This window comes from Acinetobacter sp. KAM396 (assembly GCF_021602765.1).
GTDB classification, from domain to species: domain Bacteria; phylum Pseudomonadota; class Gammaproteobacteria; order Pseudomonadales; family Moraxellaceae; genus Acinetobacter; species Acinetobacter towneri_A.
This window is the reverse complement of sequence record NZ_BPPH01000004.1, coordinates 1-57,671: the sequence shown is the minus strand read 5'-3', so window position 1 is coordinate 57,671 and position 57,671 is coordinate 1. Positions and strand designations below refer to the sequence as shown.

Annotated in this window: 53 protein-coding genes and 8 pseudogenes (1 of these 61 running past the window's edge); 37 read left to right on the top strand and 24 right to left on the bottom strand. The window is 40.8% G+C overall.

The features are described 5' to 3' along the window. Together L6C30_RS03875 and L6C30_RS03870 are read left to right on the top strand one after the other, a co-directional pair. Positions 1-1,482 carry the 3' portion of a choline transporter gene (locus L6C30_RS03875; RefSeq protein WP_236162436.1) on the top strand. It extends 579 nt beyond the left edge of the window, so 1,482 of the gene's 2,061 nt are visible here — the last part of the coding sequence; its start codon lies beyond the left edge, outside the window; its stop codon occupies positions 1,480-1,482. A gap of 12 nt (positions 1,483-1,494) precedes the next feature. Beyond that, a complete protein-coding gene (locus tag L6C30_RS03870) occupies positions 1,495-2,109 on the top strand; it encodes a MarC family protein (RefSeq protein WP_004976930.1) in 615 nt (204 codons plus the stop codon). 242 nt (positions 2,110-2,351) lie between these two features. Here the strand turns inward: L6C30_RS03870 and L6C30_RS03865 are convergent, their stop codons facing one another. The 3 genes from L6C30_RS03865 to L6C30_RS03855 form a co-directional block, all read right to left on the bottom strand. Then, complete coding sequence (locus L6C30_RS03865) at positions 2,352-2,636, bottom strand: putative quinol monooxygenase (RefSeq protein WP_062034206.1); 285 nt, start codon at positions 2,634-2,636, stop codon at positions 2,352-2,354. A 20-nt stretch (positions 2,637-2,656) separates the two neighbouring features. Further along, entirely contained in the window at positions 2,657-3,655 is a 999-nt protein-coding gene (locus L6C30_RS03860) for a zinc-binding alcohol dehydrogenase family protein (protein ID WP_236162437.1), read from the bottom strand. Positions 3,656-3,727: 72 nt separating this feature from the next. After that, positions 3,728-4,468, bottom strand: a complete 741-nt coding sequence (locus L6C30_RS03855; protein ID WP_236162438.1) for an SDR family oxidoreductase — start codon at positions 4,466-4,468, stop codon at positions 3,728-3,730. Between the two features lie 135 nt (positions 4,469-4,603). Here L6C30_RS03855 and L6C30_RS03850 point away from each other — a divergent pair, with 135 nt between their 5' ends. Further along, positions 4,604-5,503, top strand: coding sequence for a LysR family transcriptional regulator (locus L6C30_RS03850; RefSeq protein ID WP_026438208.1), 900 nt, complete (start codon positions 4,604-4,606; stop codon positions 5,501-5,503). Positions 5,504-5,517: 14 nt separating this feature from the next. Here L6C30_RS03850 and L6C30_RS03845 read toward each other — a convergent pair. After that, positions 5,518-6,534: pseudogene (locus L6C30_RS03845) on the bottom strand (zinc-dependent alcohol dehydrogenase family protein). After that, positions 6,524-7,519: a zinc-dependent alcohol dehydrogenase family protein gene (locus L6C30_RS03840; RefSeq protein WP_204154959.1), complete on the bottom strand. Its 996-nt coding sequence runs from the start codon at positions 7,517-7,519 to the stop codon at positions 6,524-6,526. Before L6C30_RS03840 ends, L6C30_RS03845 begins: the two are co-directional and overlap by 11 nt. A 467-nt stretch (positions 7,520-7,986) precedes the next feature. On the opposite strand from L6C30_RS03840, the gene L6C30_RS03835 reads away from it, so the two are divergent. From L6C30_RS03835 to L6C30_RS03820, 4 genes are all read left to right on the top strand, one after another. Continuing rightward, complete coding sequence (locus L6C30_RS03835; RefSeq protein WP_001133624.1) at positions 7,987-8,262, top strand: metal/formaldehyde-sensitive transcriptional repressor; 276 nt, start codon at positions 7,987-7,989, stop codon at positions 8,260-8,262. A 21-nt stretch (positions 8,263-8,283) separates the two neighbouring features. After that, a complete protein-coding gene (locus L6C30_RS03830) occupies positions 8,284-9,396 on the top strand; it encodes an S-(hydroxymethyl)glutathione dehydrogenase/class III alcohol dehydrogenase (protein ID WP_000842149.1) in 1,113 nt (370 codons plus the stop codon). A 228-nt stretch (positions 9,397-9,624) separates the two neighbouring features. Beyond that, positions 9,625-10,455, top strand: coding sequence for an S-formylglutathione hydrolase (gene fghA, locus L6C30_RS03825; protein ID WP_019837863.1), 831 nt, complete (start codon positions 9,625-9,627; stop codon positions 10,453-10,455). Between the two features lie 239 nt (positions 10,456-10,694). After that, positions 10,695-11,009: a putative quinol monooxygenase gene (locus L6C30_RS03820; RefSeq protein ID WP_236162439.1), complete on the top strand. Its 315-nt coding sequence runs from the start codon at positions 10,695-10,697 to the stop codon at positions 11,007-11,009. Positions 11,010-11,082: 73 nt separating this feature from the next. Here the strand turns inward: L6C30_RS03820 and L6C30_RS14975 are convergent. Continuing rightward, positions 11,083-11,408: pseudogene (locus tag L6C30_RS14975) on the bottom strand (IS3 family transposase); the annotation flags it as partial. Positions 11,409-11,594: 186 nt separating this feature from the next. Between L6C30_RS14975 and L6C30_RS03810 the strand changes: the two are divergent. Together L6C30_RS03810 and L6C30_RS03805 are read left to right on the top strand one after the other, a co-directional pair. Then, positions 11,595-12,752, top strand: coding sequence for an iron-containing alcohol dehydrogenase (locus L6C30_RS03810; RefSeq protein WP_236162440.1), 1,158 nt, complete (start codon positions 11,595-11,597; stop codon positions 12,750-12,752). A gap of 85 nt (positions 12,753-12,837) precedes the next feature. Then, positions 12,838-13,515 (top strand): type 1 glutamine amidotransferase domain-containing protein, encoded by a 678-nt coding sequence (locus tag L6C30_RS03805; protein ID WP_236162441.1) that lies wholly within the window; start codon positions 12,838-12,840, stop codon positions 13,513-13,515. 132 nt (positions 13,516-13,647) lie between these two features. On the opposite strand, the gene L6C30_RS03800 is transcribed toward L6C30_RS03805, so the two are convergent. Next, complete coding sequence (locus tag L6C30_RS03800) at positions 13,648-14,256, bottom strand: TetR/AcrR family transcriptional regulator (RefSeq protein ID WP_005160552.1); 609 nt, start codon at positions 14,254-14,256, stop codon at positions 13,648-13,650. 142 nt (positions 14,257-14,398) lie between these two features. On the opposite strand from L6C30_RS03800, the pseudogene L6C30_RS03795 reads away from it, so the two are divergent. Beyond that, a pseudogene (locus L6C30_RS03795) lies at positions 14,399-14,608 on the top strand (hypothetical protein); the annotation flags it as partial. A 182-nt stretch (positions 14,609-14,790) separates the two neighbouring features. Here the strand turns inward: L6C30_RS03795 and L6C30_RS03790 are convergent. Next, on the bottom strand, positions 14,791-15,489 hold the full coding sequence (locus L6C30_RS03790; protein WP_019837857.1) for a hypothetical protein: 699 nt from the start codon (positions 15,487-15,489) through the stop codon (positions 14,791-14,793). A gap of 38 nt (positions 15,490-15,527) precedes the next feature. Continuing rightward, positions 15,528-16,366, bottom strand: a pseudogene (locus L6C30_RS03785) (AadA family aminoglycoside 3''-O-nucleotidyltransferase). 232 nt (positions 16,367-16,598) lie between these two features. Here L6C30_RS03785 and L6C30_RS14970 point away from each other — a divergent pair. Together L6C30_RS14970 and L6C30_RS03780 are read left to right on the top strand one after the other, a co-directional pair. Beyond that, a pseudogene (locus L6C30_RS14970) lies at positions 16,599-16,817 on the top strand (site-specific integrase); the annotation flags it as partial. Between the two features lie 14 nt (positions 16,818-16,831). Further along, positions 16,832-17,227 (top strand): annotated as a pseudogene (locus L6C30_RS03780) (transposase); the annotation flags it as partial. Here the strand turns inward: L6C30_RS03780 and tehB are convergent. After that, the gene (gene tehB / locus L6C30_RS03775; RefSeq protein WP_236162472.1) at positions 17,211-18,038 is read right to left on the bottom strand and encodes an SAM-dependent methyltransferase TehB; all 828 of its coding nucleotides are present in this window, start codon (positions 18,036-18,038) and stop codon (positions 17,211-17,213) included. The pseudogene L6C30_RS03780 and the gene tehB overlap by 17 nt on opposite strands. Before the next feature lie 279 nt (positions 18,039-18,317). Between tehB and L6C30_RS03770 the strand changes: the two genes are divergently transcribed. The 6 genes from L6C30_RS03770 to L6C30_RS03745 all read left to right on the top strand — a co-directional run bounded on the left by L6C30_RS03770 (position 18,318) and on the right by L6C30_RS03745 (position 22,711). Beyond that, positions 18,318-18,944, top strand: coding sequence for a 2'-5' RNA ligase family protein (locus L6C30_RS03770; protein WP_236162442.1), 627 nt, complete (start codon positions 18,318-18,320; stop codon positions 18,942-18,944). Next, positions 18,941-19,459 carry a bifunctional adenosylcobinamide kinase/adenosylcobinamide-phosphate guanylyltransferase gene (cobU, locus tag L6C30_RS03765; RefSeq protein ID WP_236162443.1) on the top strand — a complete coding sequence of 173 codons (519 nt, stop codon included), beginning with the start codon at positions 18,941-18,943 and terminating at the stop codon, positions 19,457-19,459. Before L6C30_RS03770 ends, cobU begins: the two co-directional genes overlap by 4 nt. After that, positions 19,459-20,517, top strand: coding sequence for a nicotinate-nucleotide--dimethylbenzimidazole phosphoribosyltransferase (gene cobT / locus L6C30_RS03760; RefSeq protein ID WP_236162444.1), 1,059 nt, complete (start codon positions 19,459-19,461; stop codon positions 20,515-20,517). Before cobU ends, cobT begins: the two co-directional genes overlap by 1 nt. Continuing rightward, the gene (locus tag L6C30_RS03755; RefSeq protein WP_070155225.1) at positions 20,514-21,119 is read left to right on the top strand and encodes a histidine phosphatase family protein; all 606 of its coding nucleotides are present in this window, start codon (positions 20,514-20,516) and stop codon (positions 21,117-21,119) included. The genes cobT and L6C30_RS03755 overlap by 4 nt, the downstream gene beginning before the upstream one ends. Beyond that, a complete protein-coding gene (locus L6C30_RS03750) occupies positions 21,116-21,859 on the top strand; it encodes an adenosylcobinamide-GDP ribazoletransferase (RefSeq protein ID WP_070155223.1) in 744 nt (247 codons plus the stop codon). Before L6C30_RS03755 ends, L6C30_RS03750 begins: the two co-directional genes overlap by 4 nt. A 642-nt stretch (positions 21,860-22,501) precedes the next feature. Beyond that, positions 22,502-22,711 carry a hypothetical protein gene (locus L6C30_RS03745; RefSeq protein ID WP_019837386.1) on the top strand — a complete coding sequence of 70 codons (210 nt, stop codon included), beginning with the start codon at positions 22,502-22,504 and terminating at the stop codon, positions 22,709-22,711. A gap of 103 nt (positions 22,712-22,814) precedes the next feature. Here L6C30_RS03745 and bioB read toward each other — a convergent pair whose 3' ends face one another. Continuing rightward, positions 22,815-23,807: a biotin synthase BioB gene (bioB, locus tag L6C30_RS03740; protein WP_070155218.1), complete on the bottom strand. Its 993-nt coding sequence runs from the start codon at positions 23,805-23,807 to the stop codon at positions 22,815-22,817. A gap of 288 nt (positions 23,808-24,095) precedes the next feature. Next, positions 24,096-25,196, bottom strand: a complete 1,101-nt coding sequence (queG, locus tag L6C30_RS03735; RefSeq protein WP_019837388.1) for a tRNA epoxyqueuosine(34) reductase QueG — start codon at positions 25,194-25,196, stop codon at positions 24,096-24,098. Positions 25,197-25,217: 21 nt separating this feature from the next. Between queG and L6C30_RS03730 the strand changes: the two genes are divergently transcribed. Continuing rightward, complete coding sequence (locus L6C30_RS03730) at positions 25,218-26,738, top strand: NAD(P)H-hydrate dehydratase (protein ID WP_236162445.1); 1,521 nt, start codon at positions 25,218-25,220, stop codon at positions 26,736-26,738. Between the two features lie 24 nt (positions 26,739-26,762). On the opposite strand, the gene ruvC is transcribed toward L6C30_RS03730, so the two are convergent. After that, positions 26,763-27,308, bottom strand: a complete 546-nt coding sequence (gene ruvC, locus L6C30_RS03725) for a crossover junction endodeoxyribonuclease RuvC (protein WP_019837390.1) — start codon at positions 27,306-27,308, stop codon at positions 26,763-26,765. Between the two features lie 237 nt (positions 27,309-27,545). Here ruvC and L6C30_RS03720 point away from each other — a divergent pair. From L6C30_RS03720 to L6C30_RS03710, 3 genes and pseudogenes are all read left to right on the top strand, one after another. Next, a pseudogene (locus L6C30_RS03720) lies at positions 27,546-27,885 on the top strand (YkvA family protein). Between the two features lie 168 nt (positions 27,886-28,053). Next, positions 28,054-28,629, top strand: a complete 576-nt coding sequence (locus tag L6C30_RS03715) for an FxsA family protein (RefSeq protein WP_070155210.1) — start codon at positions 28,054-28,056, stop codon at positions 28,627-28,629. Positions 28,630-28,796: 167 nt separating this feature from the next. After that, positions 28,797-29,432, top strand: coding sequence for a LysE family transporter (locus L6C30_RS03710; RefSeq protein ID WP_236162447.1), 636 nt, complete (start codon positions 28,797-28,799; stop codon positions 29,430-29,432). Between the two features lie 18 nt (positions 29,433-29,450). Here the strand turns inward: L6C30_RS03710 and L6C30_RS03705 are convergent, their stop codons facing one another. Then, positions 29,451-29,660, bottom strand: a complete 210-nt coding sequence (locus tag L6C30_RS03705) for a hypothetical protein (RefSeq protein ID WP_236162448.1) — start codon at positions 29,658-29,660, stop codon at positions 29,451-29,453. 307 nt (positions 29,661-29,967) lie between these two features. Between L6C30_RS03705 and L6C30_RS03700 the strand changes: the two genes are divergently transcribed. After that, positions 29,968-30,201, top strand: a complete 234-nt coding sequence (locus tag L6C30_RS03700; RefSeq protein ID WP_236162449.1) for a hypothetical protein — start codon at positions 29,968-29,970, stop codon at positions 30,199-30,201. A 165-nt stretch (positions 30,202-30,366) separates the two neighbouring features. On the opposite strand, the gene L6C30_RS03695 is transcribed toward L6C30_RS03700, so the two are convergent. Then, the gene (locus L6C30_RS03695; protein WP_268920005.1) at positions 30,367-30,594 is read right to left on the bottom strand and encodes a YdhR family protein; all 228 of its coding nucleotides are present in this window, start codon (positions 30,592-30,594) and stop codon (positions 30,367-30,369) included. Positions 30,595-30,815: 221 nt separating this feature from the next. After that, a complete protein-coding gene (gene metK, locus L6C30_RS03690; RefSeq protein WP_236162451.1) occupies positions 30,816-31,982 on the bottom strand; it encodes a methionine adenosyltransferase in 1,167 nt (388 codons plus the stop codon). Positions 31,983-32,733: 751 nt separating this feature from the next. Here metK and tkt point away from each other — a divergent pair. The 3 genes from tkt to L6C30_RS03675 all read left to right on the top strand — a co-directional run bounded on the left by tkt (position 32,734) and on the right by L6C30_RS03675 (position 35,923). Continuing rightward, on the top strand, positions 32,734-34,722 hold the full coding sequence (gene tkt / locus L6C30_RS03685; protein ID WP_236162452.1) for a transketolase: 1,989 nt from the start codon (positions 32,734-32,736) through the stop codon (positions 34,720-34,722). Between the two features lie 152 nt (positions 34,723-34,874). Further along, a complete protein-coding gene (locus L6C30_RS03680) occupies positions 34,875-35,090 on the top strand; it encodes a hypothetical protein (RefSeq protein WP_004976879.1) in 216 nt (71 codons plus the stop codon). A 248-nt stretch (positions 35,091-35,338) separates the two neighbouring features. After that, positions 35,339-35,923 carry a YceI family protein gene (locus L6C30_RS03675; RefSeq protein WP_236162453.1) on the top strand — a complete coding sequence of 195 codons (585 nt, stop codon included), beginning with the start codon at positions 35,339-35,341 and terminating at the stop codon, positions 35,921-35,923. An 84-nt stretch (positions 35,924-36,007) separates the two neighbouring features. On the opposite strand, the gene L6C30_RS03670 is transcribed toward L6C30_RS03675, so the two are convergent. After that, on the bottom strand, positions 36,008-36,718 hold the full coding sequence (locus L6C30_RS03670) for a glutamine amidotransferase (protein ID WP_019837399.1): 711 nt from the start codon (positions 36,716-36,718) through the stop codon (positions 36,008-36,010). A 237-nt stretch (positions 36,719-36,955) separates the two neighbouring features. Further along, positions 36,956-38,467: an aldehyde dehydrogenase family protein gene (locus tag L6C30_RS03665; protein WP_045795779.1), complete on the bottom strand. Its 1,512-nt coding sequence runs from the start codon at positions 38,465-38,467 to the stop codon at positions 36,956-36,958. 244 nt (positions 38,468-38,711) lie between these two features. Between L6C30_RS03665 and L6C30_RS03660 the strand changes: the two genes are divergently transcribed. Then, on the top strand, positions 38,712-39,893 hold the full coding sequence (locus tag L6C30_RS03660) for a transcriptional regulator (RefSeq protein ID WP_168526427.1): 1,182 nt from the start codon (positions 38,712-38,714) through the stop codon (positions 39,891-39,893). A 47-nt stretch (positions 39,894-39,940) separates the two neighbouring features. On the opposite strand, the gene L6C30_RS03655 is transcribed toward L6C30_RS03660, so the two are convergent. Together L6C30_RS03655 and L6C30_RS03650 are read right to left on the bottom strand one after the other, a co-directional pair. Further along, on the bottom strand, positions 39,941-40,936 hold the full coding sequence (locus L6C30_RS03655) for an alpha/beta hydrolase (RefSeq protein ID WP_236162473.1): 996 nt from the start codon (positions 40,934-40,936) through the stop codon (positions 39,941-39,943). Between the two features lie 249 nt (positions 40,937-41,185). After that, positions 41,186-42,358, bottom strand: a pseudogene (locus tag L6C30_RS03650) (iron-containing alcohol dehydrogenase). Between the two features lie 457 nt (positions 42,359-42,815). Here L6C30_RS03650 and L6C30_RS03645 point away from each other — a divergent pair. The 5 genes from L6C30_RS03645 to L6C30_RS03625 all read left to right on the top strand — a co-directional run bounded on the left by L6C30_RS03645 (position 42,816) and on the right by L6C30_RS03625 (position 49,438). Beyond that, positions 42,816-44,819: a hypothetical protein gene (locus tag L6C30_RS03645; protein WP_236162455.1), complete on the top strand. Its 2,004-nt coding sequence runs from the start codon at positions 42,816-42,818 to the stop codon at positions 44,817-44,819. A 103-nt stretch (positions 44,820-44,922) separates the two neighbouring features. After that, on the top strand, positions 44,923-46,635 hold the full coding sequence (locus L6C30_RS03640) for an AAA family ATPase (protein WP_236162456.1): 1,713 nt from the start codon (positions 44,923-44,925) through the stop codon (positions 46,633-46,635). A gap of 139 nt (positions 46,636-46,774) precedes the next feature. Next, complete coding sequence (locus L6C30_RS03635) at positions 46,775-47,758, top strand: ion transporter (protein ID WP_236162457.1); 984 nt, start codon at positions 46,775-46,777, stop codon at positions 47,756-47,758. Positions 47,759-47,794: 36 nt separating this feature from the next. Beyond that, complete coding sequence (locus L6C30_RS03630) at positions 47,795-48,223, top strand: hypothetical protein (RefSeq protein ID WP_236162458.1); 429 nt, start codon at positions 47,795-47,797, stop codon at positions 48,221-48,223. Between the two features lie 294 nt (positions 48,224-48,517). Continuing rightward, a complete protein-coding gene (locus tag L6C30_RS03625) occupies positions 48,518-49,438 on the top strand; it encodes a LysR family transcriptional regulator (RefSeq protein ID WP_070155187.1) in 921 nt (306 codons plus the stop codon). A 369-nt stretch (positions 49,439-49,807) separates the two neighbouring features. Here the strand turns inward: L6C30_RS03625 and L6C30_RS03620 are convergent, their stop codons facing one another. After that, positions 49,808-50,263, bottom strand: coding sequence for a DUF441 domain-containing protein (locus L6C30_RS03620; RefSeq protein WP_236162459.1), 456 nt, complete (start codon positions 50,261-50,263; stop codon positions 49,808-49,810). 161 nt (positions 50,264-50,424) lie between these two features. Here L6C30_RS03620 and L6C30_RS03615 point away from each other — a divergent pair, with 161 nt between their 5' ends. Further along, entirely contained in the window at positions 50,425-51,147 is a 723-nt protein-coding gene (locus tag L6C30_RS03615; protein WP_236162460.1) for a pseudouridine synthase, read from the top strand. Positions 51,148-51,233: 86 nt separating this feature from the next. Here L6C30_RS03615 and L6C30_RS03610 read toward each other — a convergent pair whose 3' ends face one another. The 3 genes from L6C30_RS03610 to L6C30_RS03600 form a co-directional block, all read right to left on the bottom strand. Then, the gene (locus L6C30_RS03610; protein ID WP_236162461.1) at positions 51,234-51,677 is read right to left on the bottom strand and encodes a GNAT family N-acetyltransferase; all 444 of its coding nucleotides are present in this window, start codon (positions 51,675-51,677) and stop codon (positions 51,234-51,236) included. Between the two features lie 93 nt (positions 51,678-51,770). Continuing rightward, positions 51,771-52,127 (bottom strand): type II toxin-antitoxin system RelB/DinJ family antitoxin, encoded by a 357-nt coding sequence (locus L6C30_RS03605; RefSeq protein WP_236162462.1) that lies wholly within the window; start codon positions 52,125-52,127, stop codon positions 51,771-51,773. Between the two features lie 110 nt (positions 52,128-52,237). Next, positions 52,238-53,152 carry a pseudouridine synthase gene (locus L6C30_RS03600; RefSeq protein ID WP_236162463.1) on the bottom strand — a complete coding sequence of 305 codons (915 nt, stop codon included), beginning with the start codon at positions 53,150-53,152 and terminating at the stop codon, positions 52,238-52,240. A 216-nt stretch (positions 53,153-53,368) separates the two neighbouring features. On the opposite strand from L6C30_RS03600, the gene tsaE reads away from it, so the two are divergent. From tsaE to hfq, 4 genes are all read left to right on the top strand, one after another. Beyond that, positions 53,369-53,845 carry a tRNA (adenosine(37)-N6)-threonylcarbamoyltransferase complex ATPase subunit type 1 TsaE gene (gene tsaE / locus L6C30_RS03595; protein ID WP_019837415.1) on the top strand — a complete coding sequence of 159 codons (477 nt, stop codon included), beginning with the start codon at positions 53,369-53,371 and terminating at the stop codon, positions 53,843-53,845. Further along, positions 53,838-55,817: a DNA mismatch repair endonuclease MutL gene (mutL, locus tag L6C30_RS03590; protein WP_236162464.1), complete on the top strand. Its 1,980-nt coding sequence runs from the start codon at positions 53,838-53,840 to the stop codon at positions 55,815-55,817. The genes tsaE and mutL overlap by 8 nt, the downstream gene beginning before the upstream one ends. Positions 55,818-55,823: 6 nt before the next feature. Continuing rightward, on the top strand, positions 55,824-56,768 hold the full coding sequence (gene miaA / locus L6C30_RS03585) for a tRNA (adenosine(37)-N6)-dimethylallyltransferase MiaA (RefSeq protein ID WP_236162465.1): 945 nt from the start codon (positions 55,824-55,826) through the stop codon (positions 56,766-56,768). 92 nt (positions 56,769-56,860) lie between these two features. Beyond that, positions 56,861-57,376, top strand: coding sequence for an RNA chaperone Hfq (gene hfq, locus L6C30_RS03580; protein ID WP_236162466.1), 516 nt, complete (start codon positions 56,861-56,863; stop codon positions 57,374-57,376). The last annotated feature ends 295 nt before the right edge of the window (positions 57,377-57,671 follow it).

Genomic DNA, 57,671 nt, shown 5'->3' with positions numbered 1-57,671 from the left:
CATGGTCCGATCGGACATAGTGTGGATACTGCCGCGGTAATCGGGACGATATTCGGTATTGCGACCACCTGCGGTATTGGTGTAGTGCAACTCAATTACGGTTTGCATGTACTGTTCGATTTACCTGAAAATCTGTGGATGCAGGCATCCCTAATTGGTGTTGCTGTAGTGATGACCATTATTTCGGTGACTTCGGGTGTAAATAAAGGTCTGCGCATACTCTCAGAAGTAAATATTTATGTATCCGTGGGTTTGATGCTGTTTATTTTATTCCTCGGCAATACTGAATTTTTGCTGAATACTTTTGTACAAAATATTGGTGATTATATTAGCCGTTTCCCAAGTATGACCTTGGAAAGTTTTGCATTTCAGCAACCTAAAGAATGGATGAACAGTTGGACGCTATTCTTTTGGGCTTGGTGGGTGGCTTGGTCGCCTTTTGTGGGACTCTTTCTTGCACGTATTTCTCGTGGGCGTACCATTCGTGAGTTTGTCAGTGGCACCTTAATCATCCCGTTAATTTTTACCCTAACGTGGCTGTCAATTTTCGGAAATAGTGCATTACACAATGTGATTTTTGATGGAAATCTGGCATTGGCTCAAACCGTCATTGCCAATCCAGCACACGGTTTCTACGACTTGTTGGCTCAATATCCGTATTTTCCTTTTATTGCAGGCATCGCAACCATTACAGGGTTATTATTTTATGTGACTTCAGCCGACTCAGGTGCATTGGTCTTAGGGAATTTCACCACACAATTTACCAATGTCGACCATGATGCACCACGCTGGCTCAGTGTATTTTGGGCTGTTGCCATTGGCTTGCTGACCTTGGCCATGTTGATGACCAATGGAATTACTGCTTTGCAAAATGCAACTATTATCATGGGGTTGCCTTTTAGTTTTGTTATGTTCTTGGTGATGGCAGGTTTATATAAATCTTTAAGACTTGAAGATTATCGACAAGCCAGTAGCAGTTTAAATGCAGCTCCTGTGGTGGGTAATGTAGATATTCTGAACTGGAAAAAACGCTTGTCACGGGTCATGCATCATCCTGGAACCAGCGATACCAAACGCATGTTGGATGAAATATGCCGCCCCGCCGTGCTAGCCGTCGCAGAGGAAATGCAAAAAAGAGGCGTGAATATTGACGTGCAGGAAAGTGCATTAGAGCAAGATCCAACTTTATATCATTTAGATTTGATTATTCATCTGGAAGAAGAACAGAATTTTGTTTATCAAATTTGGCCAGTACGTTATATCGCACCCACATTTAGTGAACGTGGTAAGTTGGGTAAACGGTTTTATTTTCGTTTGGAAACCTATCTTTATGAAGGTTCACAAGGTAATGATTTGGTTGGTTACACCAAAGAGCAAGTTATTAATGACATTCTAGACAGATACGAACGACATATGACCTTCTTACATATAAACCGAATCAGTCCTGGAAATCGTCCGTTATTTCCAGACCCACAAAGTTAATCAGGGGACACCATGTATATCTCATATTTACATGCTTTTGCGTTGTTCTTTTCATTGCTTAATCCATTTCTGATGAGCATTTACATGATTGGCATGATTCGTAATTCAGAAGCTAAAGTGTTTAATAAAGCCCTGATTCAAGGCTGTTTAATTGCTTATGCGGTATTTATGCTATTTGCATGGGGTGGTGAAGCTATTTTCAGCAAATATTTGAATGTGCGGTTTGAGGCATTTCAAATCTTTGGTGGGCTTATTTTCTTGGTGATTGGTTATCGCTATGTGTTTCAAGGTGCAGACACCATCGGTGAGATGCGGGGAGCACCTGAACATTTGGCAGGTACCATTGCTATGCCCTTTATGATTGGACCGGGGACGATTAGTGCCGCCGTGGTAACAGGCATGACTTTGCCCATTAGTGGCGCTGCGCTGGTAATTTTCCTCACCTTGGCGCTAACCTGTAGTTTAATGATTTTGATGAAGTTTGCGCATGATCATCTCAGGTATAAGCATGCCAAATATATAGACCGTTATGTGGATATTGTGGGTCGATTATCTGCGTTACTGATTGGTACTATTGCGATTGAAATGATTATTACTGGGATTTTAGGTGTGATTGCAGAGATGTAAGTTCATCACAGTAAAAAACCGAATGTAATTCATTCAGTTTTTTTATTGTCAGAAATATGATTCTGATTACGATGCAAATTTCTTAAGAATTTGATCAGCGGTCGCTGAACACAGCTTAAGAATTCATACCATAAGCCTTAATTTACAGTCTCAAAAAAAGGGAGCTTATAGCTCCCATTTTTTTAGCTTTCTAAGTCTCTATGTTAATTTGAAGAGTACTTCATCATAACGTCCGAATACAGCTATATTTTTTTGATTTCTACAATATCACTTGATTCAATTAGCGATTGGATATTACCAAATAAACTTTGAATATAATCAGAGGTCATATGGATATCTAAATCCTCTCTGCTACGCCACTCTTCTAAGAAGAAATATCTACTCGAGTCATTTTCGCTAATATAAAGCTCATATTTCAAGCATCCTTCTTCTTGAAGCGTAGGCTCTATTACACTTTTTAAAAGCGCTTCTAACGTCTCTTTTTGATCTGATTTTGCCTTAATGTTCGCAATTACTGAAATAGTCATTATTTCACCTTGAGTTTGTTTTAGAAGTTTTCTAGTACAATTTTGCCTTTTGACTTACCTGATTCAAGCAACTTATGCGCCTTCTCCAAGTTTGCAGCGTTAATTTTGCCTAGATTTTGGTTGAGGGTACTTCTAATTTTTTGCTGGTCAACTAATTGGGCAACCTGTTGCAACAGTTCACCTTGCTTTTCAATATCATCGGTTTCATACATTGAACGGGTGAACATCAACTCCCAATGGATAGAAATAGATTTAGTCTTAAACGGCATAATATCAAATGTTTTTGGATCATCGATCAATCCAAGCTTGCCTTGTGGTGCAATCAGAGAAACTATTTGCTTGATATATGTTTCTGTATGATTTGTAGAGAATACGTATTTTGGTTTTGCAATGCCTAGTGCTTCGATTTGTTCGTTTAAATCTTTGCTATGATCAATAACATGGTCGGCACCAAGTGATTCCACCCAAGATTTCGTTTCTTCACGTGAAGCTGTTGCTATAACGGTCAGATTTGTTTTTGCTTTTAGGAGTTGGATAGCGATTGATCCTACACCGCCTGCACCACCAATAATTAGAATACTGCCAACTTCTGTTTCTGAAATTTGAAACCGATCAAACAGCATTTCCCATGCCGTGATAGCAGTTAATGGCAATGCTGCTGCTTCTGCATTAGATACTGTAATGGGTTTAAGACTGATAATTCGTTCATCGACTGCTTGAAACTCAGCATTACTACCATCTCGGGTTAAATCGCCAGCATACCAAACAGAATCTCCTACTTTAAACGAGGTAACTTTTGAGCCAACTTCGATAATTTCCCCAACGGCATCCCAACCTAAAATACGATTATTTGCTTCAGACGAATTTTTTCTCACTTTGGTATCAACTGGATTCACAGAGATTGCCTGAACTTTTACCAGTACATCACGCTCCTTAAGCGTAGGCTTCGCTTTTTCAATATCTACCAATGAATTTTTAAAATCATCATGGTTATTTATAACATACGATACGGCTTTCATAGATTTGTCCTTAAATTTAAAAAATATAGTAAAAATGGGAGCGAGGTGCTCCCATTTTATGTTATTCAATCATTAAAACTCTTGGCTCGTTGGGCGTAAAACAATTTCATTAATATCTACATCCGCAGGCTGTTCAATTGCATAAGCAATTGCACGAGCGACTGAGTCAGCTGGTATGGCTTGTTTGTAGAAATCGGTAACAAACTCTGAACTTTCTTTATGAGAAGAACCAAATTTTAGTTCTGACTCAATTGCACCAGGCTCAATAGTCGTCGTTCTAATTGTTCCCCCAACTTCATGACGAAGTCCTTCAGAGATGGCTCTTACAGCAAACTTAGTACCGCTATAAACAGTACCTCCTGGACTAAATACTTTTATCCCTGCAACAGATGCGAGATTAATAAAGTGTCCAAAGTTTTGTTTTTGGAAAACAGGTAGGGTAGCTGCTATACCATAAAGAACACCTTTGATATTAATGTCGATCATACGATCCCATTCATCAACTTTTAGCTCACTTAATGGTGCAATAGACATTAATCCAGCATTGTTTACCAATACATCGATTTGACCAAATGCGCTTAATGCCTTTTCAATAAGTGCTTGTACTTCCTGTGGTTTGGTTATATCCATACCAATAAATTCAGCTTGACCACCTTCAGCACGAATGTCGTGAACAATAGCCTCTAATTTTTCAGTACGTCTAGCACCAAGTACAACCTTTGCACCTTTTTTAGCAAGTAAGCGAGCAGTAGCTTCACCTAAACCACTACTTGCACCAGTGATAACAACAACTTTATTTTCTATATTATTCATACAAGTAACCTTCAACTTATCTGTCAATCATATTTGATGGATTAAGTATTACAGCCTTATTAGGTATAATAAATGAATAATATTATCTTTCAGAATTCCTATTTACGGAATAATTACCATAACACAGGATTGGACATGCAGAACAAATTGGAAATGATGCGTATCTTTTGTGTCGCAGCAGAGTCTCGAAATTTTAAAGAGGCAGCAACTCAGCTGGGTATTTCCCCGCAGCTAGTGACACGGGCAATAAAAGAGCTAGAAGAGCAGCGCGGAGAGATTCTGTTCTACAGGAGTACTCGACAAATTAAAATTACCGCTGATGGTGAGCGTCTGGCAAAGCAAGCACGTTTTGCGGTGGGATCGATCGATGCTTTGTTTGTAAAAGACACCAAGGAAAAACGAGATGAAATGCGTGGGACTGTCCGTCTTACTGTGTCGTCTGTGTTAGGGCGCAAATTGGTAGTACCCGCACTAGCAGAATTTGCCACACGTTATCCAGATATTGTCGTGGATTGTGTGCTAACAGATTCACACTCGGATGTGATCGATGAGCGGATAGATATCGGGATCAGATTTGGATTTTTGCCGGACAATCGATATGTGGCAAGGGAATTGGCTAAAGTGAACTTTTATTCTGTGGGTACGCCAGAGTTAATTGATAAGGTCGGAATGCCTAAAAAAATTATTGATCTTGATAAATACCCTCTAACAGCACTAGTCGATCATAAAACAGGGCGTTACTGGCCATGGACATTCACCGAAAGTCGAAGCTTTACGCCATCAAATCCCCGTTTTATTACAGATGATCTTGAAGCTGAATTTCAAGCGATTCTCGCTGGAGTCGGATTCGGACACATGCCTGGATTTCTAGTTTTGCCGTGGCTTAGGAGTGGTAAGCTCATTCAGATACTTCATGAGGAAACCTCTCCTGTTTGGCGCCTGTATTTATATCGTCCACAGCGGGGCCCGACACCTTTGCGAATCCGAGCATTGTTTGATTACTTAGTGGAAGTGCTGAGCCATATAGAAACATGAATCAGATAAGACCATCATGTATCTAGAGTAACAACAATTTTTCCTATTTGCTGATTTGATTCAAGATAGCGCTGAGCGTCATGCATGTCCTCAAAGTTAAAGCAACGGTCGATCACTGGACGAAGATATCCTGCACCTATACTGCTAAGAATAAATCGTCTGGCTTGCTCCCTTAGAACAGGGTCATGCAAAACCTCAAGGAACAAAAAACCTCGCATGGTTAAGCTCTTGCGTAATGCAACTTTAAGCGGAAATGGTGTGATCTCAGGGCTAAGTGCACCATGCATAACCATCGTTCCTCCTACAGACATCGCTTTTGCAATCTGTTCAATATGAGGCCCTCCTACAGCATCGAAGGCGACATCAAGATGTTCTCAACCTAAACGTAAAACAAGCGCCTCATACAAATCTGGTTCATCTTCAGTGGCTATAACATCTTTAACACCGAGATCCAGTAAACGTTGCTTTTTCTCTATCGTCTGTGTACTTGCAATGACCTTAGCACCCGCTGCTTCAGCGATCTGTATCGCAGCTAGTCCTACGCTACTTGAAGCTGCTGTGATCAGGATAGTTTTTCCTTTCGAAACTCCACCAGCATGGATTACACCACCCCAAGCCGTTAAATACTGCATCCAGATTGAAGAAGCTTCTTCCCAGCTTAAACTATCGGGTTTGTGAACTAAAAAAGTTTCTGGAATCAGAAGCTTGTCCGCATATGTCCCATATTTGGCTAGATTGTCAGTCGGAAGAATCGATACTGCATCTCCTGGAGAAAATTGGCGTACACCTTCACCTATTGCCAGAACTATGCCTGCTCCCTCATATCCCAGACGAGAAGGGAATACTGCCTTTTGAATATAAGTACCACGCCGAAACATTACATCAGCCCGGTTGAGTCCGATCGTTTTCATCTGGATTAGAACTTCTCCTGCTGCTGGTAAAGCAACAGGAAGTGTTTCTAATGTCAGAACATCTGTATCTCCAATACTATTGAAGCGCCAAGTCTTGGCCTGAAGTGCGTTAAATGACATCAATCACGACCTTAATATTGGCAGAGCGATCTTGAACAGCATCATGAGCCTCAATCGCTTGGTCTAGAGTAAAATGACGAGGATCAACAATAGGACGCAGTTTACCTTCCTCAACGAGACGAGTCGCGATCTTAAGGATATCACCATGATGAGAACGGCGATTGCCTGTTAACATCGGCATTAGGACGAATACGCCAGACACTGTGGCACACCGTAGAGATGAACTCGCTAAATTATGATTACCAAATGCAGCACAGCTGGTAATGTGGCCATAGTGAGTTGTCATGGAAAGTGAAGCTTCGAGTACTGGACCACCCACAGTGTCGTAAACAATGTTAAAACCTTGACCCTCAGGGCTTGCAGCAATAATGTCATCGGAAGATGCTGTTGTGTAATCGAGAGGTGTTGCACCGAGTTCTGAAATCAGTGATTGATCAGCTGTACGACCAGTCGCCCAAACATTTGCATCAAGTGCTTTTGCAAGCTGAACCACCATATAGCCAACGCCACCAGCACCACCCTGAACCAGTACAGTTTGCCCTGGTTGGACCTTCGCATTATCCACTAAACCTTCCCAAGCGGTGAGGAACGTCAATGGTAGTACTGCTGCCTCGCGCATAGAGATATTGCGTGGCTTTAATGCGATCAGATCAGCATCTGCTACAACATATTCTGCTAAAGATCCTTGAAGACCACGAACGCCACCTATCAGACCGTAAACTTCATCTCCGACGTTGAAGTGGGTGACACCTTCACCAACAGCAGTTACAACCCCAGCCATATCCGTTCCCAACACGGCAGGAAGCTCTGGCATAGCATATGGTGCTTCACCAAGACGAATTTTATAATCAATAGGGTTTACACCACTCGCATGAACACGTACTAGAACTTGCCCAGCCTCTGGTTGAGGTATAGGGAGTTCTACACGTTTAAATTCATGATCACCAAAATTTTCTAGGATAAGAGCATTCATCATCTTATTCATAGTTGTTCCTTATTCTTAACTGGGGGATGATATGCACAGTACCAAAGTAAATTAATCCAATAAATGATATTTATAGGATTTAATAATTCCTAAATAATGAATAATAAATATCATCTGCTCACTAAAAATATTCTAGTACAGTCTGTAAAGGCAGTTTAATCTAAACTGTCTGTAGTATTTTCAAGGCTTGAAACGTTCAAAATATCTACAAAGTGGCTAAAATTTGAAACATAATTCTAAAAGGTCACAGCATCGCAAAGAACATGAACCAAAATAAAAAAATGGGAGCTAAAAGTCCCATTCTTTGTGACTTTAGCATCAGCTCTACGATGTTAATTTAAAAAAAACTAAAAACAGGGATAGAAAATTTTCGCTAAAGAGCTTTTTGATTTTCGATTTATAAAAAATATTGCTTTTTTTATACTATGGGGTACTATAGTATCAAAGCTAGCAAGTAAGGAGGTCTGATGCCTAATCAGGTTGAAGACAAAAAAAAGATTCTTCTACGCGTCAGAAAGATCAAAGGTCAGACGCAAGCGATTGAAAAAGCGTTAGAAGACAATGTGGAATGTGGTGCAATTCTGCAACAAATATGCTCTGTGCGTGGTGCTATTAATGGTTTAATGAATGAGATGTTAGAGGTTCATTTAAAAGACACTTTAGTATCAGGTGAAACCACAGAACAACAACGAAAAGAAGAATTGGCTGAAATCGCCAAGATTCTAAAATCATATTTAAAATAGATCTGTATAAGGAATTATTCCATGAAGTCACGTGCTGCCGTTGCGTTTGGTCCTGGTCAACCTCTTCAAATTGTTGAAGTTGATGTTGCACCACCGAAGAAAGGTGAAGTATTAATCAAGATCTCCCATACCGGTGTGTGTCATACAGACGCATTTACTTTGTCTGGGGATGATCCTGAAGGTGTTTTTCCGGCTATTCTCGGGCATGAAGGTGCTGGTGTTGTAGTTGAGGTGGGTGAAGGCGTGACTAGCGTCAAACCAGGTGATCATGTTATTCCACTTTACACTGCTGAATGTGGCGAGTGCGTATTCTGTAAATCTGGAAAATCGAACTTGTGTATTTCCGTTCGCGAAACTCAAGGTAGAGGCGTAATGCCAGATGGCACAACTCGTTTTTCCTACAATGGTCAACCGATTTACCACTATATGGGCTGCTCAACGTTCAGTGAATACACGGTAGTGGCAGAAGTATCATTGGCTAAAATCAATCCTGAAGCCAATCACGAACATGTCTGCTTACTGGGTTGTGGTGTAACAACGGGTATCGGTGCAGTACACAACACGGCTAAAGTACAAGAAGGTGATAGTGTTGCGGTCTTTGGTTTAGGTGGTATTGGTCTGGCAGTCGTACAAGCCGCACGTCAAGCTAAAGCAGGGCGTATTATTGTGGTTGACATGAATCCAGATAAATTTGCGCTGGCAAAAGAGTTTGGTGCAACGGACTTCTTGAACCCTAAAGACTACGACAAACCAATCCAGCAAGTCATTGTCGAAATGACTGGCTGGGGTGTAGATCATTCATTTGAATGTATTGGCAACGTGAATGTAATGCGTGCAGCCCTTGAAAGTGCACACCGTGGCTGGGGACAATCCGTAATTATTGGTGTAGCTGGCGCAGGTCAAGAAATCTCTACCCGTCCATTCCAACTAGTTACTGGTCGTAAATGGTTAGGTTCTGCTTTTGGTGGCGTAAAAGGTCGCACGCAACTTCCAGGAATGGTTGAAGATGCCATGAAAGGTAAAATTCAATTAGAACCATTTGTGACACATACGATGGGCTTGGATCAGATCAATGAAGCCTTTGATCTAATGCATGAAGGTAAGTCAATTCGTACTGTAATTCATTACGAATAATTCCGTCAGACCTTATACGATTCCATGCATGTGCATCATGAATGACATGCATGGAATCCTCTAAAACGGCACATTATCTGTAAAACAGATCTAACTGTGCAGGCATCGTGTATAGGTTTAATCAACCTGCCTACATTTTAAATCTTTATCACTATTCTCTGTGGAGAATGTCAGACTCTTTGTTTACTCGATTTCTCATGAAGTCTTGCTCAACATAGGTAATTGATTATGGAAATAATTGAGAAACATGCTTCTTTTGGTGGATCGCAAGAAGTGTATCGCCATCAGTCAATAGCATTAAACTGTTCAATGAAATTCTCAATATATCTGCCACCTCATGATAAAGATGAGCGGTTGCCAGTTTTATATTGGTTATCAGGACTGACTTGCAACGAACAGAACTTTATTACTAAAGCCGGAGCACAAAAGTATGCGGCTGAACATAAAGTCATTATTGTTGCACCAGATACCAGCCCACGTGGAGAGGATGTACCAGATCATGCAGATTATGATTTAGGCCAAGGCGCAGGATTCTATGTAAATGCAACAAAAGCACCCTGGTCACAGCATTTCAAAATGTATGATTATATTGTGGAAGAGCTCAGAAATCTGATTGACCTGAATTTTCCGACCAACCAAGTCCAAAGCATTATGGGGCATAGCATGGGTGGTCATGGTGCATTAGTAATTGGTTTAAAAAACCCTGAGCTGTATAAAAGTATTTCTGCTTTTGCACCAATTGTTGCACCTAGCCAAGTACCTTGGGGGAAAAAGGCTTTCACACACTACCTAGGTGAAACCGAAACTTTATGGAAAAGCTATGATGCGATTGAATTAATCAAAAACGCTGAAGTTCATTTACCTCTTTTAGTCGATCAGGGAACAGCTGATGATTTTCTTGAAGAACAGTTAAGGCCTAAGCTTCTTAGTGATATTTGTTTGGAACAAGAATATCCTCTTACACTTAACCTAAGAGAAGGCTATGACCATAGCTATTACTTCATTGCGAGCTTTATAGAGAAACATATAGAGTTTCACAGCAAATTCCTAGCAAAATAACTTTCATGGATATGAGGATGTGCAATGTTGTTCTTGAATGCTTCTTGAGCAATATTTTTTGATTCAAATGTTAATGATATTAACTTGAATAAATTCATAGCATTATGTCGAAATAAGAACCTAAATTTTGGCTCAGCTATGGGAATTTTTTTAACTCTTATACAACAAAACTTTCTGACATGCATACATTAGCAATGTCAGAATCAGTTTGAATTCTAATCAATTGTGGAGTTTTAGTCATGCTTAAAACAGCTTTATATGTCCGTCTTGAAGCTAAACCGGGTAAAGAAGACGAAGTGGAAGCTTTCCTTAAAGCCGGTTTACCTATTGTAATGGAAGAACCTGCGACAGTTGCGTGGTTTGGCTTACGTCTTGGACCTACAACATTTGGTATTTTCGATGCATTTCCTGATGAGGCGGGTCGCCAAGCACATTTATCTGGCAAGGTTGCAGCTGCTTTGATGGCTCAGGCCGATGAGCTATTTTCAGAGCCACCGTCAATTGAAAAAGTAGATGTTTTGGCGAGTAAACTACCAGCTCATTCTGACGCCTAAATGTATGAAAGTGCTGCCTGAAATTTCGAATGAAAGGCAGCACTTCAACCCTGTGAGGTTTGTCGGAGGCTTTTTATTCAATTTGGGCTAATTTATTTAATGGCTTAATCTTATCATTTACATGGGTCAATATCCAAAACAGGGTAAATAAACGAATGCACCTATGTACATGCTTTATATTGAACCAATCTGTCTAATTTAGTGTCGCATTTGTACATCTGTTAAACCGTGCCAATCTGCTTTTAAATATTCAATCAGCTCTGTTTTGTATAAGCCATTCACTGTTTTATCCAATGCGTTCACGACCATGTCAGTAGTCATACGTGTTGATACCTTTCATCCAACAATCGCTCGTGAAAATACATCAATAATAAAAGCGGTATAGAACAAGCCTGAATTTTTTTAACCATCACTAAAGTTGCAAGCTGAAACAATTTTTATAAAAATAGACGACTGGTCTATTTTTAGGTATAGTTAGCACATGGTGCAGGCAAAAGCCGTAGTGTTGTCCGATTTTTTAAAAGTTTATTTGATTAATAACGGTGGTTTTTCAAATCAATTAACTGATCATCCTAGGATAAAAATATGCTGAATTTTAACTTTTATAATCCGACCCGCATTATTTTTGGTGGCGATACAATAGCTAAAATCAATGACTATGTGCCTACAGAAGCAAAAGTATTAATGTTGTTTGGTGGTGAAAGTGCACGTAAGAATGGTACTTTAGCTGAAGTGCGTGAAGCATTAGGTGCAAGAGAAATTCATGAATTTGGCGGAATTGAGCCGAATCCGAGTTATGAAACCCTCATGAAAGCTTTAGAGCTGATTCGTGAACAAAAGATTGATTTCTTGATGGCTGTCGGTGGTGGATCGGTAATTGACGGTACTAAATTTATTGCAGCAGCAGTCAATTATACAGGGGATACATGGGAGATTCTAGAAACCCATGGTAATAAAATTACCCAAGCTTTGCCTTTTGCGAGTGTACTCACCCTTCCGGCAACTGGTTCAGAAATGAATAGCGGTGGTGTAGTAACCAGAAAATCGACCCAAGCCAAATTGTCATTTAGCAGTCCCTATGTTTTTCCGCAATTTTCCGTACTCGATCCGAATAAAACCTTTAGCTTGCCGACGCGCCAATTAGCAAATGGCGTAGTCGATGCATTTGTTCATGTCATGGAACAGTACTTAACTTACCCTGTCAATGCACAAGTACAAGATCGTTTTGCCGAAGGTCTATTGCAAACTCTGATTGAGATTGGACCGAAAATCTTGGACGATTCAGCAGATTATGACACGCGTGCGAATTTGATGTGGGCTGCTAGCATGGCACTGAATGGGCTAATTGGAGCTGGTGTACCACAAGATTGGTCAACCCATTTGATTGGGCATGAGCTCACGGCTTTACATGGTATTGATCATGCTCGTACCTTGGCCATTGTGTTGCCGGCCAATCTACAAGTGCGTCGTCAAGAGAAGCGAGAAAAATTACTACAATATGCGGCTCGTGTCTGGCAGATTGTCGAAGGTGATGAAGAACAACGTATTGATACTGCTATTGCTCGTACTCGAGCCTTCTTTGAGCAACTTGGATTGCCGACTCGTCTTAGCGATTATGGACTGGGGGAGACAGATATTGAGATCATCATTACGCAACTTAAATCACACAATCTGACACAGCTAGGCGAACATAAAAATGTTTCATTAGAGATCAGTCGCCAAATTCTCGAGACGAGCATCTAAATAAGCTTATCTGTCATGGTCACGCCACACGACAAGTGATCATGCAACAATGCTCCTCAATCCTGAAAATTATCGGAGAAATAACATGAAAATTTTAATCGTTTTAACCTCACATGATCAACTGGGCAATACTGGTAAGAAAACAGGTTTCTGGCTAGAAGAACTTGCTGCACCGTATTACACCTTTATTGACTCTGGTGCTGAAGTTACGCTGGCGTCGCCTCAAGGTGGGCAGCCACCACTAGATCCGAAAAGTAATTTAGCAGAAGCACAAACTGAAACCACGCATCGTTTTGAAGCAGATCCAACTGCAATGCAAGCATTGGCACAGACGCATAAACTTAGCGAAATCTCTGTCGCTGATTATGATGCAGTGTTTTATCCAGGCGGGCATGGTCCATTGTGGGATTTGGCAGAAGATCCGATTTCAATTTCTCTGATTGAACAGGCGATTCAGTCTGGCAAACCTGTTGCAGCAGTGTGTCATGCCCCAGGTGTTCTTCGTCATGTGAAAGCGAGTAATGGAGCGCCTTTAGTTAGCGGTAAATCCGTGACAGGTTTTACCAACACTGAAGAAGAAGCAGTAGGTTTGACTGAAATTGTACCATTTTTAGTCGAAGACATGCTTAAAGAAAACGGTGGTCATTATTCTAAAGTAGATGATTGGCAAGCATATGTTCAAGTAGATGGCTTGCTGGTTACTGGACAAAATCCAGCATCTTCTGCTGCAACCGCTACAGCATTACTTCAATTGTTGAAATAAAGAGTAGCTAGTGCCTGTTGTGGTGCTTAGTAGTGAATAAAACTTCTGACTCTGAGTAACTGGCGCAATAAGCAAAATAACCCTCACTTAATGGTGAGGGGCCTGAGTGAATAGCTTTCCTTCCTTTAATTTTTATGAATCTTCACTTTTTAATAGAAATTTAGTTGCTCTCAGCGCTTGATGTAATGGTGTTTTATCTTTTTGCAACTTACTCAGTAATGCTGCACCTAACCACATTTGGTAAAGTACTTGTGCTAACGTCGAGGCCTCAGTATCTGCTTGGATAGATTGATCCTGTTTACCCAAATCAATTAAACCAGCAATACGTTGGATTACATCATCGACGCCAGCGGACATAATAGAGCGCATATCTTCGGATAGATCGGCAACTTCTGCGGCAAGTTTCACAATTAAACAGCTATCCGCCCAACCACACTGTGTTTCAGGATCTTCTATCCATAAATTAAAATACTCAATCAGCTTTTGATAAGGCGATTTATCACTACGCCATACATCATTTAAACGGACTTGGTAATTATCTACATAATGCTGTACCAATTCACATCCGAAAGCTTCCTTAGATTGGAAATAATGATAAAACGAGCCTTTAGGGATCTCACAGCTCTGTAAAATTTCCTGTAATCCTACACCGGTAAAACCTTTATGCAAAATCAGGTCTGAACTGGTGTTAAGAATGTGTAAGCGCTTCGCTTCAGACTTTTTAATAGGAGTAGGCTTCATATTAATTATTTACTCTATTGTAAAAATAGACCAGTCGTATTGTTTTTTATTATAACTCATCTACAATGGATGTAAAGAAATTTTAATCTTAATTTTTGATTGTGAAGAGAAATACTTCTAAATAAAACATGGAGTTATATGTGTGAAAACAGTTATTAATCAACGCATCGTTTTAGCTAAACGGCCAGTGGGTGAGCCAAAACACAGCGATTTTCGTATTGAGCAAGTTGAGCTCAATGAACTTAAACAAGGCGAGATATTGTTAAAAACCATTTACTTGTCACTCGATCCTTATATGCGTGGTCGCATGAGTGATGCTTCTTCATATGCAGCACCAGTGAAACGAGGCAAATATGTTAGTTCCGACTTAATTTGGCACAGAGCTTGAAAAAGAAGAAATTACCGATTTTGATTAGAGGTGTCGAATCTCTATCAATAAAGCTAACTTTTCATGTTGCATACTAACGCCGCCATAAACGGCGCGAGCTTGCGAGCGTGGCGACCGAAGGGAGCGAATTTGATGGCTTTGTTAGCTTAATAACCCACAACTCCCTTGCACTCACCATTTATCATTGTCCCGTAACACTTTTTTCGGAGTACATTACTTGGGCTTGGGTTAATAGTGCCAGCACAGCGACCGCTAACCACCGCCCCTATGCATTCGCTAGAATTATAAATTGGAGTTCCTGATTTTTGGTTGTTATTAAAAGAAGGCTGGTTCAATGGCATAGGGATGTACCGGTACTGAGCCGCCGCTTGTTGATTTGCCGCCTGCATTCCTTCACCAACTGCCGTGGCTATTGCAGCGGTTGCCTCTAAAGCTCTCGCCCAAGTCTCAGCTCTTTCTCTTCTAGAAATTTCAACCACCTTCAAGCCAAGCTGGTAGTCGCCCTCCATACCCTCAGTCTCAATGACTATGGTCGGGCGTAATTTTTCACACCACTCCATGTTCTCTTCGCGAGTGTTCGAGCGTGATTTCGTATAGATGGTTTTGTATGTATTGTTGTAAAGATCAGAATCAAGCTCCATCACAGTTAAGAGTTTTGAAGCAGCAATTCGATAATTAATGTAATCCCTGTCATTTTCGTTTATTGCGAGACAGTCAGCACTCAAGACGTCATAGGCAGCCATGTATTTACCATACTGATCCCAACCTTTGGCTTTTTGTAATGCGCAACCAGAGGTTGCTGCGATAGCTGCACCAAAAATGGTCAGAATTATGAATTTTCTCATTTAATACTCCAATGTTGCTTTTAAAGCTAACGCCGGAGTTAAGCCGCCGCGCGTAGCGCGGTCGGCTTGAACGAATTGTTAGACATCATTTACCAACTGACTTGATGATCTCGCCTTTCACAAAGCGAATAAATTCTTCCAAGTGATCTGCGCGTGAGGCCAAGTGATCTTCTTTTTGTCCCAGATAAGCTTGCTTAGCTTCAAGTAAGACGGGCTGATACTGGGCAGGTAGGCGTTTTATTGCCCAGTCGGCAGCGACATCCTTCGGCGCGATTTTGCCGGTTATTGCGCTGTACCAAATGCGGGACAACGTAAGCACTACATTTCGCTCATCGCCGGCCCAGTCGGGCTGCGAGTTCCATAGCTTCAAGGTTTCCCTCAGCGCCTCGAATAGATCCTGTTCAGGAACCGGGTCAAAGAATTCCTCCGCTGCCGGACCTACCAAGGCAACGCTATGTTCTCTTGCTTTTGTAAGCAGGATAGCTAGATCAATGTCGATCATGGCTGGCTCGAAGATACCCGCAAGAATGTCATTGCGCTGCCATTCTCCAAATTGCAGCTCGCGCTTAGCCGGATAACGCCACGGGATGATGTCGTCATGCACGACAAGGGTGACTTCTATAGCGCGGAGCGTCTCGCTCTCGCCAGGGAAAGCCGAAGCCTCCATAAGGTCATTGAGCAATGCTCGCCGCGTCGTTTCATCAAGCTTTACGGCCACAGTAACCAACAAATCAATATCGCTGTATGGCTTCAGGCCGCCATCCACTGCGGAGCCGTACAAATGCACGGCCAGCAACGTTGATTCCAGATGGCGCTCAATGACGCTTAGCACCTCTGATAGTTGGTTCGAAATTTCGATGGTCACCGCTACCCTCATGATGTCTAACTACAGTTATACGGCAAATTTGCCGCATAACCAAAATGAATTTGCAACATAACTATTTTGACATCCTATTTTTTTCTCGTTATATTTCAAATACCTTAAAGATTAAAAACATACTTGTCAAGTTGTGATAATCCAAAATTAAACGCATAAGCAACCACCAAAACTATTAGAAAAAGTCGCTTATACAGGACGATACAGATATTGAAGCCTATCAACAGAACGAGCCTATATCCAATGGATTAAACGCTACATCCTTTATCATAACAAACAACACCCAAGTATTTTAAACGAAACACATATTAAAAGTGATCTGTCATATTTAGTGAATAATAACGGCGTGAGCAAATCAACCCACAAACGAGCACTCAGTCTATTACTCTTTCTTTATCACCATGTATTAAATATCACTCTGGCATATATTGATAGGGGCTTAGGAAGTTAAGCATATTTAAAATTATGGTAACTTCCTTATATGAAAGCAAAAATAGATGCTATTCCCGTTCTAGAATCGCAGAAGCAAAATTCAGGCAAATTATTCGCTTTTTTGCCATGGATTTTACTGCATCTGATACTGCTAAACTCACTAATATTTCTGTGCGATCTATCCATACTATTTACATCAAATTGCATAAAAAGATCGCTGTCCAGTGTGAAAAAATATCTCCCTTCAATGGCATCGTTGAACTGGATGAATCCTACTTCGATGCTCGTCGTGTTCGAGGTAAACGAGGTCGAGGTGCTTCAAGTAAAACGATTGTATTCGGTCTGCTCAAAGGAGATGGAAATGTTTATACAGAAATTGTTCCTGATTGTTCCAAAGCCACGCTACAAGGAATTATTCGTGGGCATCTGCATCCGTACGGTGCAATTCACCGACATTTTCATTGTATTTCACAATATCCCAATCAGCATAATAAGCACTTAACTCACCCGCTTTAAAACTAAAAGGGAAGTCCCGTTGCACAGGGTAATCTTCAGTATTCATCGCGCAAACAATTAAGTTAAAGCCTTGAGGTTTGGTCGCTTGCTGCATATGTTGAATAAGGGGAGGGATAGTTTCAGGCGCCAAAAACATCATTACTACTATACAGTTGATGAAGTCATATTCACCAGTAATAGTGGCATCCTGATTGAAATCCCGAACAGCAGTTTGAATAGATGAAATCTGTTCTGCAGCAATAATTTCATTTAATTTTTGGATACTCGTTGGGTTCACATCCCAAGCATCCACTTGAAAACCATTTTGGCTCAAATACAGCGCATTTCGGCCTGTACCACAGCCAACATCCAAAGCTTTACCCGCGTTTAACTGCTGAAGCGCCTCTAAAATTTCAGAATGTGTTGGGCTTAATTTGTATTTTTTAACAAAATAATCTTGAGGCCAACAATAAAAACTGAGCTGACATTCAATATCATCACTGGCAGATACAATTTTATGCCACACTTGTGGTTCAATAAAAGGTGGTTGATTTTCCACAGAAAAAATATGCTCAGATTGTACTTCGCCAGATTCTTGCAGCATCGAAAAATGCAATTCGCCTTTTAAAATAGTCAACTTTGCCCAGGTGCCGACTTGGGTATTGTGTTGTTTTTTGAACCCTTGTGGAATCGAGTCATAATTCCAAATTGGAAGTTGCTTATAACAGATCAATTCTTGTTGCATCATAAACTCCAGTTGAGCCAATTCTGATGAGGTAAAACTTCATATTGATTCGGGTCTTATATAGATGGATAAATATCATCCACATCTCAGCATAACATTGCAGACCTGTTTCAGCTATCTTCTGAATTTTATTCATCTCATTAAAACTAAAATTATTTAAACAACGTAGATGGCTAAAAATACTAAACTGAAAAAATATTCACCAAAATTGCATGATTTTCATGTCTATTCAGTTTTGAATGATTTACCATAAGCCGTTTAAATTCATTGAATTATTCCGTGTTTATTCAAGCCAATCAGTACGTTATTCCAACACAGCAGCACGATTATCCTGAATGGCATCGTGGGCGTGAGCGTTATGCACTTTGGTATTTGACTGTTCAAAATCTAGCTTTAGAACGCTATTTACAACAATTAAAACAGCAATTTTCAGACGTGTTATTTCGCCCAAACACACGTCAGTTTCATATCACTTTCTATATTTGTGGATTTTATGCAGCAAAAAAATATTGGGAAGATGACTTTCTCGAATCACAGTTTCAACAACAAGTTCAGGCCTTACGGCAGTTGCGACTCAAGCCTTTTCAACTGAAAGTTGGCGGCATTAATAGTTTTGACAGTGCTTTATTTGTAGATGTACAAGATCAATCACAGCAACTGGCGCACATACGACAGGCACTTAGCGCAGGCGGGGCTGAAATCGCAGCCTTGCAGTATCATCCACATATTACTTTGGGCTTATATCAAACATCGTGTCCAACTAATCTGATTTTGCAGCGTATTCAAAATCTCCCTGTGCACTATTTCAATTTAGATATCCATCAATTAAATTTTGGTTATTATCAAGCTCACACTTTACAAGGTCAGTTATTTAGCACACATCAATTTCCTTTGGAGCACATGTGATTCAACTTATTTTGGGTGGTGCACGTTCGGGTAAAAGCCGTTTGGCTGAACAAATTGCGCAGCAACTTGGTAAATCCGTCATTTATGTAGCAACCGCGCAAGCGGGCGATGTAGAAATGCAGGCGCGGATTCAGCATCATCAACAACAGCGTCCGCAGACTTGGCAATTGTGCGAAGAGCCTTTGTATTTGGCGGAGCAGTTAAAGATGCTGGATCATCCGAATGCTGTGATTTTAGTAGATTGTCTGACCTTGTGGATGAGTAATTTGTTGATGCAATCTGCAGAAAGCTTTGCCGAACAACAAATTTCAGCATTGCTCGAAGTTTTACCTCAGTTGCAAGCCGATATTATTTTAGTGAGCAATGAAACAGGTTTGGGCGTTGTACCGATGGGCGAAATAACCCGAAAATTTGTCGATGAAACAGGGCGATTACATCAGCAATTGGGACAAATTGCAGACAAAGTGCAGTTCTGTGTCGCAGGTTTTCCAATGCTTTTAAAAGGAGAGAATTAATGACTTGGTGGTTTGCAGCGTGTCAAAAGCCGAACGAACACATGAAACAGCAGGCAATTGCACGTCAACTTCAATTGACCAAACCCACAGGTTCACTGGCAATATTGGAAAATATTGCGATTCAATTGGCAGCTTTGCAAGGCACAACGCAGCCACACATTAAACGTCCGTGGATATGTATTTTCGCGGGCGATCATGGCGTGATGGAGGAAAATATTTCTGCCTATCCACAAGCGGTGACTAGGCAGATGCTACAAAATTTTGCTACGGGTGGGGCATGTATCAGCGTCATCGCCCGACAATATCAGGCGCATTTACAAGTGGTGGATTGCGGTACGGTTGGGGATGCCTACGAATATGCAGGAGTCGAACGGCATTGTATTCGTGCAGGCACAGCGAATTTTGCCAAAGCCTGTGCCATGACTGAACAAGAGTGTGCAGATGCGATGGCGCTTGGACGCCAAAGTGTGGAAGATGCCATTGCACAGCAGGCCTCGATTTATGTCGCAGGTGAAATGGGCATCGGAAATACTTGTTCGGCATCAGCTTTATCTTGCTTTTTATTACAAGAACCTGCTGAAGCCTTGACTGGAGTAGGCACAGGAATTGACACTGCGCAATTGCAACATAAAAAACAGGTGATTGATGCTGCTTTAGCTCTGCATCAAAATTATGTACAACATGATGCTTTTAAAGCTTTATGTGCAGTGGGTGGATTGGAAATCGCTGCAATGGTAGGTGCGTATATTCGCTGTGCACAGTTGGGCTTGCCGATGGTGGTCGATGGTTTTATCAGCAGTGCTGCTGCATTAGTTGCCGTGCGTTTAAATCCTCAAGTCCGTGAATGGATGTTATTTGGGCACCAATCGGCTGAATTTGGACATCGTCGCTTATTAGAAGCCTTAGATGCACAAGCCTTGCTGCATCTAAATTTACGTTTAGGTGAGGGGAGTGGCGCGGGAGCTGCATTGGGCATCATTCAACTGGCCTGCGCCTTGCATAATCAAATGGCGACTTTTGCTGAAGCCGCGGTTATAGGTGAGAAAGTATCTTCATGATCATGTTGGATTTGTTAAGACATGGCGAAACTGAGTTGGGACATACTTTGCGTGGTTCAACCGATGATGCTTTGACTTTAGAAGGTTGGCAAGACATGCAGCGGACTTTAGACACGGCAATATCTACAGGGCAACGATGGGATATGGTGGCGAGTTCACCTTTACAGCGCTGCTTACAAGTTGCCCAGTTCGTTGCTCAAGCACAACAATTACCACTGTATATTGATGCACAATTTCAGGAAATGCATTTTGGTGAATGGGAAGCAATTTCCACCCAAGCTTTATATGAACAATACCCTGAAGATTTAGCTAAATTTTGGATCACACCGACCCAGTTTGCTCCACCACAAGCAGAATCTTTACTCAATTTTCAGCAGCGTGTTTTGCAAGGTTTGTCCGATCTAAACCAATATTTACAACAACTTGAGCAACAACCTAAACGTGTGCTATTGGTCACGCATGGCGGGGTAATTAAACTGCTCAAAGTATTGGCGCAGAAACACCCCTTAGATGATATTTTAAAAATGTCTGCAGCGTTGGGGCAATTGAGTTCATTCCAATTACATCCCAATGGCACGATTGCTATGCAGGGACAAACATGACACCTTTTTGGATCGCTTTGCAATTCCTGAGTACTTTCCCTGTTTCTTTAAAACAGATGCCAACTGCAGCGCAAAACGCACAATCATTGTTGTTTTATCCGCTTGTTGGCTTATTAATCGGGGCTTTGCTTTGGGGAATGGCGCATTTATTGCAATTTCTGCCTTTGGTGCTCAGTAGCAGCTTAATTTTAGTGCTCTGGATTTGGCTAACAGGCGGTTTACATTTAGATGGACTGGCGGATACTGCCGATGCATGGGTCGGCGGTTTTGGCGATCCTGAACGTAGCTTAGACATCATGAAAGATCCAAGCAGCGGCCCGATTGGGGTGTTGAGTTTGCTGATCTGCTGCTTATTAAAATGGTCTGCACTGTATGTATTGCTTGAGCAACAGTATTTAGCGTTTTTGCTGTTTGTACCTGTATTAGGACGATTAAGTGCTTTGGTTTTATTTTTAAGCACGCCTTATTTGCGTGCCAACGGTTTGGGTACTTCTATTCAGGCGAATTTACCCAAAATAGGCACAAAAATTGTGATTGCATTGACCTTGTTTGCTACTGTGTTTTGGGGATGGATGGGCTTGGTGGCCGTTCTGACTTTTATTCTCAGCACCTTGTATTTGCGATATAAATTTATGCAGCGTTTAGGTGGAATTACAGGCGATACCGTTGGCGCGAGTATTGAAATAACAGAAAGCATGATGTTATTGGCTATTGCGATTCTTTGGTTTTTAATACATTAGCTTTTAAACATTTTTTTCTTGTTTCAAGCGCGTTAAAAATTTATATAAATTAAGTGATTGAATTTGCATGTATTTATGCACTCAATTTTAGCCAACATGTAGATGAATTTGTCATTTGTCGGAAAGTTTCTAAATTAGATTTGCAATTTTTTTAAATTATGATAATAGTAATTTATATCTATCAGCCTTGATGGCATTTGTATCTCAGGATGAGATCACAAACGTGATGTATAAATTTCAAAAGGAATGTCATTTATGATCAAACTGTTAAAGAAAATTTTCTGTATCCATATTTATGAATATGACGCAATGGAAGAAATCGGGGCGCATTTAGAGTGTCGCAAGTGTGGGGATTCTAAGACACAATAATGTTAAGTATTGAATCTGTATTAACACCCAGTGAGTCTCTATGGCTCACTTTTTTATTTTAGGCTAACAGCTTGAATATTTTGTTTAATCTTGCCTGCATTTATTCATCTTAAAACTAGATTTATCATTCCCGCAGCTTTGCTAGAGATACTTTTTATCCTGTGCGGTTTGGTTTATGCAAGCGTGATTAAATTTTCTATCTTCTGCATACTTTATCCGACTAAGTATTCCGCTTAAAATCTCGTAATCAGAAATATTGCACCGACCGTATCTATGACTAAAAACTTTCAAGAAAAAACGTATATTGTAGATGACAATCTGACAGATACTTTGACTTGGTTGCTGCATCATCAGGATTGTTACGATCGGTTTTATTATGATGCGATTCAGCAACAACTGACGGTAGAACATGCCAACGGGATAGATATCATTAAAGCAGGGCAGTATTTGAATGCCAGTTACGGAATTTTAATCACTTCTTAAAAGCATTGCCGAACAGACTTATTTTGCTGGATAAAGATTAAATGTGACACAAAAAACAAAGTCCCTTTACGGGACTTTTATATTTGGATGGAAGCCAAGAACTTTAAGCCATTGCCATCGCATCTACCGACAATTCCGAAACCGTTGGCTTGGCACGTTCAGGAACTAAACCTAGTTTTTGGAACAATTGTTTGTCTTTGCCTTCGCCTGCGTTTGGTGTGGTCAACAGTTTTTCACCTGAGAATAATGAGTTCGCACCTGCCATAAATGCCAGTGCCTGATCTGAGTCAGACAACGATTCACGTCCTGCAGATAAACGAATATAACTGTTTGGCATAATAATACGCGCCACTGCAATAGTACGAATCCATTCAATGACATCGAGTTTTTCGACTTTAGCCAGTGGTGTGCCTTCAATTGGAACCAACATATTGATTGGCACAGATTCAGGGTGCAACGGCAAAGTTGCCAATTCATGCAATAAACCAATACGGTCTTGAGTGTCTTCACCTAAACCAACAATACCGCCACTGCACACTTTCATACCTGTTTGACGGACAATATCCAACGTATTTAGGCGGTCATCGAAGCTGCGGGTACTGATGACATTAGGATAATATTCACGAGAGGTGTCTAGGTTGTGGTTGTAATAATCTAAGCCCGCATCTTTTAAACGTTCTGCCTGAGATTGGTTTAACATCCCCAAAGTCATGCAAGTTTCTAAGCCGAGTGCTTTGACTTCACGCACCATTTCTAAAACATACGGCATATCGCGTTCATGCGGATTACGCCATGCAGCGCCCATACAAAAACGTGAAGAACCTGATGCTAAAGCTTCTTTAGCCTCTTGAATGACTTTATCAACCGCAATGCGTTTTTCAGCTTCAAGCTGTGAATCATAATGTGCAGACTGCGAGCAATATTTGCAGTCCTCAGGGCATTTACCTGTTTTAATCGACAATAAGGTACTGACTTGTACAGTATTGGCAGCAAAATGTTGGCGATGCACACGCTGTGCTTCAAAGACTAAATCCAGAAAAGGCTGTTCGTATAACTGCTGAATTTCTTCTCGAGTCCAATCATTGCGTACTGACATAAGTAAAAGTCCATGATCCCTATTATTCATAGTCTGTATCATACACAAATAGTTTGAATCAGAAAGGCATAATCTCCCAATTTCATAGTAAATATTCAACAGAATAAAAATAAAATCATGCAGTCTATTTAGTTGCAAACTTAAGCAATTTTTCTGATATTTCGCTGCAAAATTTATTTTTATGGATTATTATTTTGCTATGAATTGGTTGCTAAAATTTAGTTAATTGCATAAATTGGCAAGAAAGCTGCACTCAAAATATCGCACTATTTTGGTTGTTATTTTTGTTTAAATTTTGGGCTGTTTAAGCAATTGTTCCTGAATGGCCCAATCCATATGGATTTGCACAATCTCATCATGCTGTGCTCGCGTTTGCTGCAAAGTTTGCAAAATCTGTGCTGAAAAAGGGGCATTTCCAAGCCCGATGGCAATATTACGCATAAAACTTTGATAGCCTGTGCGACGCAATGGACTACCTTCAGTTTTGGCTAAAAACGTACTTTCATCCCATTGCCATAAATCTAGCAAGCTGACCTGATCTAAGGCATGTCGAGGATGAAAATCATCCACCGTGGTGACTTGGGCAAAGCTATTCCACGGGCAAATCAGTTGGCAATCATCACAACCAAACACACGATTACCAATGCCACGGCGTAATTCTTCAGGAATCACACCTTGATATTCAATGGTTAAATAAGCGATACATTTGCGCGCATCCAACATATAAGGTTCAACAATGGCCTGTGTTGGGCAAATGTCGATGCAGGCTGTGCAAGAACCGCAATGCGAAGTTGCAGGTGCATCAAAAGGTAAATCTAGTGAAGTAAACAACTCACCCAATACAAAAAAAGATCCAGATTTTTTATGAATTAGTAAGGTGTGTTTGCCTGTCCAACCCATGCCTGCACTTTCTGCAAGCGACTTTTCAAAAATTGGGGCTGAGTCGGCAAAAGGGCGTGATTCAAACTCGCCCACTTTTTCACGAATACGTGTCACAAGGGTTTTGAGGCGTCCGCGCATGACTTTGTGATAATCGCGTCCACGTGCATAACGGGCTATAATTGCAGAATTAGGTGCATCGGGAATATGTCGTGGACGTGGTGTTTCCACCAAATAATTCATGCGCACACAAATAATGCTTTTGGTATTCGAGACTAATAGTGTGGGATTGGCGCGCTTGTCTAAATTTTCTTCTAGAAACTTCATATCGCCATGATAACCACGTTTTAAATATTCCTGAAAACGTGCTAATTCTGCTTGAGCATCTGGTTTGGCAATGACACAATCAGCAAAACCAAGCGCCAAAGCTTGCGCTTTAATCCACGCTTTCAAGGCGACTGGATCGTCTTGATACAGAGAAATTTGTGCTGAAGTGGTGGATTTTGCCATAACAAAATAGAAGGGAAGAAAATGCCGCAGCAAGTGTACCATAGCCCTGTTTATCATAGCCAAAGTATTCAAGCGTGGGAGCAACGCTGGTTTGCTCGCCAAAACAGTTCTTACGGTTTAATGCAGCAAGTGGCGTGGACACTGCATTTACAACTTCGCAAAATTTTTGCAGCACAGCCATCTACAATACAAAAAATTGCCGTGTGTTGTGGACAAGGCAATAACGCGGGTGATGGCTATTTAACTGCAAAATATTTAAAACAAGCAGGTTTTCAAGTCGATATTTATGCTATATCGCGCGGTACATCGTCAGATTTACATCAGGCTTTTTTAGAAGCTGAGGCAGAACAAGTTAATATAATTCAAGGTTTTGCGTTTCAACAAAACTATGACTGCTACATTGATGCACTATTTGGTATTGGTTTAGATCGTGCTTTAAATGATGAATGGCAGTCGATTATTCACACAATGAATCAACAAGCAGGCTTAAAAATTGCGGTTGATATTCCAAGCGGTTTAAATGCCAATACGGGGCAGCCATTGCCATGCGCGATTAAAGCCGATTACACTTTTACAGCTTTGGGTTTGAAAGCAGGCCTATTTACAGGGCAAGCACAGGAATATACGGGGCAGGTCGATGTGCTGGATTTGATTCCAGCCGATGCAGAACTCAAAGCTTTGGCAAAACTCACACCCCATACGATTCAATTACCCGCACGGCAGGCTTTTGGACACAAGGGCAATTATGGGCATGTGTTGATTGTGGGCGGGCACGCACAAATGGGGGGCGCTGTAATGATGGCTGCAGAAGCCGCATCGAGCGCAGGTGCAGGGAAAGTGACCGTAGTTTGTCATGCTAAACATCATGTGGCGATTTTAAGCCGTGCGCCAAATTTAATGTTGCGGGATATAGATGCACTGACAGGTGCAGAAATTCAACATTTAATTTCACAGGTCGATGCCGTGAGTTTAGGGATGGGACTAGGACGAGATGCTTGGGCGGAACAGCATTATGCAGACTGGTTTGCTGTACTCAATCAGTCCGAGGTAGAAGTGGTTTACGATGCAGATGCCTTATGGGTTTTGGCCAAGCAAGCGCATTCATTGCATCAGCCAGCCCAATTAAAACTAAATAGTTATGCCACACCTCATCCAGGTGAAGCTGCGACTTTGCTGAATACTACGGTTGCAGCCATTGAAGCAGACCGTATTGCCGCGATTCAGCAATTGCAGCAACGCTATGCAGGCGAATGGGTGTTAAAAGGTTCTGGCAGTTTGACTTTGCAAGCAGCATCTACAGTACCGCAAACTAGCGCATTGTGGATTTGTACTGCAGGCAATCCTGGTATGGGTACAGGTGGTATGGGGGATGTGTTGGCAGGTATGATCGCCAGTTTAAAAGCCCAGTTTCACAATCAAATTCAATTACATGAAATTGTCATGTTACATGCCTTGGCAGGGGATATGTTGGCACAGCAGGGCATGCGCGGTTTGCAGGCACAGCACATGAGCCAAGCGATTTATCAGGTTGTAAATCAGTAAAATATAAGCGATGACGACACTGATTTAGCGACGTCTGGAATTTGAGCGACTACGTCCACGTGCCATACCGCCCAGGGCATTGAGCACAGCGAACTTGGTCATGCTACCCGATGCGTGAGCATGACAAATTGCAGCAGCCAAAGCATCGGCAGCATCTTGTTGCGGTTTGATGGATAGATTTAATAATTTCATGACCATCATTTGCACTTGTTCTTTATCGGCAGCACCATAACCCACGACAGACTGTTTAATTTGGCGTGCGGTATATTCAGCCACTTGTAAATCTAAATTCACCAAAGCGGCAATCGCTGCACCACGAGCCTGTCCTAATTTCAAGGCAGAGTCTGGATTTTGCGCCATAAACACTTGTTCAACTGCAGCTTCAGTCGGGCCGTGAAATTTCACAATCCGCTCAATCCCTGCAAAAATTCGTTTTAAGCGCTCAGGCATTTCACTGGTTTCGGTGCGAATGGTTCCTGCATCTATAAAACGTAATTTAGCACCATCACGTTCAATAATGCCGTAGCCCGTTAGACGAGAACCAGGGTCGATTCCAATAATAAGTGACATGCCAAGCCTTAAAAATTACATCAAGTTGAATTATAGGAGTTTAAATCTCTTTTGTGTGGAGTAATTTCAAAACATTCGGTCAGTAAGATGCCATTTAAATAATTAGAATGTTTACCTCGCCACATTTTCAATTTTGGACTTCATTTTATTTTAAGTTTTGAGATGTATATCTTATATATGGTAGCAAATGAGAGCGGCCATGAAGCGGATCAATAGTCTAAATAGTGTGTGAAGTAAATTAAACGAGGTGTTTATGCGTTTTGCTTTGCAGCACGTCATCCTGAAATACCTTTCAAGGTAAAGCTTTTGGCATTGTTGGTCGCTGCTTATGCCATTTCTCCCATTGATTTGATTCCAGATTTTATACCTGTTTTGGGCTATTTAGATGACCTGATTTTAGTGCAATTGGGCATCATGTTGGTATTAGTGCCTGCCGAAGTAATGCAGCGCTGTTGTTTACGAACCGTTGCGATCAGTCAAAAATCCAAGGAGTTATATCGCAGCATCGGTTTTTATTGCGTTGAGGTTACTGTTAGCATATGCCGCGTATTTTTATCTTTATCGTTCAAATATATAGACGTATTGACTCTGTTATTAGGTAATGATGAAAATATTAATGACAGACATAACCTTTAAAAATACAATAATGCCCATATTGAAACAACAGCGAATCAAAAAAGCTTGATCCCGATGAAGCACTTGATTACTGCATTTTATTTATTTTATTGAGATTAGATTAATTTTCATGAAATTATTTCTTATTGTTCTAATTGGCTTAGTTCTTGAAGTCTTCGTCTGGATTGGTGTGGGCGACCTAGTGGGGAGCATGTGGTACGTGTTCTTTTGGTTTGTCGCTGCTTTCTTCATTGGTTTGAACTTGATTCGTAAATATTCTGCAGGCGTGATGCCGCAAATGCAGCAAATGCAAATGGGGCAGATGAGTGCCGATCCTGCGCTGAGCAATAATTTACCTAAAATTTTTGCGGGTTTTTTATTGATGATTCCAGGATTAATTAGCGATGTTTTAGCATTGCTGGTGATGATTCCTGCCGTACAAAATGCCTTTAAAGCGGCAATGATGAAAGCCATGATGAAACGTCAGCAAGCCATGATGGATCAAATGATGGGTGGCATGATGGGCGATATGAATAGCACGGGTAGAGCAGGTCAAAACCCGTTTGCAGATCTAATGCGCCAAGTGCAAGACATGCAAAATCAGCAGAGCGGTGGCCGTGATTCCAGTATTATTGATGGTGAGGCTCGCGAAATTACCCCTGAGGCGAAAAAAATTGAAATGAAAGATGTTAATCCACCTAAATAATATGGATGACGCTTGAGATAAAACCGAATCGCGCTGATTCGGTTTTTTTATGGTTGCTTTCATGAATGTTTTTGGTGAATGTTCAAATATTGAGAGGCTATTTAAAGCTTTATTTATTCTCTTGCTGCACAAGGTATAATCAGACTTTCAATTCTCCTGAAGTATTTATGTCTTTGTTACTCAGCATTTGTGCGTTGCATTTTGTGGCACAGCTTAGTCCAGGCCCCGATGTTTTATTAATTGCCAAAAGTGCAGCCAGCAATACCCGTCGTAATACCTTGCAGATTATTGCGGGTATTTCATCTGGGATTGTAATATGGGTGGTACTGACCCTATTGGGTTTTACGGTTTTGGTGCAGCAGTTTCCTTGGATTCAGCAAGTCTTAATGCTGATTGGCGGTTTATTTCTTGCCAAAATGGGATGGGGCATGTTGTCGGGTGGTTGGCAGAGTTGGCAGCAGCGCAAACAGTTTGATGATACTCAAGTACAAATTCCAGCCGCAAAAAATTACTTTTTAATGGGTCTATTCACCAATTTATCTAATCCGAAAACCTTAATTTATTTTAGTAGTGTATTCGCCTTGGCGCTGAGTTCATCGGCAAGTGCATCATTAAAAGCCCAATTGGCAGTGATTATTCCAATCCAAACCTTTGTCACATTTGCACTATTTATGTTGCTACTTTCTACACCAAAAATGAAAAAGTTATATCAGCATTCAGGTAGTTATATTGATATGGTGTCGGGTGCATTATTTTTATTGTTTGCTGTGTGGTTGTGGTTAGATGCATTGCGTATGTTTTAAAAAAAGTTTTGATGCCAATTAATCAGATGCTTTGATATCGTCCAAAGCCAAATTTGATGATTTTTCATTCGGTATTTCGGTTGCAGTCTCGTTTTCAGTTTTATCTAAATGATTGGGTTGATAAATACGGTTTGATGGCAAAGTTGCTTCTGTATTTTCTGAACCTTGGTATTTACGGCTACGGTTGGCACGTTCTCTCAAGCCGCCTTTTTTGATGAGTTGTATCACTTTAATTTTACTCCGCGTGATAAAAATATGCGTTGAAAGCCAAGCTTGAGTCTAAACTTCAAGTAATCGAGTATGCATAATTTTAGCATGGCATACTTATTTTAGATGGATAAAGTGACTGATTATTCAAAAATACGATTTGCGTGAAGAACAGAATTTTGACATTCTAATTTAGAAACAATTGTGTGGGCTAAATCATCTAAAAAATGTAGGCTACAATTCACAGTTGCTTAATTATAATTACACTGCATTAGGGTAGATAGTGTAACAATAAAAACAAGAATTACAGTGAAGTAGGAGAATACCTATGCTATATCATCAGTATCGTTGCGCATGTTGCAATCAGGCGGTGGAATCATCAAAAAAAGTATGTGGTACTTGTGGTTCACACAATATTCGCAGCCCGTCTAGTATCTGGTTATTGTGTATTTTGGCATGTTTAGCGGCAGCCGTTGTCTTTAAAGTGGTGCATATTTATTTGCAAGATTATCAAGAAGTGCCTGTGCAACAATCGGTGCTTGAAGTGATTCGTACGCAATAAGTCCTGCATCTAACTTAACGCTTATTTAGTCTATACTCGATTCAATAAATTCTGAGTCTTAAAATGGCTCAGAATTTATTGAACTTCTTTTTCAATTCATCATTCAACAGACTTAACTTTTTTATTCTTCAATCTAGATGAATAATTTAAAAAAAATGAGCGAATTTAAAAGTCAACTTGGTTAATGGCAGACAGGGAAGCATTCACCTCAAAAATCTTGCCATGTCTATTATTCACGCCACAACTTTCTAAACGTGCGCGATGCATTTGTAAATAGCGTTCAGCATTAGCCACATTATTCAATAGATAGATTGCGCTTGCTTCCAGAGCTTGACTATTCAATGTCCAAATTTTCCAAAGCATGCCAGTTTCTAGCTTAATACCTTCTGCAATTTCACGCTACGCTCATGCTCTCGCTAAATGAGCCTCCATAAGGGAATCTAGTTGAAGAATAACCGCCATGTTAAGCTCCTACATCATTATCTTAGATTGGCATTTTAAAATTTCATGAGTGATTTACCAAAACCTATTATTGGATATTATGGTTTGACAGCTAAATTTTAGATATAAAAAAGCCCACCGAAGTGAGCTTAATACATCTGAAAAGTTTTACATTACAGGCCTGCAGAAGCTTTCAAGGCTTCAACTTTGTCGGTTTTTTCCCATGTAAATGCAGTGTCAGAACCTTGACGACCAAAGTGACCATAAGCCGCAGTTTGTTTATACATCGGCTGTAACAGGTTCAGCATGTTGGTAATGCCGTATGGGCGTAAATCGAAGTGTTCACGCACCAAAGCAATAATTAACTCATCTGCTACTTTTGCAGTATTGAAAGTATTTATGGAAATTGAAGTCGGCTCTGCCACACCAATAGCATAAGACACCTGAATTTCACATTTGTCTGCCAAACCCGCTGCGACAATATTTTTGGCAACATAACGCCCTGCATAAGCAGCAGAACGGTCAACTTTAGATGGGTCTTTACCAGAGAATGCACCGCCACCATGACGCGCCATACCGCCGTAAGTATCGACAATGATTTTACGACCTGTTAGACCGCAGTCACCTACAGGGCCGCCAATCACAAACTTACCTGTTGGGTTGATGTGGAATTTGGTGTCTGCATGGAACATTTCTGCAGGAATCACTTTTTTCACAATTTCTTCAATTAAAGCTTCTTTAAGCTGAATTTGTGAAATTTCAGGATCGTGCTGAGTAGATAACACCACCGCGTCCAAACGTACAGGCACACCGTTTTCATAAGCAAAAGTCACCTGACTTTTTGCATCTGGGCGTAACCAAGGCAATGCACCACTGCGACGTAACTCAGCTTGCTTTTCCATTAAGCGGTGTGCATAAGAAATAGGGGCAGGCATTAACACATCAGTTTCACGGCTGGCATAACCAAACATCAAACCTTGGTCTCCCGCACCTTGATCTTCAGGCTTTTGACGGTCTACGCCTTGTGCAATTTCAGGTGATTGTTTACCAATCATGTTAATGATCGCACAAGTTGAACCATCAAAACCTAAGTCAGAATGATGGTAACCAATGCCATTTACGGTTTGACGAACAACGGCTTCAAAATCGACATTTGCAGTTGTTGTGATTTCACCTGCCAGTACAACCGCACCCGTTTTTACAAGCGTTTCACAAGCAACCCGCGCATAAGGGTCTTCTTTTAAGATTGCATCCAAAATGGCATCACTGATTTGGTCAGCCATTTTATCTGGATGGCCTTCGCTTACAGATTCCGAGGTAAATACAGCGTACTCGCGCATAAGTCCTATCACAGTTAAATTCAAAAGACGCAATATGTTACATCGAGTTAGACTTTAGAACTAGCGCATTACGACTAAATTGGCTGAATTTATTTCAATTCAATGACTTTTTATCGCATAACTTTAGCTAAAAAATAGATAAAGTATCAGTAAGACTATATTTTAGCTCAAAAATATTCATGTTGGCTAAAGCATGCTGTCATCATTTTAAACTGAGATGCACTTTATTTTTAAACAGTGAATCATTTTTAAAAACAATATTTTAGATTGATTTTTTAAAGGCTTTAAGGTGATTTTACCTGCATCAAGCTGCATTTTTAAAAGCCGTTTTAAAATTTAGGGCGATGGTTGTAATTCAATTTATTATGTGAAAAGTGAATAAAATTCAAGATGAATTAAAATCTGTCTATTATTTATACAGAACGCTGTTGTGTTTTGGGTTATTGCTTGGCATTTGATGTGATGTTGCTGCAATCGTGATATCACAATTCTATCCTGCGTCCATATATTGAAATATCTATAATTTAGAATTTTGCCAAGAATAGAGCTTAACACGGCAATCAGCTATTCTCTTGTTGCCGTATATGCGAAAACGGCTTTTTATTTGCATAAAAAACACCCTGAATGGGAATTAATGCGGAAATATTGTTGTATAGGCTTTACCCCTCAGGCGTTTTTTTGAGAGAATAGGGGCTGTTTTTGAATTCTATTCATCTTCTTCTATTTAACGATTTTTTGTGGACTCTGACCTATGACGACCCCGCTTAACGAACGTCGTATTGCAAACGCAATTCGTGTATTGGCTATGGATGCTGTGCAAAAAGCAAACTCAGGACATCCAGGCGCACCGATGGGGATGGCAGATATAGCTGATGTGGTGTGGCGTGAATTTTTGAATCACAACCCAGCCAATCCACAATGGGCAAACCGTGACCGTTTTGTATTGTCTAATGGTCATGGTTCAATGTTGCAATATGCGTTGTTGCATTTAACAGGTTATGACCTTTCAATCGAAGATTTAAAAGCGTTCCGTCAGTTACATTCTAAAACCCCTGGCCACCCAGAATTGGGTTATGCACCAGGGATTGAAACCACCACTGGTCCACTCGGTCAGGGGATTGCCAATGCTGTTGGTTTTGCTTTAGCAGAAAAAACATTGGCTGCACAATTTAATAAAGAAGATATTCAAGTTGTAGATCATTTCACTTATTGTTTCTTGGGTGATGGCTGCTTAATGGAAGGTGTTTCTCACGAAGCATGTTCTTTGGCAGGTACTTTAGGTTTAGGCAAGCTGGTTGTTTATTATGATGATAACGGCATTTCTATTGACGGTGAAGTAGAAGGCTGGTTCTCTGACGATACAGAACAGCGTTTCTTATCTTACGGTTGGCAAGTCCTGAAAGTTGCTGGTCACGACGCCGATGCAATTCGTGCTGCTACAGTCGAAGCAAAAGCTGAAACACAAAAACCAACCCTTATTATTTGTAAAACTGTGATCGGTTTAGGTTCACCAAACAAACAAGGTAAAGAAGACTGTCACGGTGCCCCATTAGGCCATGACGAAATTGCTTTGACGCGTCAAGCATTAGGCTGGACAGATGAAGCGTTTGTTATTCCTGAAGATGTATATGCTGCTTGGGACGGTAAAGCGAAAGGTGCAGCAGTAGAAGCGGCATGGAATACAACTTTTGACGCTTATGCAGCAAAATATCCAACTGAAGCTGCTGAACTTAAACGCCGTTTAAGTGGTGAATTACCAGCAGAATTTATTGCGCAGGCAGATGCTTTTATTGCTGAAACCAATGCCAAAGCTGAAACTATTGCAACGCGTAAAGCCAGCCAAAATACGTTGCAAGCATTTGGTCCATTATTGCCTGAGTTATTGGGTGGTTCTGCAGACTTGGCAGGTTCAAACTTAACTCTTTGGAAAGGTTGCCAAGGCGTTCAGGACAATGCAGCAGGCAACTATGTGCACTATGGTGTACGTGAGTTTGGTATGACTGCTATTGCAAATGGTATAGCACTTCACGGTGGTTTTATTCCTTACGTAGCAACATTCTTAATGTTTATGGAGTATGCGCGTAATGCTGTGCGTATGTCTGCATTAATGAAGCAACGTGTTATTCATGTGTATACTCACGATTCGATTGGTTTGGGTGAAGATGGTCCAACACATCAACCGATTGAGCAAATTGCATCTTTACGAACTACGCCAAACTTAAATACATGGCGTCCTGCAGACACCGTTGAAGCGGCTATTTCCTGGAAATCTGCTTTAATGCGTTCAGAAGGCCCAACGGCATTAATTTTCTCACGTCAAAACTTGCCATTCCAAACCCGAACTCAAGCTCAAATTGAGAACGTGGCGAAAGGTGGTTATGTCTTGGCTGAAGAAAAAGGTGAATTGAAAGCCATTATTATTGCAACAGGTTCAGAAGTGGGCTTGGCAATGGAAGCATACGCACAGCTTGAAGGTGTACGTGTCGTGTCTATGCCGTGTGCAGAAGAATTTGTGAAGCAAGATGCAGCATATCGTGAAGCGGTATTACCATCACATATTCGTGCACGTGTTGCAGTTGAAGCAGCGCATGTAGACTACTGGTGGAAGTTTGTCGGCTTAGACGGTAAAGTGATTGGTATGACAACTTATGGTGAATCCGCACCTGCAAAAGACTTGTATCAGTACTTTGGCATTACCACTGAAGCGGTTGTTGCTGCAGTAAAAGAATTAACAGCTTAATTTTTTAATTTAAGTGTTTCTAAAGGCGTTCCTGCAAAGGGACGTCTTTTATTTTGCAAATTTGTTGGGTGGTCAATCCGATGATCCAACAAATTTTGTCAGTGTAAGTCAGGTTTGTGAATAAACCTCTGTGTAATTGAGTGAGAAGATAAATGAGTTTGTACGAGCAAATTAATGATGAAGTCACTTTAATGGATGCGGGTGAGCAAAAGTGGATTGGACAAGACTTACCACTTGAAGCTATGGTGGCAGTAGAGTTGTTATTACAGGATTTAGCTGAAGATCAGCAAATCAAAATTCGCCGTAAGAACCATGAAAAGCAATCAGGTTTAAAGCAGGTTGACCGCATTTTGATTGAGAAACTTTAATCTATTGCGATGCATTCGAGACATTAGTGGATGTATCATCCAAAATAGCTTTATTCTATGCGTAGGGTAAAGCTTTTTTATTCAATATCATTGCCTTCTAAATTCGATATAAAATACACACGCATATTTTTACAAATTTATCGTTTCAGTCATGCAACATATCGTTTTATCTTTAATCCTGTATTTGCAGCAAAAATCTATAAACTAAACCTCATTGAAACTTATCAACACTATTAGAGATGAACAATATGAACATGAAATCACTTGCTTTAGGTTTGGCTATCGCATCTGCAGCAACCATGACAATGGCTAAACCAGTGGCTTATCAAATTGACCCAACGCATACGGCTACTGTATTTACTTGGGATCATTTTGGTTTTTCTACGCCAGCAGGTAACTTCTCAAACATTCAAGGTACCATCAACATTGATGAGAAAAAACCAGCGAACTCATCTGTGAATGTCACGATTCCATTAAGCAGCATCAACACCAACGTAAAAGCTTTAGATGAGCACTTAATGGCAGCAGATTGGTTTGATGCAGCAAAATATCCAACCATTACTTTTAAAAGTACCAAAGTTGAAACTCAGGACAAAAAGAACTTTAAAATCACAGGTGATTTAACCGTGAAAGGTGTAACGAAACCTGTAGTTCTGGATGCGGTACTGAACAAACAAGGTCCACATCCAATGACCAAAGCGGCAACGGTTGGTTTTAATGCTACCACGTCATTTGACCGTTCAGCATTTGGTATCGCTGGTTTTGTACCTAATGTAGGTGATAAAATTACTGTAAACATCACGACTGAAGCTTCTGTTGCTGCGAAAAAATAATCGCAAGAACAGCTAAAAAAGCACCCGCTTCAGGGTGCTTTTTTTATGACGATGATAAATGTAAGGGCAATCTAAAGCTTCCGGTCAGCTTTGAGATTTTAAGCCGGCTAGAAACTGGCTCAGAACCGTCGCGCTGACCTGTTGCAGTTGCGGCGCGTATAGCTGATGATTGGCGCGTAAGGTGGGAATATCAATCTGGGCCTGACGTAATTCACAGGTATGGCCAATCAGCCATTTTTCTAAACTGTCTGCAGCAACTTCAGCGTGAAATTGTAATGCCAGAATATGTGGTCCGACCCGAAAGGCCTGATTCGGATACAGGTCGGAGCTGGCCAGTAATTCAGCCTGTACTGGTAAATCAAAAGTATCACCATGCCAATGTAAAACCGGTGTGTTGGCTAATGCCGCCAGTGGATGATGGACGGCATCTGCCAGACTGAGCGTACTCCAGCCAATTTCTTTGGTATGGCCGGCATAGACTTTGGCACCCAAGGCATGAGCAATGAGCTGTGCACCCAAACAAATACCAATAGTGGGTAACTTCTTTTCTAAACGTACTTTTAGTAAGTCTATTTCTTGTTGTAAGAAAGGATAGTCTGTGATTTCATAAACGCCAATTGGGCCACCTAAAATAATCACTAATCCTTCATGTGCAAACGCCTTTTCTAGATTTTCCACACCAGCTTCAAAATACCGTACCCGTAAACCTTGTTCATACAGGACATCTTCCCACGCGCCGAGGTCTTCAAATGCAAGATGTTGAATGGCATAGACAGTGTCGGGTAAATCGAACATGGCAGATACTTTAGGCTGAAAGGGAGATTTAATGTAACGTGAAATAATCCTGAACTAAAGTGTAATACTTTAATAAAGGATAGATTTTTAATTTGATCTTCCGGTTTATACCTCGCTGAAAGAGCGTGCTGCGAAAGTCATAGCATTTTATGTCGCAATAAAAACGCCCGATGCAAATACATCGGGCGCAGCTTGAAACAGTAACTTCAACGCTGTTGGAATCCTAAAGACAAGTCTTTAGAAGAAGCCAGCAGGTTTAGTTGAGTAGCTCACCAACAAGTTTTTGGTTTGTTGATAATGTTCTAACATCATCTTGTGGTTTTCACGGCCAATACCTGATTTTTTATAACCACCGAAAGCGGCATGCGCAGGGTAGATGTGGTAACAGTTCGTCCAAACGCGACCAGATTGAATAGCACGACCTGCACGGTAAGAAGTGTGCGCAGAACGTGACCAAACACCTGCACCTAAACCGTAAATGGTGTCATTGGCAATTTTAATGGCTTCATCAAAGTCTTTAAATGTAGTCACAGAAAGCACTGGGCCGAAAATTTCTTCTTGGAAAATTTTCATGTCATTGGTGCCTTTGAAAATTGTCGGCTCAATATAGAAACCACTGCCAACTTCATGACGTTCACCGCCACCCGTTAAGACTTGCGCACCTTCGGCACGACCTGTCGCAATACAACCCAAGATTTTATCTTGTTGTTCTTGTGACGCCTGCGCACCAATCATGGTTTCAGTATCAAGCGGGTGACCTGTTTTAATACGTTTAACACGTTCAATGGCTTTTTCAAGGAAACGGTCAGCAATACTTTCCTGCACGAGCGCACGCGATGGACAAGTACAAATTTCACCCTGATTCAGCGCGAACATAGCAAAGCCTTCGAGTGCTTTGTCTAGGTAGTCATCATCTTGCGCCATAACATCTTCAAAGAAAAGATTTGGAGATTTACCACCAAGCTCCAAAGTCACTGGAATGATGTTTTCAGTGGCGTATTGCATGATCAATTGACCGACCTGAGTCGAACCTGTGAATGCAATTTTGGCAATACGTGGATTGGTTGCCAATGGGCGACCAACTTCTACGCCGTAACCATTGACTACGTTTAGTACGCCTGCAGGCAATAAATCTTGAATGAGTTCGACCAAAACTAAAATGCTGGCAGGGGTTTGTTCTGCAGGTTTAAGTACAATACAGTTACCCGCAGCCAAAGCAGGTGCAAGTTTCCATGTTGCCATTAAAATTGGGAAGTTCCATGGAATAATTTGCCCCACAACGCCCAACGGCTCATGAAAGTGATAGGCAATGGTATCTTCATCAATTTCAGAAATTCCGCCTTCTTGGGCACGAATACAGCCTGCAAAATAACGGAAATGGTCAATCGCCAATGGAATGTCGGCAGCCAATGTTTCCCGAACAGGCTTACCATTATCCCATGTTTCTGCCACTGCCAATAATTCTAGATTTTGTTCTAAACGATCTGCAATTTTAAGCAGAATGTTGGAGCGTGTGGTTGGAGATGAGCTGTTCCATTGTGCTTTGGCTTTATGGGCTGCATCTAAAGCCAGTTCAATGTCTTCTGCCGATGAGCGTGGGACTTTGGTAAATACTTTGCCATCTACAGGAGAGATATTTTCAAAGTATTCGCCTTTTACAGGGGCGACCCACTCGCCACCAATAAAGTTTTCGTATTGTGCTTTAAATTGAACTTTTGAACCGGGTTGATTGGGATCTACGTAACGCATAATTCACTTCCTTTGATGGTTTTTTATAATCTGCCGTCTCTTTACCGTTTAGAATAATCCTATGTCTAAAATCAGTTTAAATTTACGGCTAAGGTATAAGGTACTTTGGTACGCTATTTGTTTAGCATACCAATATAAGGTTGGAAAAAGGTTGGAAAGTTGCAGGTTTACAAGCAACAAACAAATCCTTACAAAAACAAGCAGTACATTGGATGTAATGCCCACAGGATTGTGAGAATCAGTCATGATGAAAAAACAAGACCTATTGGAAAAAAGACAGCATATTGAACAGTTTAGACAAAGCAGTAGTTTATCGCCGCTACATGCGCAGCAAATTCAGCAGAGTATTTTAAATTCTTGGCAACGCTCTCAAATTGCGGAAATTCCTGTTGATCGGCTGGCAGCCCCGTTAAATTCTCGTTTATCGCATCCGCAAGGCGGTTCGGCTTTACAACGTGCTGTGCAAAACTGTGCAGAGGATTTAAGACATATCGCGCAGCAGTCCGACATGGTGGCAGCCGTGGGCGATGTGGGCACTACGATTATTTGGACTGCTGCGAGCGCGCAAATGCGTAATGTGGCGGAACAGGTGCATTTTGTAGAAGGTGGGCAGTGGCGTGAAGAGTTGGTGGGTACGAATGCTTTGGCTTTGTCACTCAAAACTCAGCAAGCCAGCTGTGTGTTTTCCAGTGAACACTATATGTCATCCTTACATGACTGGGTTTGTTATGCAGCGCCTATTTTAGACCCTCATTCCAAACAAGTGTTGGGCGTAATTGATTTATCGACTACTTGGAAAAACCATAACAGTTTGGGTTTGTTGGCAGCAGAACGCTGTGCTTCTTTGATTCAAAATGCACTACTTGAACAGCAAAAACAGCAGCTTTATATTCGCGCGTTTCGCGTGCCACAGGTGTTATTTAATGGCAAAGTGGTGGTGATGACACCGCGTCAAATTGAAATATTGGTGATTTTGGCACTTTGCCCACAAGGCATGAGTTTAGATACTTTACACCAAGCCCTATATGGTGAGCGTAAAGTTAGTATGGGGACGCTAAAAGCTGAAATGTCACAATTACGTGATATTCTAGGCGGGATGCTTGGTTCGCGTCCTTACCGAGTTTTAGCGCATATAGAAGCCGATTTTTTACAAGCCGAGCAGGCTTTAGATGCAGGTTATGTGCAGTCAGCCTTGCAAACGTGTGCAGGGGTATTTTTGGCGAAAACTGAAAGTCCATTTTTATGTGCATGGCGAGATTGCTTAGAATCTCGCCTGAGTGAAGCCATTTTTAATGCACAAGATACCGATGCATTGCTAAAACATTTGGCACGCAGCCCTGAAGCGATTGACGCGGTGGAGCGTTTAATTGAATTGATGCCAAAGCATCATCCTGCACATCAAATTTTATTAAAATACCAAGCCTAAAGGACGACTCAAGTCATTTAGGCTTTCATTTCACTGTCCTTTAGTTTTTATAGCCCTTTGCGGTTTAACCAGTCAAACAAGGACTGATATACTTCCGCACGGACTTCGGGCGCAGAAAGCACCAAATCATGCATGCCACTTTCAATTTGGCAAAGCTGAATATCACCATGCATGTGATGCCCATATTTTTGCATATCTGCAACATCTAAAATTACGTCAGTGCGTTGCGCAATCTCATTCCATTGGCGTGGATAACTACTTTGACTCGCATGCATAATTAAGGTGGGTACACCCAAATGCACACTGGCATGAATTTCTTTTTGCGCTTCATGAATTGCACGTACAAAACTTAATCGCACTTTTGGATAACGCGGTTTCTTCCATTCCAAATTAAATAACCATTCACCATGATATTGTTTGTGTAGACTGGGTACATAAAATGGATTAAGGCGGCTTGGAAATTTCATTTCTGGCAGCAATTTGCCCAATTGGCTCAAACGAGGAATGCCGAATTTTTTCTCAATCTCGCTCATATTGAAATCATAAAAAGGGCTGTTACACCATAAACCACGAATCAGTGGATGATTGGGATGATGTGCTACATATAACGTGGTGATTAATCCACCTGTTGAATGTCCTGCCAAAATTACCGAATCATGTTCTTCTGTGGCAATTTGCTCAAGTGCAGCGGAAATTTCTGCATCATATTCAGACAAGCTGCGCACATTGTACCAATGTTGATGTGACAAATGCGAACGCCCATATTTACGTAAATCTAGGGCATAAAAGTCATAACCGTGATGATTAAACTGGTCTGCCATTTCTGTTTGAAAAAAATAGTCAATAAAACCATGAATATAAAGTACTGCTTTATGGGTTTCTTGTTCGGCTTTTTTGCGTACCAAGGTAGCAATCACTTTGCCTTCATAATCCGAAGGAAAATCCAACGTCATTTGTTGGTAATCGGCACCCAAAATATCGGGTTGATAGCTTGGTGTTGTTTTTTGTTTTTTACTTAACAGCATAAGGTGTTCGTCATCCATTTTATTTTGACTATATCCTTGATGAGCTGTGCGCATTTGTCAAATTGAATTATGCAAACCCTCTGCATCTACATCGCTTTAGTTTTATGCTGCGAGTTCATTTTGTTCTGAACAGCAAAAAAAAGCAGAACGCATCTGAGATGGTTCTACCAAAGGGAAGGATAAAAATAAAACAGCAAAAGAGGAAAATTGAAAAAAAAGGATGGGAGATGCTGAGCAAATCTTGATTCACTCAGCAGGAGATTCAAATTACATCGCGGCTTTAAAAATTTCGACCACTTGTGCATGATTGGCTTTACGTGGGTTGGTTAGCATGCAGGCATCTTTTTGTGCATTTTCAGCCATAATCGCTAAATCATCTTCTTTAACGCCCAATTCTGCCAAACCTGTTGGAATACCAATAGAACTCTATAATTCACGGATTGCATCAATTGCAGCATAAGCAGCCTCTGTGGTGGTTAAACCATCTGTATTTACACCCATCAACTCTGCAATGTCTGCATAGCGTTCAGGGCAGGCAATCAGGTTAAATTCGCAAACATGCGGCAGTAAAATTGCATTACAGACACCGTGTGGCAAGTTATAAAAACCACCCAATTGATGCGCCATCGCATGTACATAGCCTAATGATGCATTATTGAATGCCATACCGGCCAAGTACTGCGCATAGCTCATGGCATCACGTGCTTCAATATTTTCACCATTTGCCACTGCAGGACTCAGCCATTGACTAATCATACGAATAGCTTTTTCCGCACAGGCATCGGTAATCGGGTTGGCCGCAGTTGAAACGTAGGCTTCTACAGCATGGGTTAAGGCATCCATGCCTGTTGCTGCGGTTAAACCTGCAGGTTTGGCAATCATGAGTTTTGGATCATCAATGGCGATGAGTGGTGTACAGCGCCAATCGACAATTGCCATTTTAACGTGCGTGTCTGTATTGGTAATAATACAGAAACGGGTCATTTCCGAAGCTGTACCTGCAGTGGTGTTAATGGCAATAAGTGGGGTCATTGGCACGGTACTTTTATCAATGCCTTCATAATCACGAATATGCCCACCACCTGCGGTCACTAAGCCAATGCCTTTGGCACAGTCGTGGGAAGAACCACCACCTAAGGACACAATAAAGTCGCACTGATTGGCATTGTAGGCATCAACACCGTTATGCACGTTAATATCGGTCGGATTTGGCTCTGCACCAGCAAAGATATGGCTGGCAACGCCTGCTTCGGTGAGATAGCCTGCAATGGTATCGGCAACGCCAAATTTAAACAGTCCTTCATCAGTCACAATTAGGGCTTTTTTGGCGCCTAAATTTTGTGCTCTTACGCCAATTTCTTTGGCGCAACCAGGGCCGAAGAGTGACACACAAGGAATATAAAAACCGTTGGTTTGATCTGCAATATTTTTAAAAGCCATGCTCAGATTCCTTCTTGCATTGGGTATTGGAATAATGTGTTGTTATCGCGGTGTTGAACCGTAATTTGAGTATCCAATGCTTTGTTGTGAAATCCTACCTACCAAATACCAACCCTATTTTCTGAGTAAATAATGTAAACTAATTAGCTGAAAATTATAGATTTTTAATTTATTTTTATTTTATCTGAAGTTGCGCGCAGGCTATAGGCAAGAGCACAAATCTTGTTTATAGTATTTTTTTTATCTCGAATTTTAAGGTGTGAATACAGCACACACATATTTAAAGTGTAATTCAATTCATAAGTGGCTTAAGCTAGATTGAAGAATTGTCCACTTTTTGCAGATGGGAAATAAAAACCAAAAAATAGGGATGTATTATGTGATGGGTCTATTCGGTGCAATCAAATAAAAATAAGATGATACTTAGATAGACAGCACTTAAGCATGAGGAGTGTATATGCAGCCAACTCGCCAGCATAGCCAATTGCATGCCGTTGCGCAGCAATTGGTTCGTATTTCCAGTGTGGCCGCAGAAATCTATCATGATCAAATGGATCTAGTTGGGCATTTTACTGCGCAAAACATGTTTCGGATTGATCCTATACTGCATCGTGTCGAATTACTAAATGGTCTGTTTAGTCTTGAATTTTATCCACCAAAATCGCATACACATTTAATAGAAACTCAGTTTGAATTTGCGGGACAACAGCAAGAGGTCATTGAAGATTTTTTCTTACATGACGTGCATTTTTTGACAGGGGATTTAAAACCACAGCATTCCTTGTTTTTGCGTAATCAGGCGCAGCACTTGCGGCAATTAATTCTGCAGCAAGTGTATTTGTGGGTAGATGGTGCAGCACGGGTCAAGCAATTGTTGTTGCATTTAGATGCCATGCAGGCGCAAATTTTAGATCAAGCATTAATGCAGGCAGACGATCAGTATCAGCCCGTATTGACCAAATTTGTGCAGCAAGGGCAGCCGATTCCTGAAGATGTTTTAACTGCTTTATCGACACTATGCGCTTTGGAATTTGTAGAGGGTGAAACCTTTTTGCCAGTGCAAGCACTGATGCAAAGTTATGATGATTTTTGTTTTAGTGCAGCAGAATTTCTGCCTAAAGCCATGTATCGTATTTTAAGTATCTCATTTCCAGAGCGATTTAATTTACAGGATTTAATCGATCATCAGGACGATATTCGGCTGTTGTATCGACATGCCGAAGAACATGGTCATTTACTGGGGTTTGCGCGTTTAATGCACCGCGAAGTGTGGCAGCGTTCCGATGCTTTGGCGAAACCGCATTTTTTAAAATCTTGCCCTTTAATTTGGCAAAAGAAAGTCGCCAAACTGCCATTATTTGATTATCCACGTGCGGTGAATTGGCTGTTTAAACAGTCTGCACAAGTGTTAGATTGGCTGAGTTTAAATATGCAGCATACTAGTGTGCGGGTGGCTGTCACTGCGCTCAGTTTTGTTGATTGTAGTCAGGCCCATCCACGGATTATTCTGGCAACTTTGCAATATTTTCAGTACTCAGCCGCGCGTATGTTCATTCAAAGCTGTAATGTATATGCGACACAGCAAGCGTGGTTTGCACACGCACATAATGTTAGTTTAATACCGCATGGCGAAAAACAATCGCTAGATGATCCACGAGTTGCAATTAGTCCTTCCATTTTGTATTTGGATGAATGGATGAGTTTGCTAAAAACCGTGGCGCAGCAAGATGAGCATTTGGTTAAGCATGTATTTAGACGTTTGAGTCGTGTCATGCAAAGTTATATGACTTATTTGCAGCAAATCACACAGGATTTACCGCTCGCTTTGTTGGATTATATTCAGCCCGAGAGTCAGCAGCAGCGTGATTTTTATACAGTATTACAGCGTTATCAGATTCAACCCGATGATTTTCGTCAGCGTTTTTATTTACGTGCGCACAATATACGTGTTTCGGTATTTGATGGGTATGTGCGTGACTATTTAATGGAGTATTTTGCAGTGCATATGCATATTCCAAAAAGCTTAAGTTGGTTGGGGTTGTTTCATCAAGCTGTGCAGTGGCATCAACAAGTGTATAAAGCAGAGCTATTTGCCAAACTGAAAAAAGAAATTCCGTGTAGCACATGGCGTGCGAAAAGCCCACAGCAAATATTATATTTTTCGGGTTGGTGTTTTGAAGAACTGACCGATTTAGACCGTATTATTGAAGAATCGAAAAACTTCAAACACTGTTTGGCACTCAGCTATGCCAAAGCCATGAGTGAAGGGCTATATGTGGCGTTTCATATGGCATCCCCACATTATGTGCAGCAATTGACCTTAGGCTGTTACTTTCGCAATGGGCAACTTGAATTTGATCAATTGGAATATCCGAATAATCAAAAAGCCGAACAGTTGTTGGTTACAATTGCGGAGCAGTTTATCGCGTGGCTGAATTCGCAATTATCCTCTAGATCATAAGTTACATGTCATAAGACAACTGTTGTCGTATTCATGGACTTGAGCCTTAACTTTTGGTTAAAAACTCGTTAGGCTATAGCCGTTCAATCATGGTATAGGTCTTATGAAACAGGAAACTGCACTTAAACTTTTAAAAGCAGGCGAAAATGTTTTTTTAACAGGTTCGGCTGGTGCGGGTAAAACCTATACCCTGAATCAATACATCAATTATTTAAAAGCTCGCAAAGTGCCCGTGGCAATTACAGCTTCTACAGGCATTGCAGCAACGCACATGAATGGCATGACCATTCATACGTGGGCAGGCATTGGCATTAAAGATTTTTTGTCCGATGCCGACCTGAAAAATATGAAAGAGCGCAAATATCTCAAAGAACATTTAGAAAATGCGCAAGTGCTGATTATTGATGAAATTTCGATGTTGCATGCTAAGCAACTGAATTTGGTCAATCAGGTTTTAAAATATTTTAAAGACAGTGATGACGCTTTTGGTGGCATTCAGGTGATTGTCGCGGGAGATTTTTTTCAATTACCGCCTGTAGGTAAAAACGATGAGCGCAATCGTGACAAGTTCTGTTTTATGTCAGAGGCGTGGGTTGAAGCTAAATTTCGAGTTTGTTATTTAACCGAGCAGCATCGTCAGGGTGATGACTACTTAAATGATATTCTCAATGCAATTCGTGCACAAAGTATTGATCATCAACATATTCAGGCTTTGGAACAAACGCGCCATCAAGATATTGGCGACACTTTCACGCGTTTATATACGCACAATATGGATGTGGACAATATCAACTTTAAGCATCTCAATGAAATTGAAACTGAGAACAAGCAGTTTGATGCCGTGTGTGATGGCAATGAAAAGTTGATTGAGACTCTAAAATCATCGGTACGTGCGCCTGAAATTTTAAATCTAAAAAAACATGCCAAAGTAATGTTTGTTAAAAATAACTTCGATATGGGGTATATCAACGGCAGTTTGGGCGAAGTAATTGGCTTTGAAGAAGATGATGATCACGGTATTTTGCCTAAAGTAAAATTGACTGATGGCACGGTATTACTGGTTGAGCCTGAAACTTGGTCGGTGGAGAATGATGCAGGTAAAACCATTGCCAGTTTTCAGCAGATTCCGCTGCGTTTGGCATGGGCGATCACCATCCACAAATCACAAGGTATGACCTTAGAAGCGGCAGAAATCAATTTAAGCCATACTTTTGAAAAAGGGCAGGGTTATGTGGCTTTGTCACGTTTAAAATCGTTAAGTGGTTTGCGTTTATTAGGGTTTAATAGCCAGGCTTTAGAATTGGACAGTTTGGCGATTAAGGCAGACCGCCGTTTTCAGGAGTTGTCTGAAGAAGCTGAAACGCACTATGCGCTGATGGATTTAACACAACAGCATAATGCTTTTATTCGTCATTGTGGTGGCACGCTGAACGAAACCGAAATTTTGCGCAATGAAAAGAAAATTGCCAAAGGTGGAAAAACCAATTATGCGACTGCCACGTTAGATGAAACCCGCGCTTTATTTGAAGAAGGTTATGATATTCAGGATATTGCAGTAGAGCGAGGTTTAACTCCTGCAACTATTATCAACCATTTGGCACGTTTGCAAAAAGAACAAAATCTGGATATTTCAGTGGCACATCCAGGTGAAGAAGTGGTGGAAGAAGTTCGTAAAATTTATAAGCGTTTAATGAAACGTCAAAATGCAGATCATTTTAGCGATGATGGGGCAATTAAGTTGCGTCCTATTGTTGAAGCCACCAGTCCACGCATGGGCTATGATCAGGTGCGTTTAGCATTGCTGTTTATTCAGTAATTTATTTACTTAGATAATGATGACTTATACTGCAATTTTGCATTAAAAATGCCCGCTAAACGTCACATAAAATATTATCGTTTTGAGAAAAACTTCGGTTAAACTGCCATCACTGTAAGCCTTAAATATAATATTCGGTATGGCATTTACACCGTGGTACACCTTACGCAAATTTGTCTATAACAACTTACACGACGATGATTATGAAACATGGTTTAGTCGTTGCATTAACTATTTTTTAATTTTACTGATTTTAGGCAATGCCAGTGCGGTTATTTTAGAGTCAGTGAATGATGTCTATCTTGCCTATCAGGTATTTTTTGACCATTTTGAAAACTTTTCCATTGCAGTGTTTACGCTTGAATATTTGCTGCGGATTTGGAGTATTGCCGAAAAAGACCCGTTTATTTCGCCGTGGAAACAGCGTGCGAAATGGCTGACCAGTGGAGGTGCAATTATAGATTTATTGGCAATTTTACCTGCTTATATTAACTTCTTTGTGCATCTAGATTTACGTTTCCTCAGAATTTTACGTTTGCTGCGTTTGTTAAAACTGACGCGTTACTTTGTATCTTTGCAAATTCTATTAAGAGTGATCGAACGGGAAAAAGGATCATTTCAAGCAGTCATTTTTATTCTCTCTATTATGATTGTGATGTCTGCCGCAGGTGTCTATGTGGTGGAAAGCAAGGCACAGCCTGAAGCCTTTAGCTCGATTCCCGCTTCGATGTGGTGGGCAGTGGTGACTTTAACCACAGTCGGTTATGGCGATGTCACACCAATTACCCCTTGGGGCAGAATTATAGGAGCGTTAATTACGGTATTGGGTGTCGGCTTGGCAGCATTGCCCGCAGGTATTTTAGCCACAGGTTTAGCCAATGAACTTGAACAACGTAAGCAGCATTTAGGGTTGAAATTTAGAGAGCTATTGCAAAATAGTGAGATTGACTTGTTAAATGATCAGGAAAAAATTGAAGATTTACGCAAACAAGTCGGTTTAACTACTGAGCAAACCCAAGATATTTTATTGCAGTTAATTCGTGAGCGTCGTGAAGAAGAGCTGCGTTTAGAACAAGAGCCTTATAAATACTGCCCGCATTGCGGAGTGAAGTTGTCGGAGTAAGCTAATATCTGAACTAGGCAAGCAAAGGGAGGGTGTATGCAATATTCAAAAAATACGATAGCGAAAGCTTTATTTCTTGCCCCTTTGCCATTACTTTTTTGTATGGCGCTGTTTTTCATCGTGGTGAATCGTGAATATAGCTTATACGCTATTTCGGTGGTTTTTTTTGGGCATTTGCTTGTGTATTTAGTGTATTGCATTTTAATTGTGCCATTCACTTTTTTACTTTCTCTACTTTTAAACCGTTACCACGCTTTGAATTTATTGACGATTTGTATCAGTGCTTTTGTTTTCGCCACCCCCTTTTTTATGTTACTGGGATGGGCACATACAGGTACGGTTTCGAGCGAGTGGTGGAAGATGTATAGTGATATCATTACTATTCTAATGGTCTTACTGCCAAGTGCGTGTTACTGGTTGTTTTTAATGAAATTTAATACAAATAATAATACAACAGCGAATTAATTTCAGTATTTATTTATCTATTGTGACAATGTGAATGATGACTCTAAAAATTTACGGTTTGACTCACTAATCTGCATACTGAATGCCATACTCTTTTTATGGGATTGTATAAGTTTCGTAGTAAATATCATCGAATAAAAATAAAGATGAAGAAAACTCATTATTTACATGCTAAGATTAAATTAATTCATTATTAAATTGAATCATGTTTGGCTTTGTTTTTTTATTTGGCAAAATAAAAATACGACCTAGGTCTAAACATGTAGTCAATAAGTTGAAAACTAGGAACAAGCAATGCTTGAAATTCGCCACTTAAAAACGCTGTCAGCCCTGCGTGAACATGGTTCTTTGGTTGCTGCCGCCAATGATTTATGTCTGACGCCATCTGCCATTTCTCATCAACTCAAAGAGTTAGATCATTGGTATGGTGTAGAAGTGGTGAATCGCCGTAGTCGCCCTGTGACATTTTCAAATGTCGGGCAGCGTTTATTGAAACTGGCCGATGACGTCTTGCCACAAATTCAAATTACCCAAACCGATATTACCCGCATTGTGCATGGGCAAACGGGACGGATTATTTTTTCTTCGGAATGTCATAGTTGTTTTGACTGGTTGATGCCGCTACTGAATCAATATCGACAGCAATACCCAGATGTAGACTTAGATTTTGCTTCAGGTTTTGAAGCCAATCCGCATGAATTATTGCAAACCGCAGAATTTGATTTATTGATTACTGCAGATCCGATTGCCTTAAAAGGAATCGAATATTTTCCAATTTTTGAATATGAATCGCGTTTGGTGTTGTCAAATACCCATCCTTTAGTACGTGCCGAGCGCATTACTGTGCAGGAGTTGGCAGAAGAAACCCTAATTACTTATCCTGTCGATAAACATCGTTTAGATATTATGTCTAAGCTATTCATTCCAGCCAATATTCAGCCTAAAGGAATTCGCACCACAGATTTAACCCAAATGTTGATTCAACTGGTGGCGAGTGGGCGAGGGATTGGTGCATTACCAGATTGGGTGGTGAATGAATATGAGCAAAAAGGCTGGGTGACTTCACGTCGTTTAGACTGTGTTGCTGCGGGAGGATTACGCCGTACCTTGTATGCGGGTTATCGTAGCGAAGAAAAAGAAAAGAGTTATTTTGAAGGCTTTTTGAAGCAATTAGAGAAATTTTCCCAAAAACGCACGCAGTATTATTCAAGTTAGATGTACTAATATCCGCATTGTAAAGTGGCTGCGAATGAATCCCTAATAACACAGAGCTCATCTAAATCTTGACTAAAACCAGTGAGATGTTCTTGCTGACCTTGCCTTGCGACAATTATGGTAGAGCGTAGTGAGTTTGGTATGTAGGCTGACAAAGGATTTTGGATTGTTGCTACGGGTTTTATGGCAGCATTGCATATTGGCAAATTGCCACCGATTGTGCCCAACCTACGTGCTGAGCGCGGAGTTAGTCTTGTTCAAGCAGGTTTTTCTTGACTACACTCAGTGACCCTGCATTTATTGAAATTGGGTGATATAAGACGGTTAATCTAAATATAATCATCTAAACCAAGCGTCCCTAAATCTATGTTAAGAATAGCCAATAAACAAGGTGAGAATTCCTGCTGCAATCAGTGGTCCCACAGGCACGCCACGTAGCACAGCAACACCTGCGACTGTACCAATCAATAAGTCTGCGACCACATCAGGCTGATTGGTCATGAGCTTGACACCACGCCCGCCTAACCATGCCACAAAAACACCAATTGCAATCGCAAGTAAAGATTTCCAACTCAGGAAAGATTTTAGAATTGCTTCGCCTGGAAGTTTGCCACTGGCAATGGGTGTCAGTACGCCAATGGTGAGAATGATAATGCCCAGATTTAAGCCATGCTGTTGCAAGAGTGGGAAAAATTCACTGAGCGGCGTAATTCTAAAAATGATCAGTACTGCTGCGGCAATGGTCACAGCTGTATTTTGGCTGAAAATACCACAGGCGAGTAGGACGATCAGCACCATTAGGTTAAGGTCTAATTGAGAGAGCATTGTGATTTATAAAGGGGGAAGAACCTGGAAAAGTTTAGCTATTGTAACGGTTTTCAAGTGCAAACGGGCAATGTACGCAATGTGCTCAGAATTTACGGTGTATTTAGTTTAGAATAGTTACAACAAATGTACTGATACTTTTTATTACTAGGTCGCTCATCATGTTGTTGGAAAAAATGTTGCAATCACAAGGCTTTGGATCACGTAAACATTGCCAACAACTCATTAAAAATGGTGCAGTCACCATTATGGGCGAAACCCAGACCAATCCTAAATTCGCGATAAAAATTGCGCCTGAAACGGTTTTGCAATTTTCGGTGTATGGGCAAAATTATCAATATCGCGAAAAGGTCTATATCGCCTTACATAAACCACAAGGCTATGAGTGTTCGCATCAGGCGACCCATCATTTTAGTGTGTTTGACTTGTTTGATTATGTATTGCTGAATCGCGGTTTGCAGTGTGTCGGACGTTTAGATCAGGATACAACAGGGCTGTTATTGCTGACGGATGATGGGCAGTTTCTACAAGCATTGACCCATCCTAAAAAACACGTAGCAAAAGTATATGCTATGCACACCGCAGACCCGATTAATGCAACACAAATTCAGCAACTTGAGCAGGGCGTCGCATTGCGCAATGAATCTGGGATATTTGCTGCAACAGAGGTACAGCAATTGGCAGAACATGAATTGCAGATGACCATTCATCAAGGCATTTATCACCAAGTTAAGCGGATGCTGGCAGCGGTGGGCAATAAAGTTGAAAAATTACATCGTCAGCAAGTCGGTACATTAAACTTGAATGATTTGGCTTTAGATGTAGGTGAATGGATGTATTTAAGCACTGAACAAGTCGAGTTGGCAAAAAGCCGTATGGAATAAATGAATTTCTGCTGAGTTTTTATCAATCGCTTGCGCTAGGCTAAATTTAATCTTTTGTCTAAAGCCGCAATCGTTAGGTCAGGTGACTATTTTAAAAAACAGTGGTAAGTTTGGAATTCATCATCTTTGACAAAGCCCATCTTTTCATACAATTGGTGGGATTGGTAATTACTTTTTTGTGTTTCAAGGCTAATGCGCAGCGCATTTTCATGTCGTGCAAATAAAATCGCAGTATCAATGAGTTGTTTAGCCGAACCTTGTCGTCTAAAAACAGGGGTGACATAAACATCATCTAAAATATAGTAGGTCGAACAGGCAACTGAAGAAAAGCCTAAATAAAGCAATACAAATCCAGTGATTTTTTGATCTTTGATATGAATAAAAATCACACTTTCCTGATTTTCAAAACGCTGTTTTAAGAATGCTGCTGAAAGTTTTAGATCTGAGGATGCACCATAAAACTGACGATACTCATCGAACAATACAGCAAGTTGGTCTAAGTCTTCTAAAGTGGCGCGTTTTACAATCATTACGATACTCCATGCTTTTTTATTGTCCTTGCATGAAGCATAGCTAAGTTTTTAAAGTAAATTTTTAAAGAATTGTTTAAAAATGCAACACTGTTAATTTTTGTCAGTTTCACCCAAAATAGCATTGAGTTCATCAAACAAGTCTAAATGTTCATCATCGAGTTCAAAATCTTCCAAACTATTATTGCCAGTTACAGCTGCTTCAGTATTTGGATTTACATCTACTAGCGTTGCTTTTTGCTCTTGCTTTAATTTGCGTAACTTAATCAATTGTTCCAGATTAATATTCTGATTTTCAATTGAAAAGGGGATTGATTTAGTCAGCACGACTTGCTTAAAAAACAAACGTACTGCTTGTGCAGGCGTAATCCCCAACTGTTTAAACACAGCAAAGGCCTGTTTTTTCTCTTGAGAGTCCAAGCGTACTTGGTAGACTTCAGTTTTTCTCATAATTTTTAATATAAGGAAATAGATTTAAATTTTAGCAATATTGTAAACAATTCATTTGTAATTTCAATATGACTACAACGAAAATCCATTAATTTGTAATGACAAACATATTACAATGTCAGTTCTTGCTGTGCGCTAAAGTGGAATTGTTGCTGGCTAATCGGGTCAAAAAAACTTAAATGCTTAGCAAGCAGTTGTAGCGGTGCAGAAAAATCATCTGCTTGTTTGTGCTTTAAAATGGGATAAAACGGGTCGTTTTTAATCGCAATACCCAAGCTATTTAAATGCACACGTAGTTGGTGTTGCTTGCCTGTTGTAGGCTTTAATTCATATTTTGCCCAAGTCTGATTATGTTCAAGCAAACGAATTTCTGTTTTGCTGTTTGGTGTTCCTGCCACGACGTGCATCAAATAAAAAGGTTTGCCTTTTTCCATGCGTAATTGCACGGTACATGGTAGGGATAAATCTGCTTGATAAGGCGCAATGGCATGGTAGGTTTTTTGCACCTGACGTTCTGCAAATAATTGCTGATATACCGCCCGAGTTTCACGTTGTTTTGAAAAGAGTACTACACCTGCAGTTTCACGGTCTAAACGATGAATAGGCGTGAGCTGCTCATTCTGTGTTTGTTTTTTTAAGCGTACTAATAAGGTTTCTTGCACATATTGTCCCGTAGGGCTCATGGTCAAAAAATGCGGTTTATCTACAATCAATAAGTGTTCATTTTCAAATAAAATTTGATGCTGAAAAGGTACAGCAAATTCATGCGCTAAAAAGCGATAATAATAAATATCCTGATGCGCGCTATAAGGTGTGTCTAAATTTAAACGCTTACCTTCTGCATCATAAACCAAACCATCCTCAAAGCGTTGTTGCCATTCCTGTATAGAAATATGGGCAAACTGAGTACATAAATAATGAAAAATTGAGTCAGGTTGTGTGCTTAATTTGGGTAAATGTAATTTGCTGGCGCTCACACCATCGAGCATAGGTGGAACAAAGGTGTTGGAATGAGTTAACGTCATCTACAAATTGCTCATATTCAGGTGGGAGAGTTTCTTTTTCATCATATTGAAAATAGCCTAAGCAGTTCGGGTGCTAAGCTTAACAATATTGATTCATTGCCTTGTCTAAACTTGTTATAAATTGTCCACATTTACACAGATTTATCCATCAGTACATAGGCTTTAAAGCAGTGCGATGCTATCATAATTGGTCTTTTGAATCATGTCGTGAGCGTTATGCAGTATTCATTTAATTTGGCTTTAAATAATGAGCAAGATACCCAAAATCTGGCGCAGGTTTTGGCAACGCATTTTCGGTCGGGTGTGATTTATTTAATTGGTGATTTAGGCGCAGGAAAAACCACTTTATCGCGTTATTTTCTACAGCATTTGGGGCATCAGGGCGCGGTTAAAAGCCCAACTTACACCTTGGTGGAACCTTATCAAATACAAGGACAAGATATTTTTCATTTTGATTTATATCGCTTAAATGATCCTTATGAATTAGAGCTCATGGGCATCCGTGATTATTTAGAAACCCCAAATGCCTTGTTTTTATTTGAATGGCCATCAAAAGGTGGTGATGAAATTCCACCTGCAGATCTGATCATTGCAATTAAAAAATCGGAAGATGAATTCAGCCGTACCGCCACCCTAACTTCATCTTCGGCTGTATTACAACAAGCTTTGGAGCAAAAATTTAATCATGCCTAATGATGTGTTACTACGTCGGATCCACACGCTTGAACCTGCCTTAGCCAACCAAATTGCTGCGGGTGAAGTGATTGAGCGCCCTGCCTCTGTGGTCAAAGAGTTACTCGAAAACTCGATAGATGCAGGGGCAACCGAGTTGATTATTCGTGTGGCTCAAGGCGGTAGTACACTCATTGAAATTATTGATAATGGTCGTGGAATTCATGCCGAAGATTTACCTCTGGCGGTGACTCGTCACGCGACCAGTAAAATTCAAACGGCCGATGATTTACACGCTATTGTTAGTTTAGGCTTTCGTGGTGAGGCGTTGGCTTCAATTGCTGCTGTATCGCGTTTGACTTTGGTTAGTAGCCAAACTGAAGATGGTGTAGGCTATCAGGTTGAAGTCAATGGTACTGCTTTTGATCACCAACAAATTCAAGCTGTCGCTGCACCAAAAGGCACACATATTCGGGTGCAGGATTTATTTTTTAATGTGCCTGCACGACGTAAGTTTCTGAAAAAAGCAGGTACAGAATTTGGACATATTGAAGAAATTGTCCGTCGTTTGGCGTTGACACATTTTGATATTCGTTTTGTGCTAGAACACAACGACAGTATCAAACTGAATCTACCCATTGCAGATAGTGGCGAATTGCGTTTTCAGCGCGTGCAGCAACTTTTAGGGCGAAACTTTGTTGAAAATGCTTATTGGATTGATGCTGACAGTGTCACCATGCGCTTATCGGGTTGGGTGGGACACCCTTCCGATGCACGTTCACAAGCCGACTTGCAGTATGTGTATGTAAATGGACGTATTGTAAAAGACAAGACTATCTCGCATGCGTTGCGTATGGCATACGAAGGTATTTTGCATGGACATCAACATGCTGCGTATTTGCTGTTTTTAGAAGTTGAGCCTGAAAATATTGATGTCAATGTGCATCCGACCAAGCATGAAATTCGCTTTCTAAATCAGCGGGAAGTGCATGAATTTGTACGACATTATGCCAAAGAAACCTTGGCGCAATTTCAGACTGCAACAGCAGATTTAGCCACAGCCATGAAAGTCGATCCTGTAGAACAAGCTGCGCCTTATGTAGTGCAACCGCGTTATCAGGAACAATTTTTGCTGCATAAACATGTCGAGGCGAATCCTCAAAATTCCGCAAATGATGCAGCAGATGCGTACATAATGCAGCCCGATTCACAAGCGGGAAGTGAGTTACTTACTGATTTTAATCAGAGCCAACCGCAGACAGTTCAATATAACCGACCTGTGCAGAGTAATTATCAAGGTTCGCAACAGCTCAACAATGCTTTAAAAAACTATCTCGCGCCTTTACGTGAACTGGATCAAGACTCAGCTAATCTTGCACAAACAACCACATCACCTGCGGTGGATGAGCATCCACTCGGCATCGCAATTGCGCAACTGCATGGTATTTACATTTTGGCGCAAAACAGTGAAGGCTTGATTATTGTAGATATGCACGCTGCGCATGAACGTATCGTTTTACAGCAGATGAAAGCTGCGTGGGATAAACCAGAGTTTTGGACTTCGCAGCAATTGCTCATTCCCAAAGTCATCAGCATTAGTCGTATGCAGGCCATGCGCGTAGATGATTTAAAACCACAATTGGCACGTTTAGGTTTGGATGTTGACCAATATGGCGATGAGCAAGTCATTGTGCGCGGTGTGCCAGCCATTTTGCATAAAGCAGATTTTGCAGAGTTGATTCCTGAATTACTGAATGATTTAGACCCAAATGATGAAGCGCAGGCATTACTGCAAAAACGTGATCATATTTTGGCGGGTATGGCGTGTCATAGCGCTGTGCGTGCACATCGGATGCTGAGTCTTTCTGAAATGAATGCCTTGTTACGTCAAATGGAACAAACTGAATTTGCCAGCCAATGTAATCATGGTCGTCCAACATGGCGTGCTTTTCCATTGGCTCAATTAGATAAACTTTTTGCTCGAGGAGAGTAGTGTTACATGTCAAAACAATTGCCGGTCATCAATTTAATGGGACCAACTGCAAGTGGTAAAACTGCTTTGGCATGTGAACTCTATGAATTAGGTCATTTTGAGCTAATTTCAGTCGATTCTGCGCTGGTTTATCGAGATATGGACATTGGTACAGCCAAACCAACTAAAGTGGAACAGGCGCGTTATCCGCATCATTTGATTGATATTATTAGCCCGCTTGAAGTGTATTCTGCTGCGCAGTTTGTGGAAGATGCCTGCGCCTTAATTGATGATATGCACGCACGTGGCAAAACCCCAATTTTAGTGGGTGGAACTATGCTGTATTTTAAAGCTTTGCTTGAAGGACTATCTTCCAATTTACCCAGTGCCAATTACGACGTCCGTGCAGAAATTGAAGATAAAGCTGCACGCGAAGGTTGGGAAGCGGTCTATGCAGAGTTATGTGCAGTAGATGCACTGGCGGGTGAAAAATTTAAGGTGTCAGATAAACAACGTATTATTCGTGCACTAGAAGTTTATAAATTAACAGGAACGCCAATTACCCTGCTTCAGGCAGAACAACCCAAAAATGTACCATATCGTTACACTTTTCATAACCACGCTTTGATGCCTGATCGGGTAGAATTACATCAGCGTATTCAAAAACGCTTAGAGATTATGTGGGAAATGGGTTTTTTGAATGAGGTGCGACATCTTATTGAAAATTACGATTTAGATGCTAATTTACCCTCTATGCGTTCAGTTGGCTATCGTCAAGCTTTAGAGTTTTTGCAAAAAAGTGATGAAAGTCGCGAAAAAATGCAGGAAATGGAGGATAAGGCGCTATTCGCAACACGACAACTCGCGAAACGTCAATATACTTGGCTCAGATCGTTGCAAGAATCGCATAAATTTCACACATATTTTACGATAAAGCAGGCTCAAGAAGACTTGCGAAACTGGTACGGATAAAGCAAAATTTACACACTGTCTTTTTTATAATTTTTAATTGAAAAATAAAGATAGTTTTTGCGCTGATTTTTAATTATTTTTGGAGTTATAACATGTCTAAAGGTCAAACTTTACAAGATCCGTTCTTAAATTCTCTCCGTAAAGAACGTATTCCTGTTTCCATCTTCCTTGTGAACGGTATTAAACTACAAGGTCACATTGAATCTTTTGACCAATATGTTGTTTTATTGAAAAACACAGTAAGCCAAATGGTTTACAAACACGCAATTTCTACAGTTGTTCCTGCACGTAACCCACGTCCAGCGGGTGCTCCAGCAGGCGGTCAAAGCGCAGGCTTCGGTGGTCAAGGTGGTGGCTTCGGTGGTCAAAGTGGTGGCTTTGGCGGTCAAGGTGGCTTCGGCGGTCAAGGTGGCTTTGGTGGTCAAGGTGGGTTCGGTGGTCAAGGTGGCTTCGGTGGTCAAGGCGGCGGCTTCGGTGGTCAAGGTGGCAGCTTCGGTGGTCAAGGTGGCGGCTTCGGTGGTCAAGGTGGCTTCGGTGGTCAATCTGCAGGTGGCTTTGACAACGATTCTAAATTTGAAGAATCTCAAGAAGACGAGAATAATCGTTAATTGATTTTCAGAACAAAAAGCCTCTCATTTTGAGAGGCTTTTTTTATGTCTTACTCTTTTTCTGGTCAATTTACATACTATGATTTATAAGCTTAAGTGTAAGCGTGTGCTGAACCTCAAACCTATTTTTTGATTTTGATCGGGTTGCCACTGATGTGGCAGGGTAATCCCCCCTAAAAATAATAGGATCTAAAAGTAGAATTTTCTCTTAAGATACGAGCAGGAGATTCTGCATGAAAACATCTAAATTTACTGACAGTCAGATCATGTCCATCTTGAAACAGGCAGAATCTGG

Excerpts from the sequence above, each read along its gene's own strand:
- L6C30_RS03870 (WP_004976930.1), top strand. The coding sequence starts at position 1,495 with ATGTATATCTCATATTTACATGCTTTTGCGTTGTTCTTTTCATTGCTT.
- L6C30_RS03865 (WP_062034206.1), bottom strand. The coding sequence starts at position 2,636 with ATGACTATTTCAGTAATTGCGAACATTAAGGCAAAATCAGATCAAAAA.
- L6C30_RS03860 (WP_236162437.1), bottom strand. The coding sequence starts at position 3,655 with ATGAAAGCCGTATCGTATGTTATAAATAACCATGATGATTTTAAAAAT.
- L6C30_RS03855 (WP_236162438.1), bottom strand. The coding sequence starts at position 4,468 with ATGAATAATATAGAAAATAAAGTTGTTGTTATCACTGGTGCAAGTAGT.
- L6C30_RS03850 (WP_026438208.1), top strand. The coding sequence starts at position 4,604 with ATGCAGAACAAATTGGAAATGATGCGTATCTTTTGTGTCGCAGCAGAG.
- L6C30_RS03840 (WP_204154959.1), bottom strand. The coding sequence starts at position 7,519 with ATGAATAAGATGATGAATGCTCTTATCCTAGAAAATTTTGGTGATCAT.
- L6C30_RS03835 (WP_001133624.1), top strand. The coding sequence starts at position 7,987 with ATGCCTAATCAGGTTGAAGACAAAAAAAAGATTCTTCTACGCGTCAGA.
- L6C30_RS03830 (WP_000842149.1), top strand. The coding sequence starts at position 8,284 with ATGAAGTCACGTGCTGCCGTTGCGTTTGGTCCTGGTCAACCTCTTCAA.
- fghA (WP_019837863.1), top strand. The coding sequence starts at position 9,625 with ATGGAAATAATTGAGAAACATGCTTCTTTTGGTGGATCGCAAGAAGTG.
- L6C30_RS03820 (WP_236162439.1), top strand. The coding sequence starts at position 10,695 with ATGCTTAAAACAGCTTTATATGTCCGTCTTGAAGCTAAACCGGGTAAA.
- L6C30_RS03810 (WP_236162440.1), top strand. The coding sequence starts at position 11,595 with ATGCTGAATTTTAACTTTTATAATCCGACCCGCATTATTTTTGGTGGC.
- L6C30_RS03805 (WP_236162441.1), top strand. The coding sequence starts at position 12,838 with ATGAAAATTTTAATCGTTTTAACCTCACATGATCAACTGGGCAATACT.
- L6C30_RS03800 (WP_005160552.1), bottom strand. The coding sequence starts at position 14,256 with ATGAAGCCTACTCCTATTAAAAAGTCTGAAGCGAAGCGCTTACACATT.
- L6C30_RS03790 (WP_019837857.1), bottom strand. The coding sequence starts at position 15,489 with ATGAGAAAATTCATAATTCTGACCATTTTTGGTGCAGCTATCGCAGCA.
- tehB (WP_236162472.1), bottom strand. The coding sequence starts at position 18,038 with ATGCAACAAGAATTGATCTGTTATAAGCAACTTCCAATTTGGAATTAT.
- cobT (WP_236162444.1), top strand. The coding sequence starts at position 19,459 with ATGACTTGGTGGTTTGCAGCGTGTCAAAAGCCGAACGAACACATGAAA.
- L6C30_RS03755 (WP_070155225.1), top strand. The coding sequence starts at position 20,514 with ATGATCATGTTGGATTTGTTAAGACATGGCGAAACTGAGTTGGGACAT.
- L6C30_RS03750 (WP_070155223.1), top strand. The coding sequence starts at position 21,116 with ATGACACCTTTTTGGATCGCTTTGCAATTCCTGAGTACTTTCCCTGTT.
- L6C30_RS03745 (WP_019837386.1), top strand. The coding sequence starts at position 22,502 with ATGACTAAAAACTTTCAAGAAAAAACGTATATTGTAGATGACAATCTG.
- bioB (WP_070155218.1), bottom strand. The coding sequence starts at position 23,807 with ATGTCAGTACGCAATGATTGGACTCGAGAAGAAATTCAGCAGTTATAC.
- queG (WP_019837388.1), bottom strand. The coding sequence starts at position 25,196 with ATGGCAAAATCCACCACTTCAGCACAAATTTCTCTGTATCAAGACGAT.
- L6C30_RS03730 (WP_236162445.1), top strand. The coding sequence starts at position 25,218 with ATGCCGCAGCAAGTGTACCATAGCCCTGTTTATCATAGCCAAAGTATT.
- ruvC (WP_019837390.1), bottom strand. The coding sequence starts at position 27,308 with ATGTCACTTATTATTGGAATCGACCCTGGTTCTCGTCTAACGGGCTAC.
- L6C30_RS03715 (WP_070155210.1), top strand. The coding sequence starts at position 28,054 with ATGAAATTATTTCTTATTGTTCTAATTGGCTTAGTTCTTGAAGTCTTC.
- L6C30_RS03710 (WP_236162447.1), top strand. The coding sequence starts at position 28,797 with ATGTCTTTGTTACTCAGCATTTGTGCGTTGCATTTTGTGGCACAGCTT.
- L6C30_RS03700 (WP_236162449.1), top strand. The coding sequence starts at position 29,968 with ATGCTATATCATCAGTATCGTTGCGCATGTTGCAATCAGGCGGTGGAA.
- metK (WP_236162451.1), bottom strand. The coding sequence starts at position 31,982 with ATGCGCGAGTACGCTGTATTTACCTCGGAATCTGTAAGCGAAGGCCAT.
- tkt (WP_236162452.1), top strand. The coding sequence starts at position 32,734 with ATGACGACCCCGCTTAACGAACGTCGTATTGCAAACGCAATTCGTGTA.
- L6C30_RS03680 (WP_004976879.1), top strand. The coding sequence starts at position 34,875 with ATGAGTTTGTACGAGCAAATTAATGATGAAGTCACTTTAATGGATGCG.
- L6C30_RS03675 (WP_236162453.1), top strand. The coding sequence starts at position 35,339 with ATGAACATGAAATCACTTGCTTTAGGTTTGGCTATCGCATCTGCAGCA.
- L6C30_RS03670 (WP_019837399.1), bottom strand. The coding sequence starts at position 36,718 with ATGTTCGATTTACCCGACACTGTCTATGCCATTCAACATCTTGCATTT.
- L6C30_RS03665 (WP_045795779.1), bottom strand. The coding sequence starts at position 38,467 with ATGCGTTACGTAGATCCCAATCAACCCGGTTCAAAAGTTCAATTTAAA.
- L6C30_RS03660 (WP_168526427.1), top strand. The coding sequence starts at position 38,712 with ATGATGAAAAAACAAGACCTATTGGAAAAAAGACAGCATATTGAACAG.
- L6C30_RS03655 (WP_236162473.1), bottom strand. The coding sequence starts at position 40,936 with ATGGATGACGAACACCTTATGCTGTTAAGTAAAAAACAAAAAACAACA.
- L6C30_RS03645 (WP_236162455.1), top strand. The coding sequence starts at position 42,816 with ATGCAGCCAACTCGCCAGCATAGCCAATTGCATGCCGTTGCGCAGCAA.
- L6C30_RS03640 (WP_236162456.1), top strand. The coding sequence starts at position 44,923 with ATGAAACAGGAAACTGCACTTAAACTTTTAAAAGCAGGCGAAAATGTT.
- L6C30_RS03635 (WP_236162457.1), top strand. The coding sequence starts at position 46,775 with ATGGCATTTACACCGTGGTACACCTTACGCAAATTTGTCTATAACAAC.
- L6C30_RS03630 (WP_236162458.1), top strand. The coding sequence starts at position 47,795 with ATGCAATATTCAAAAAATACGATAGCGAAAGCTTTATTTCTTGCCCCT.
- L6C30_RS03625 (WP_070155187.1), top strand. The coding sequence starts at position 48,518 with ATGCTTGAAATTCGCCACTTAAAAACGCTGTCAGCCCTGCGTGAACAT.
- L6C30_RS03620 (WP_236162459.1), bottom strand. The coding sequence starts at position 50,263 with ATGCTCTCTCAATTAGACCTTAACCTAATGGTGCTGATCGTCCTACTC.
- L6C30_RS03615 (WP_236162460.1), top strand. The coding sequence starts at position 50,425 with ATGTTGTTGGAAAAAATGTTGCAATCACAAGGCTTTGGATCACGTAAA.
- L6C30_RS03610 (WP_236162461.1), bottom strand. The coding sequence starts at position 51,677 with ATGATTGTAAAACGCGCCACTTTAGAAGACTTAGACCAACTTGCTGTA.
- L6C30_RS03605 (WP_236162462.1), bottom strand. The coding sequence starts at position 52,127 with ATGAGAAAAACTGAAGTCTACCAAGTACGCTTGGACTCTCAAGAGAAA.
- L6C30_RS03600 (WP_236162463.1), bottom strand. The coding sequence starts at position 53,152 with ATGACGTTAACTCATTCCAACACCTTTGTTCCACCTATGCTCGATGGT.
- tsaE (WP_019837415.1), top strand. The coding sequence starts at position 53,369 with ATGCAGTATTCATTTAATTTGGCTTTAAATAATGAGCAAGATACCCAA.
- mutL (WP_236162464.1), top strand. The coding sequence starts at position 53,838 with ATGCCTAATGATGTGTTACTACGTCGGATCCACACGCTTGAACCTGCC.
- miaA (WP_236162465.1), top strand. The coding sequence starts at position 55,824 with ATGTCAAAACAATTGCCGGTCATCAATTTAATGGGACCAACTGCAAGT.
- hfq (WP_236162466.1), top strand. The coding sequence starts at position 56,861 with ATGTCTAAAGGTCAAACTTTACAAGATCCGTTCTTAAATTCTCTCCGT.